The sequence below is a fragment of the Thermoanaerobaculia bacterium genome (assembly GCA_018057705.1).
Taxonomy (GTDB): Bacteria; Acidobacteriota; Thermoanaerobaculia; order Multivoradales; family JAGPDF01; genus JAGPDF01.
In genome coordinates this window covers 56,938-106,111 of record JAGPDF010000007.1, presented here as the reverse complement: position 1 = coordinate 106,111, position 49,174 = coordinate 56,938, and the positions used below count along the sequence as shown (strand labels likewise).

Below are 49,174 nucleotides of genomic sequence, written 5' to 3'. Positions count from 1 at the left end.
GGCTCGGCAGACCCTCCGCGCCCTCGTAGTTGCGGAAGATCTGACCGTCGAAGCGTGACAGGCCGGAGCTCGTCGCGATCCAGAGGAAGCCGCGCGAGTCGCGGAAGAGGTTCTGCACCGCGTCGCCCGCGAGTCCGTCCGAGGTGTCGTAGAGCTTCACCGGCAGACGCTCCGCGCGCGCCGCGAGGGCGAGCACGAAGCTCAGGGCGGCGAGAAGCCTCGCCCCGCGCAGGGCCCGGTCCGCGGCCATCACGCTGCGAGGCAGAGGACGGTCCCGCACGGCCCTCAGGCGTCGCCCTCGACCGCGAGGGTGACGAGGTCGCCGGACATCTCGTGCATGTTGTCGACCGCGCTCGCGCCGGAGGCGACGTGGAAGTAGAGCGGCGCGTCCTCGAAGCCGAACATCGCGAGGAGCGTCCCGTCGGCCTCGGCGAGAACGACCCGCATGGCGTAGGTGCCGGCGGTGAGCGTCAGGCGCGGGATAACGCAGGAGAGCGTGCCTTCCCCGGCGACGAGCCGGCTTCCGGGAAAGCTCTCGGCCGGCAGGATGCCGGAGGTGATCTGCACCAGCAGGTCGGCGGTAGCGATGCGGAACGCCCAGAAGAGCCGGTCGCGCTTCTCGTGGGCGTGGTAGCGCACGAGGACCCGCGCCGCCTCGCCGCTGCGCACTTCGGCCCCCGCGGGGCGACCCGCAGGGGCGCCGGGATCGAGCGCCTCGATCGCGACGCCGGTGATGAGGACGGGCTCGCGGGCGCTCGGCCCACGGCGCTCGCCTTTCGGCTCCGCCGCGGCGCTCGCCCCGGCCGCCAGGTCTCCGGCCGGTTCGCCCGCAACTGCGGCGTCGGCCGCCTGCGGAGGGCCGTCCGCCCGCGCCGCAGGCGGCCGGGGTGCCAGGCCGCGGCGGGCCTTGAGGTAGAGGTTCACGGCCTCGGTGCTTGCGCCGGCGAAGACGACCTCGCCGCGCTCGAGGTAGATCGCCCGCGTGCACAGCGTCTGGACGCTGTACATCTCGTGCGAGACCAGCAGCACCGCCTTGCCGCGGGCGAGAAAGCGCTGCATGTGCTGGACGCACTTCCTGCGGAAGGCGAGGTCGCCGACCGTGAGGACCTCGTCGATCAGCAGAGCGTCGGGATCGAGATGGGCGGCCACCGCATAGCCGAGGCGCGCCCGCATGCCGGAGCTGTAGGTGAAGACCGGCGCGTCGATGAACTCCTCGAGCTCCGAGAACTCGATGATCTGATCGAGAAGGCCGCGCGTCTCGTCGCGCGCCAGGCCGAGCAGCGCGGCGTTGTGGAAGATGTTCTCGCGACCTGAGAGGATGGGGTTGAAACCGATGCCGAGCTCCGAGATCGCCGCCAGCTTGCCACGCACCACGATGCGTCCGCGGTCCGGGTGCAGCCGCCCCTGGATCAGCTTGAGCAGCGTGCTCTTGCCGGCGCCGTTGGGGCCGATGACACCGAGGCACTCGCCGGCGCCGAGCTCGAGGGAGACTTGCGAGAGCGCCCAGAATTCACCGTCGCGCAGGGATCCGGGATCGGCCCCGCCCCCGACGAGCGCCCGCCCGATGTCATGCAGCCCGTAGCGCAACGACTTCTCGAGATCCCGGCAGTACTTCTTCGACACCGCCTCGACGGCGACCAGCGCGGGCGCGCTCACGACTCTCCGGCTTTCACAGCCGGCATTCTAGTCCGGGGCCCCGGTGCCGCGGGCGGCGGCCGCGTGCCGCCGGAGCGCTGGTGATCCCGAGGGCGCCCCGCTTCCTCCGCCGCTGGCTCGCGCCGAAGGAGCTCAGCTCGGAGCGCGTCGCGCGCTACTACGACGCCTGGCACGAGCGCTACATGGCGGCCTTCGGCGACACCTTCCAGTCGCAGCGCACGACCGACCTCGGAGAGCTCTTCGCCCACATCGCCGACCAGGCCGAGCTCGCGCCCGGCATGCGCGTCCTGGACGCCGGCTGCGGCATCGGCGGCCCCGCACTCTGGCTGGCACGGCACCGCGGGGTGAGCGTCGCGGCGCTCAACATCTCCGGCGTGCAGGTGGCCGAGGCCCGGGCGCGGGTCGCCGCCGCCGGGATGGAAAGCTGCGTCGTCGTCACCCAGGGCGACTTCCATCGCCTCGAGGAGCTCTACCCTCTGGAATCGTTCGATGCCGTCCTCTTCCTCGAGTCGCTCGTGCACTCGGACCATCCGCAGGTGGCCCTCGCATCGGCTCTTCGGGTGCTCAAGCCGGGCGGCGTGCTCTACGCCAAGGACCTTTTCCAGCGCGACCGCATTCCGGATCGCAGCGAGCGCCCCCGCGTTCGCAGGGTCGTCGCCAACGTCAACCGCCACTTCTGCCTGAACATCAAGGCGCAGAAAGAGTTCCTCGCGGCGCTCGCCGGCGCCGGCTTCGCTCTCGAGTACCTGCGCGAGCCGCCGCTCGCGACCCAGCACGATCTCGGCAACGCCTTCGTGGCGGCGAACGCGATCGACATCTACGAAGGGCCGCCGGTCACCTTTCTCGACTGGCTCGAGCTCAAGGCGCGCAAGCCCGCGCCACGCGGCGCGCACTCCCCCCGCGCCGGGACCGCGTAGACTCCCGCCTCCCAATGCCTGGCCCGGGGCTCCTTCGCTTCTCTCTCTGGTGGCAGCACATCGTGCCGCCGGTTCTCGCCGCCGCCTACTCAGCGACCGCCGTGGGGGCGCTGCCCGGCGGCGAGCTCCTCGCCATGCTGCCGCTCTTCCTGGCGAGCGTCGTCGGCATCGCGGGCTTCGGCTACTTCCTGAACGACGCCTGCGACATCGCTGCCGATCGCGCCGCCGGAAAAGCCAACGCCGCCGCCGCAAGAGGGCCCCTGACGCGCGCCGCGATCCTGTTCGGCCTCCTGACGGTGGGCCTCGCACCCTGGAGCCTGCTGCCGCGCAACCCGGTCAATCTCACCCTGCTGGCCATGCAGCTCAGCCTGCTGACGCTCTACTCGGTTCGCCCGTTCCGGCTCAAGGAGCGCGGCTTGGCCGGCGTCCTCGCCGACACCCTGTATGGGCACCTCGTGCCGGTTGCGATCACGCTCTTCACCTTCTTTCCGCAGGCGGCGGGAAGACTCGGAAGTCTCGCGCCGGGCCTTGCGACGCTGGTCGTTCTGGCCCTTTCCTGCAAGGGCTTGCGCAACATCCTGCTGCACCAGCTCGGAGATCGGGAGAACGACCGCCGCGCCGGCCTCCGCACTTTCGTCCTCGCCCGCGGTCCGGTGCGCGTGCTGGCCCTGGTCAATCGCCTCCTCCTGCCGCTCGAGCTCGGCGCGCTCGCCGCCGTCCTGGTGCTCCTCGCTCCGGCGGCGCCGGTCTGGGTCGGGTTCGCCGCCTTCCTCGCCTTCACCGCGCTGATGTTCTCGGCGTGGAAGTTCCCGTACCTGCCCAGGCGCCAACTGCGCTTCAAGTTCCTCTATTTCCTGAACGACTTCTACGAGGAGTGGCTACCGCCCACCGCGTTGGCGATCGCGGTCGCCCGCCACACCGAGCTCTGGCCCCTTCTGCCGCTGCACTTCGCCCTGTTTCCCAGGGGACTCGCCAAGCTGCCGCGCCAGTTCGCCGTGCTGCGCGAGAACTTCGCCAGCGCCGGCGATTTCTGAGACGCACCCGGACCGAGGCCTACCTTCATGTGCGGCATCGTCGGACAGGTCGAGCATCGCGGAATCGTCGATCCCGCCGGCCTCGCCGCCATGCGCGACGCCCTCGAGCACCGCGGCCCGGACGACGCCGGCAGCTGGCTCTCGGCCGACGGGCGGGCGGGACTCGGCCATCGCCGGCTGGCGATCGTCGACCTCACACCCGCCGGGCATCAGCCGATGCCGTCCGAGGACGAGCGCCTCTGGCTCACCCTGAACGGCGAGATCTACAACCATCGCGAGCTGCGCGGGCAACTCGAGGCCCGCGGCCACCGTTTCCGCTCCTCCTGCGACGCCGAGGTCGTGCTCCACGGCTACGAGGAATGGGGCATCGACGTGCTCCAGCGGCTCGACGGCATGTTCGCTTTCGCGCTCTGGGACGACTCCACCGGGGAGCTGCTCCTCGCCCGCGACCGTTTCGGGATCAAGCCGCTCTACTACTTCTCCGACTCCGAGCGGATGCTTTTCGCGTCGGAGGCCAAGGGCCTCCTCGCCCACCCGGCAGTGCGGCGGGAGGTCGACTGGTCGGCGCTCTGCGACTTCCTCGTCTACCGCTACGTGCCGAGCCCGAAGTGCATCTGGAAGGGTATGGCGAAGCTGCCGCCGGCCTGCTGGCTGCGACTCGACCGGCGCGGCGAGGCGCGCGTCCAGGAGTACTGGACGCTGCCTCCCGGCGAGCGCCGGGTGCCGGCCGCCGACGCGGCGGCGGCCGTCGACGAACGGCTCGCCGCAGCGGTCGGCGGGCATCTGCTGAGCGACGTCACCGTCGGCTCGTTCCTCTCCGGCGGCTACGACTCCTCGGCGCTCGCCCTCTATCGCCATCGCCTGGGCGCCGACGGGCCGAGCTTCGCGATCGGCTTCGACGACTGGCCGGAGAGCGAGCACCGCTACGCCGAGCGGGTGGCGGCCGGGTTCGGCCTCGAGCATCGCAGCTGGATCCTCGGCCCGGAGAGCCTGGCGCTCGTCCGCCGTCTCGCGTGGACCTACGACGAGCCGCTCGCCGACATCTCGATCGTGCCCACCTTCGCGGTCTCCCACCTCGCCGCGCGCAGCGTCAAGGCGGTGCTCTCGGGCGAGGGCGCCGACGAGTTCTTCTGCGGCTACACCTGGCAGCGCGACTTCATGGCGGCCCGCGCAGCGGGCGACCCGGCGGCCGACGACCTGGTCGCCTTCTATGCCGGCGCGATGGCGATGGGCAGTTTCGACCGCGCCGGTCTCGCAGGCCTCCTCCACCCCGATCTCCACGCCCACCTGCCGGACGATCCCTGGTGGTTCTACCGCAGCCTGGTGCGACCCGAGCTCGCACCGCTGCAGCGTCTGCAGTGGCTGGACATCCGGGCCTTCATGGGGGAGCTGGTGCTCACCAAGGTCGATCGCGCCAGCATGGCCAACTCGCTCGAAGTGCGGGTGCCGTTCCTCGATCCCGGGCTGGTCGAGCTGCTGTTCGGTTTCGACCCGGAGGTCTACTTCCGCCCCGGGGAGCAGAAGCCGCTGCTGCGCGCCAACCTCGGGGGGCTCCCCGAGGCCATTCTGCAGCGCCGGAAGCAGGGCTTCGTCGGTCCGGACGCCTACTACCAGAACATCGCCTGGTACACCGGGCTGCTCGGCGATTCGCGGCTGGTGCGCGACGGCGTTCTCCAGGCGCCGGCGGTCGCCGCTCTCCTCGCGGCCGCCGACCATTGGCGCCTCTGGAAGGTGGCGGTGCTCGAGCTCTGGTACCGGGAGTGGCTGACGTGAGCCGCGAAGAGCGCTTCGTCTTCGTGGTCTGCGGCGCGGCGGAGCAGATCGAGTCGCTGCATGTCGCGCTCCGCCACCTGCGGCGATTCGCCGAGAGTCCGATCTTCGTGGTGACCGATGCGCGACGCAATGCCCTGCCGATCGACCACGACCGGGTGATCGACTGCCCGACGCCCGCGGCGCTCTCCGACGCCCAGGCGGCGATCTGGCTCAAGACCTCGTTGCACCGCATCCTCGAACCGCGCCACTCCTATTGCTACCTCGACACCGACGTTCTCGCGGCGCGCCCGGGTGTCGACCAGGTCTTCATGTACCGCTGCGGTCCAGTCACCTTCGCCACCGATCACTGCCGGATGCGCTACTTCAGCCCGTGGGCGGTCGAGTGCGGCTGCCTGTCGGTGCGCCGCCTCGCCCAGGCGGAGGCGCTCAACGCCCTGATCGAACCGCTCGACGCCTGTCCGCCGGAGCTCGCGGAGAAGCGGCGCCGGCTGGAGGCGAAGCTCGCGGCCTATTCCGGGCGCTATGTCGCAGTGGAGCCGGAGCTCGTGGAGCGGCGCGATGCGGTCGTACGCCTCCTCGAGCGCACGGCCGGCCATCCCTGGCGGCGCAAGGCGGCTCTGCTCGCCTTCGTCTGGCCGCGTTACGGTGCGCGCCTGGCCCGTCGGCTCTGGCGCGGCGCGGACGCCGCGCAGGCGGCGCGCGCGGTCATCGACGACGCGCTGGGAACGCTGCCGGAGTACATCCGGCGCGAGACGGGCTTCGACTGGCGCCTCGACGAACGGCGCGGCTACGACGAGGCCGGGCGCCTGCTCCTCACCGACGTCCCGTTCTACGTCGCCGCACAGAGCGAATTCCGCTTCGACGAGGCGCGCGGCGAGTGGGTCGACGGCGAGGGCGAGCGGGTCTTCCACGGCCCCTGCGACCACCTGCGCGAAGCGATCGCCGAGGATTTCGGCGTCGTCATTACCGAGCCCGACTGGCAGCACTGGAACGGCGGCGTCTTTCTCTTCGAAGCCGGCGCCGATTCCCCGGCGGCCCCGTTCCTCGACAGCTGGCACGAGCTCACGCTCGCGAGCTTCGAGCTGCCGCGCTGGAAGACGCGCGATCAGGGGACGCTGATCGCGGCCGCCTGGAAACACGGCCTCGAAGATCAGGCCACGCTGCCGAAGGAGTTCAATTTCCTCGCCGACTACCACAAGCCCGGCCTCCACTTCGATGCCGACCGAGGCTTCAGCTTCGACGGCCGGGCCGGTTTCGTGAGACCGTATCTCGTGCACGTCTACCATCACTGGGGAGACCGCGACTGGGCGGTCTGGCGCTGGCTCGAGAGCCAGATTCAGAATCCGCTCGAGACACCGGAGCCCGCGCCGTGAAAGAGATCGTCTACCAGCCCGACGCCGGCCGAGACCGCCATCGCCGCCTGTTCGCCCAGATGCGGCGCGACCTCGCCGCCTCGGCGGGGATGGCGCGCCAGATGCTCACGCGCCAGCTGCACGCCGAGTACCGGCAGACCCTACTCGGCGGCTTCCTCGCCTTCCTGCCGGCGCTCGGCATGGTCTTCTGGGCGGTGCTCGCCGACCGCGCCAAGATCCTCGACGCCGGCGACACCGGCATCCCCTACGCCGCCTTCGTGCTCCTCGGGCTGGTCGCCTGGCAGACCTTCGTCGAGTCGATCACGGTGCAGATCGACACCCTGGCCTCGGAGCGCGCGATCCTTGCCAAGCTCGACCTGCCGCCGGAGAGCCTGATCGGCGCGGCGGTGGCGCGCGTGCTGGTCAACGTCGCGCCGAAGATCCTGGTGGTCGCGGTGGTCTTCCTCTTCCTTCGCCAGGGCGTGCCGTGGACGGTCGTCCTGGCGCCGCTGCCGCTCGTCGTCCTGGCGCTCCTCGGCACGGCCATCGGCCTCTTCCTCGCGCCGCTCCACGCTCTCTACCACGACGTCGGCAAGGGCCTCCAGGCGGTGACCACCTTCTGGTTCTTCATGACCCCGGTGTTCTATGCCGTGCCGAAGGAAGGGCTCTTCCGCACCCTCGTCGCGTGGAACCCAGTCACCCCGCTCCTCGGCCTCGCGAGAGACCTCGCAGCACTGGGCACTTCGACGAGTTGGACCGCCGCCCTCTGGATGACGCTGGTCGCGGCCGTCGCCCTACCGCTCGCGTGGTTCTTCTACCGCCTGGCGCTGCCGGTGGTGCTCGAGAAGACGCAGTAGCCTACCCGCGCAGGAGGGGCTTCACCCGAGGTCGACGTACGCCTCGAGGCCGTGGATGCCGCCTTCACGGCCGAAGCCGGACTCTTTGTAGCCGCCGAAGGGGCTGGTGGGGTCGAACTTGTTGAAGGTGTTCGCCCAGACGACGCCGGCCTTCAGGCGCTTGGTCATGGCGAAGATCTTGGCGCCCTTGTCGGTCCAGACGCCGGCCGAGAGGCCGTAGGCGAGGTTGTTGGCCTTCTCGATCGCCTCGTCGGCGGTGCGGAAGGTCATCACCGCCAGCACCGGACCGAAGATCTCCTCGCGCGCGATGCGGTGCGACTGGGCAACCCCGGTGAAGTAGGTCGGCGGGAAGAAGCCCTTGGCCGGCAGCGCGCACTCGGCCTCTTTGCTTTAACATCCATACGAACTCATCGCAAGCAATTGACAAATTGTTATGTAACTGAACCCTTCCGAGGAGGCTCCTCTTGCGAAGCAGCAAGAATAGGACTCACAGTTCCGGAGCGGAAGCGACTGCCGCCCACACTCGAGATCTTCTGCCTGCGCTCCTTGCGGTATTGAAACGGTGGGCGCACTGCCGGCTGCCGCCGTTCGCGCGTCGTCGAATGGATACAGGAGACTTGGTTCAGGAATCGCTCTATCGCGCGCTGCGCACTATCGGCGAACTTGGCGCTATTGACGGGCCTGCGCTGAGGCGATATCTCATGGTTTGCGTCGACAATTTGGTTCGCGATGAGATTCGGCGCTCGACTACCGGCGAAGTCATCAACGGGGAAATCGAAATAGCAGGGGTCGACTCGCCCCTCGATGACGCCATAGATGCGCAAGAGCGACGCAAGTATCTCGCCGCTATCGCAAGACTTTCAGAAGACGATCAAATACTTCTTGTCGGTCGCCTCGACAAGCACCTCTCGTACGAAGATCTTGCGCGTGCGACGGGTCGACCGACTTCTACCGCAGCGCGGGCTGCCGCGAAGCGAGCCGCACTCCGTCTCGCCCAGGCCTATTCCTCTTGAACAAAGTTCCGGCACCCCTCGAGCTGCCTTGCGGCGACCTCCCCTACCTCAGCTGCCAGACAACGCCCGCAGAAATGTTGACTGTCTCGAGAGGAAGCGACAGAGAGCCCGCTTCGGCTTCCCCTTGCATGTACGAGACTGAGAATCCGAGACTCCATCGCTTTTTCTTTGCGCTAAGCCTTTGCTTTCTTCCCAACGCAATATCCATCCCATACTGCACCGTCCATGTAAGTTCCGAATCCACCGAGATACTTTCCGAGGAACCAGCTGGCGTGTAGTCGCTGACGGTCACATACGCCAGGCCCGCTCCAAAGTAGGAGTCCACGCGATTCGAATCACCTACATGCAAAGTTCCACTTAGAGTCAACGGACTCATTCGAAACGAAGACGTTCTCGGCACTCCGTTCACGATCACGAGCGTCAGATCATGCTGAGACGATGCCAAACCCACTTCAAGACCGAATCTCTCCGTGAAGAGTCGCTCGTACGCAATTCGAGCGCCTAGCGCATTGTCAGCGCCAAGGCCGACAGTGCCAGTCAGCTCGAGGGGAGAAGAGACATGACCAATCTGCAGTCGCAATCGCTGAGCTTCCGAGGCAAACAAGATGGACGAGCTACTGAGTCCAATCATGATCCCGACTAGAAGTGCTCGCATCGCGTCCTCCATAGGTTAGGGTGCGGCCACCAATAGCATTCTCTACGAAACGCGATCCTAGGCTTGTGTTCGGTTGCAGCGTTCCCGCATGACTCGACGCTCCCAGTCAATTCACTTCCGCCATCAGCGAAGCGCCGGGATCCTACTCCAACGGACACACGGCACGCGCACGCCCGCGGCCGCTCCGCTCCACAAGGATTCCACTTCTGCGCTTGTTAATTCCGAGCTCGCCGTTCGTTTCTTCTAGTAGGTAGGTGGAACTTCGCCTCACCACGGAAACTGGGCCTGTCGAGGCCTGCGATGCCTCCCTGGAGGTTCGCTCAGATGCCATTCTTACGCTTCCTCACAAGAGAAGTGTCAGCACTTCCGGCTCAAAAGCCCTTCGCATGACGGCTCCGAACGTCTCCAACGGTATGTCAGCTCGCAGCCCGCCTTAGAGCTATTGAGGCTTTTAGCCCGATCGCTGTCGTCTCGCGCACGCCGCGCGACTCACGGACGCCGTCGTTAATCTCCAACTTCCGAATCGAAGGAGAAATCTCGTGACACGAGCAGAAGCAGTTCACCACCCCATTTTGGCCGCGATGGCAGTTCTTTCGACTTTCTTCCTCATTGCTTCTCCGACCTTCGCAATTCAAACGTGCACATCCAACTACTGTGTCGGCTTCTGCTCACGCTACTGCTCGGATCCGGAACTCGGGGGGGCGACGAGTTCATGTGAGGCTTGGCTGATCGGAGAAGGAATCCCAGGCGATACCGACGGCATTGCTAACCTTAGTGACAACTGCGTCTGCACCAACAACACCAATCAAGCCAACTGCGATGGCGACAGCAAGGGCGACGTCTGCGACTCAATGAATGGCAACTTTGTTGTTGCGGATCGCTGGACAGCCTGTGCGTCTGACACAGATCAGCACGTAGGATTCTTCGACGGGGTGGTCGAGGAACACCGACAGTACGAGGACACAAGTGCGTGTAACGCCGCCGACAGGTGGGACAGGCGCACTGTAACAACGCACTGTCTCTACTCGATTTCGGAGACGGACTGCTGCGAGCTCTCTTGCTCGACTTTTCTCGACTACTTCATTTGCGATCCGGTCGGAGGATATAGCTTCTGCAATCCCGACACGATCCCGTGAAAGCAGGATCCAGAACCCAAGATCACAAAGCTGAGGTGTGGCGGGAGGCCTGTACGGCGCCAGTCAATTGCCCTGAGGCTATGACATTTCGCCTCAGCTGGGCTGGCACTCTTCAATCTTCCTAGCGGTCGGGGGGACTGTCTTGGAATTCGCCAGACATCGTCGACTCGGTCCTGTCTTGACGAGACAGGGCCGAGATGCTTCCGCCCCCCCACTCCATCGAATTCAGCGATTCAAGCACTGCGGCGTCTGAGCCTTTGAGTCCGCCGGGAAGCTGGACGCACCCACCGTCAGACTCTGCAGTCTGCTCTGAAGTTCTTACTCCAATCCTCTCGCGCGCGCCGTCCCACCAGAGCGCTCGCCTCGCTGGGCGCTTGCCTGGATCTGCGAAGCAGAGTGTGGGTTCGTCAGCTTCGCCCATTCTTGATGCGCGAAGTGTCACAGGGGAGCCAACAAGCGGCCTGGATTCTTGCAAGACGCTTAGCAGGCGCGCGATACCCAGCTCGAGGGGACTAGTTGATGAGAGCCACGGAAGCGCTGGGACCGCTCGACCATCGCCCGCCGTCCACAAGACCTTGAGCTTTCGAAGACTCGCACCCACGACGGCCGCATCTCGAACGACAAGGCGCCGCCGCTGCCTGAGCTGTTGTGCCAGGCGGCCGACTCGAAAGGTGTCTCCGGCAATTGAGCCTGACGTCTCGCGGGCCAGAATCGCCATGGGCGCAAGCTGAACATCGAGAGCCACTTCGAGGGAACGCGCGACGCTAGATCCGGGCGTCTTGCGCGCCTCACGAGCTCGCTTCCGAAAAAGCGTCCACGTGAACGCTTTAAAGCGCTTTGCTCGCGTCGCTGGCTCCCGTTCCATGAATTTGTCGTAGCCTGAAATCTCAGGCCGCAGTGCCGGGGCAGAACCTACCGTCCGGACGGTAACGGGAAAGGCGACCCACCCGAAGCTGGCTACGATTCGAAAGGCCCTCTGTAATGCGCCAAGCGCGGTCCTTGAGCAACTTTCGTCAGCGTCCTGGCGAAATATTGCCTCAGCAGCAGCCGGATCAAGCGACCACGGCTCAACGACCAGCCACATCGCACCGATATCTGCTGGCTCGAAGGTCGGAATCTCGGTCGCAAGTCGATTCAAAGCCGCGACTTGCTGCTCTATGGTCGGCCGCACTTGAGCCTCTCGAGTAGAAGCCAAGGCAAGCAAACGAAGTACAAGGTCCGTCTTCGAAATGTTGCGATGCGCGGAGACTAACTCCCGAGTGACTTCAACCAACGAGAAGGTCTCATTCTCTGGAAAGTGCTTGAAAGCTGCGGCCAACTGACTCGCAGCAGCAGCAATCTGCGACTGGGATGCCAAGTCCGCATCGACCCAGACGAGATGCGCGACCGTTGGAAGCTCATCGAAATTAGTCTTCTTGCGATCCATTGAGACGTCAGCCGCATCCAGGCGGCTCGGCACGAAGATCTCAGCCGGAAGCCCGTCGATTAGCACCATGAAATCTGAGGGCGCCTTGCGTGAGAATGATTCCATTTCAGGCAACACGGAGTCATCGACGAAAACCACGAGCTCCGACACGATCAGGTTTTCGGAAAAACTCTGCTCTGGAGTGGTTTGACTTAACGCTTCTCTCGATTCGACGAGGAACAGCAAGCATGCTAGAAGCGAATAGCGCAGCCTGCGGGTAGAAGCGCGCAATGGGAGTAGCATTCCTTCCCCTTGGTTTTCCCTTGCAACAAGTCCTTGTAACGCCGCCCATCCACCACCGACCCCCGGAACCAGGCGCTCGCCCCCCTCAGAGAGCAGCCAATTTGGCCCGGATTCCTGAGCCACAGACAGCATACACAACCATGTGTCGCCGAGCAGAGCGACCTCCATGAGTAGCCGTGCACTGGAGCCGCCCCGTTTCGGTGGACAGTTTTCGGCTTTCACTCATACGGCCGGCTGTGGGCTTGTCGGGGAGCCCTGCAGGGGCTCCACGAGCCCTTCGGTCCCACGGAAACGCGGCGTGCTGTCGAGCTCGCCGGCTGCGATCGCATCGCCGTGACAAACTTCGCAGCGCATCGGGCTGAGGTTCCCGATCGCCGAGCGCCGGCGTCGATGGTTGTAGAAGCCTTCGATATGGGACGGGACCGACATCCGGGCCTCGACCTGGGTACGAAACGTCCTTCGATCGAGCAGCTCGCACTCGAGCGTAGCGAGGGAGCTCTCGCAGATGGCGTTGTCGAAGTATTCGCCGACCGTGCCCATCGATGGCCGGACATGCCCTTCACGGCAGCGCCTGCCAAATTCGATCGAGGTGTAATGGCATCCTTGATCGGAGTGGTGAATCACGTCCTCCGGCTTTCGCCGTGCGAGCGCCATCTCGAGCGCTTCCGCGACGAGCTCGGTGCGCAGATGGGTGCACATCGCCCAGCCGACAATGCGGCGGCCGGTCTCGGCTCGAACTTCTGGTCGCTACAACTGCGGTCCGGTGTTTACGCGAGGTCGATGTACGCCTCGAGGCCGTGGAGGCCGCCTTCGCGGCCGAAGCCGGACTCTTTGTAGCCGCCGAAGGGGCTGGTGGGGTCGAACTTGTTGAAGGTGTTCGCCCAGACGACGCCGGCCTTCAGGCGCTTGGTCATGGCGAAGATCTTGGCGCCCTTGTCGGTCCAGACGCCGGCCGAGAGGCCGTAGGCGAGGTTGTTGGCCTTCTCGATCGCCTCGTCGGCGGTGCGGAAGGTCATCACCGCCAGCACCGGACCGAAGATCTCCTCGCGCGCGATGCGGTGCGACTGCGCGACCTCGGTGAAGTAGGTCGGCGGGAAGAAGTAGCCCTTCGCCGGCAGCGCGCACTGCGACTGGTGGAGGTGGGCCCCCTCTTCGACGCCGTAGGCCGTCATCTCGCGGATCTTCTCGAGCTGGGCGCGCGAGTTGATCGCCCCGACGTCGGTGTTCTTGTCCAGCGGGTCGCCGACCCGGAGCTGGCGGATCCGCCAGTCGAGCTTGGCGATCAGCGTGTCGGCCACCGACTCTTCGACCAGGAGCCGCGAGCCCGCGCAGCACACATGCCCCTGGTTGAAATAGATGCCGTTGACGATCCCTTCGACCGCCTGGTCGAGCGCGGCATCGGCAAACACGATGTTGGCCGCCTTGCCGCCGAGCTCGAGCGTCAGGCGCTTGCCGGAGGCGGCGGTGGTGCGCTGGATGAGCTTGCCGACCTCGGTCGATCCGGTGAAGGCGATCTTCTTCACTCGCGGATGATTGACCAGATGCGCGCCGGTCTCGCCGGCCCCCGGGAGGATGTTCACCACTCCGGGCGGGAGCTCCGCTTCCTGGAAAATCTTCGCCAGGTGGAGCGCGGTGAGCGGCGTCGTCTCGGCCGGTTTGAGAACCACCGTGTTGCCGCAGGCGAGCGCCGGCGCGATCTTCCAGGCCGCCATGAGGAGCGGGAAGTTCCACGGGATGATCTGGCCGCAGACGCCGAGCGGCCGGACCGAGCCGGCGCTGCGTCCCGGGAAGGCGTAGTGCAGCTTGTCGGCCCAGCCGGCGTGGTAGAAGAAGTGCGCCGCGGCGAGCGGGATGTCGACGTCGCGCGACTCCTTGATCGGCTTGCCGCCGTCCATCGTCTCGAGGATGGCGAACTCACGCGCTTTCTCCTGCAGCAGGCGGGCGATGCGGTAGAGGTACTTGCCGCGTTCGAGCGGCGCGAGCTTCGACCAGACCTTGAATCCGGCCTCCGCGGCGCGCACCGCTACCTCGACATCGGCCTCCCCCGCCTCCGCGACCTCGGCCAGGACCTTCTCGGTCGCCGGATTCACGGTCTCGAAGTAGCGGCCGGACGAAGGCGCCACGAACTTGCCACCGATGAACAGCTCGTAGCGCTTCTCCAGCTTCACATGGCTGGTCGACTCCGGCGCCGGCGAATACTCCCAGGCACCGCCGAACTCGAGCGCCGGACGCTCGGCCTGCACCCGCGCGGCACCCTCCAGAACGATCGGCGCGTCCTTTGGCATGGCGCGAATTCTACTCCGGGAGCCCGGGAGCCGTTAGGATCTCCGGCCATGAGACACCCGGCGCCTGCCCTCGCTCTCCGGAGCCTCCTGCTGCTCGCCTGCCTGGGCAGTCCCCTGGTCGCCCAGGCGTCGCCGCCGGCACCGGCACCGGAGAGCGCCGCGCCTGTCGTCGTCCGCCTCGAAACGGAGCTGGGCGCGATCGACCTCGAGATCGACCTCGTCCGCGCCCCGCTCTCGGCGGCGAACTTCCTGCGCTACGTCGACGCCGGGCGCTACGACGGCGGGCGCTTCCATCGCACGGTTCGGCCGGACACCGAGACGCGCCCCGACGTGCCGATCGCGGTCGTGCAGGCCGGCGTCGCGCCGCTGCGGCAGACGGAGGACTTCCCGCCGGTGCCCCTCGAGCGCACCCGCGACACCGGCCTCCGCCACCTCGCCGGGACGCTCTCGATGGCCCGCGGCACTCCCGACAGCGCGACCTCCGACTTCTTCGTCTGTCTCGAGGACTCGCCCGTTCTCGACTTCGGCGGCGCGAGGAATCCCGACGGCCAGGGCTTCGCGGCGTTCGGCCGGGTGACGAGCGGCCTCGACGTGGTGCGGAAGATCCAGGCCTCACCGGCAACCGACCAGAGCCTCACGCCGCCGGTCGCCATCGTTCGCGCCTTCCGCCGTCCCTGAGACCCGGGCGGTCGGGCGCCCCCGCTCAGCCGGGGCTGTTGAAACTCGCCTGAACGGCCTCGTAGAGATCGCCCAGATCGCCACCGTCGATGAACAGGTGGTTGACCTGGACGCCGGCCGGCACCACGAGTCGCCCTTCGCGAGAGGCGAGCTTGCCGAACGCCGTGCCCGGCTGGCCGGCAGTCGGGTCGGTGAGCGTCACGTGCGTGAAAGCGGCGAAGGGGATCTTCGGCAACGCCGTGTAGTAGGCGAAGTCGGGCTCGCTGCCGCCGGTCAAGTCGATGGTCTCGGAGGCGCGGGCGAGCACGCCGCGGGCGGAGGCGGCGAACGCCGCCCAGTCCGGCTGCCATTCGAAGGTGGCGAAAGTGAAGGTACGGCGCGGCGCCGGCACCGTCAGTCCCATTCGCAATCGGTCGTGGAGCACGAGCTCATCGCCCGCCAGGCGCACACGGAAAGCCGGCAGCGTGAGAAGCGCCCGGTGGAAGTGCCAGCAGAGGCCGGCGTAGACCGGCGCCCCTTCGTCGGCGAGCCGCTCGCGCAGGCGCCCCGCGTCGAGCTCGAAAGTGACCGAGTAGAACGGCGACGGATGCGAGCGATAGAAGTCGAAGTGGGCCCGTCGCGGGTAGTCGGAGATCGGTGCGTAGCTCAAGACGGAGGCCATCCTACCGCCCGTTCCGCCTGTTACGCTCCTTCTCGATGCCCGACCCGTTCCTGCCCGCCGCAGGCCAGACCCCGTCGCTCGTCCCTCTGACGCGGCGCCTCGCCGGCGCGGCCGGCGCGCTCGACTTCGCGCCGCCGGTAGCGTTCGTCTACAACCCGCTGGTCTACGCCCGCGAACCGCTCGAGCTCTATCTCGAGCGCTGGGGGCGCGGCCCGAAGGAGCTCCTGTTCGTCGGCATGAACCCCGGCCCGTTCGGCATGATGCAGACCGGCGTGCCGTTCGGCGAGATCGGCATGGTGCGCGACTGGCTCGGCATCGAGGGCGCCGTCTCGCGTCCGCCCGCCGAACACCCGAAGCGCCCGGTGCAGGGCTTCGCCTGCCGGCGCAGCGAGGTCTCGGGGGCGCGCCTCTGGGGCTGGGCGCGGTCCCGATTCGGCACGCCGGAGCGCTTCTTCGCCCGCGCTTTCGTCTGGAACTGGTGTCCGCTCGGATTCCTCGAGGCGGGTGGAAGAAACCTGACGCCCGAGAAGCTGCCACGCGTCGAACGCGCCGCCATCGAGGCGGTCTGCGACGCCGCCCTCGCCGAAGTCGTGGCGGTGCTCGCGGTACGCCGCGTCGTCGCCGTCGGAGCGGTCGCCGAAGCAGCCGTCCGCCGGGCAATCGGAAATGACGCGGCTGGCTCGGAGGATCGGAAGGCCGGTTCCGCAGGAGCTCCGACGGTGACGCGGATCCCGCACCCCAGCCCGGCCTCCCCCTCCGCCCATCACGACTGGGCGGGTCAGGTCGACGCGGCACTGCGGGCGGCCGGGATCGGGTTGGACGACGCCGGCGGGCTCAGCGGGCCGTGCCGGTAGCTCCGGCGGTACCCTCGGCGCCCGCAGCCCTGGCGGAGTGCACCAGGTTGCGCTGATACTCGGCGACCAGGCTGCGCAGCAGGTCCTCCTGTTTCGGTTCGAGGTTCTCGAAACAGAGGCCGCAACCCGGTGGCAGCGCGTGGGCGCGCGCCGGAAACTCGGGGTTCTGCCAACAGACCCGAACCTCGGCGCGGAACTCTTCGCTGGCGCGCGGGAGATGGAACGAGATCCGGCCGCGGGCGCCCAACGCCGGCATATCCTCGAGCGCCACGTAGACCCCGAGGACGCTCAGGTTGCAGAGGCTTGCGTGCCGGATGCCGAACCTGCCGGTGAGCGTGCAGGTAGCGATGAACGGAATCCGCACCCGGCCGGTGAACGGCTGGCCGACACCGACTCCGGCGTGCTCCTGGGGAGCGGCGACGTAGGCCGCGACCAGCGCCGCGATGCGCCGCAGGTCGTCAGCGGCAACCCGCAAGAAGCGCAGCCCGCAGCCCAGCGGCAGACCGGTCGCGCCTTCGGGAGGGATCTCGTTCACCCAGGTGACCACGGCCGCGGCCTCGATCTCCGGGCCACCGTCGGCGAGCTGAAAGCGCAACGTCACTTCGCGGCGGCGCTCGAGCGGCGCCTCGAGGTGCAGGTAGACGCCGAGGATCGAAATGTTGCAGACCAGACAGGCGGTCTCGAGGCCGTCCCAGGTGACGGTGCAGGCCTGGATGAAGGGGACGCGGCTGAAGCCGCTGCGGGGTTGGCGATACACGGTCGGGGAGGTCCGGTGCTCGAACTGATCCTATCGCTCTGTCCGGATTCGTGGGCCCGGGGGTTCAGTCGTTCGAGAAGTAGTCCGCACTCTGATAGGCGCCCGTGGATTCCTTGACCAACTGCATCAGGAGATCGTTGGTGAGCGTCGACGCTCCGATGCGGAAGAGGCCGGGAGTGAGCCAGGCGTCCCCCAGGGTCTCCTTGACCAGCACCAGCATGTGCAGCGCCTGCTTCGTCGTGCGCACACCGCCGGCAGGCTTCATGCCGATCTTTCGGCCGGTGGCGAGGTAGTGGTCACGAATTGCTTCGAGCATCACCAGGACGACTCCGGGCGTCGCCGCAGGTTGGATCTTGCCGGTCGAGGTCTTGATGAAATCGGCCCCGGCGGCGATCGCCAGGTCCGAGGCGCGGCGGACGTTGTCGTAGGTCAGGAGCTCGCCGGTTTCGAGGATCACCTTGAGGTGAGCCCGGCCGCAGGCCTCCTTCACGGCGGAGATCTCGTCGGCGACCCGGGCGAAGTCGCCCGAGAGGAAAGCGCCACGGTCGATGACCATGTCTACTTCGTCGGCGCCAAACTCGACGGCCCGCCGGGTCTCATCGAGCTTCACGGGCAGCGGCACGAGCCCGGACGGGAAGCCGGTCGCGACCGAGGCGACCTGGATGGGTGTCCCGGCGAGCCCGCGGCGGGCGACGGCCACGAAGTTGGGGTAGACGCAGACCGCGGCGACCGCCGGGACGCTCGCGTCGCCCGGCAGGGGGTGGCGCGCCTTCTGGCAGAGCTGCAGGACCTTGCCCTCCGAGTCCTTGCCTTCGAGCGTAGTCAGATCGATCATCGAAATCGCCAGCCGGATTCCGGCGCGCTTGGCCTCTTTCTTGATCGAGCGCTTGGCGAGCGCGGCGGCGCGCTCCTCGATGCCGACGGCATCGACCCTGACGCTCTCGGACGAAGGTAGGGGCCCGTAATTCAACGTGCGCAGCGGTGCTCGACCTGACATGGCACCTGGAGTCTATCGCGCCCGGGGCACTCCTACCCCTGCGGGCAGCACCTGCGCCACCCGATTCAGCGTTTTCCCGAAGCCTCGGGTGAATCATGGTCCCTCTACTCCATCTCCGAGGAGACGCGACCACTTCATGGCATCCAAAAACATCGCACGCTGGGAGCGAATCCTGCGCATCCTGGTCGGAATCGCCATGATCGCGGTGGCGACCTCCGGCGCCGTGGAGGGGATCCTGCGGGTCGGCCTGCTGCTGTTTTCCTGGGTTCCCCTTGCTACCGGTGCCCTCGGCTGGGATCCGATATACGCTCTGTTGCGTATCGGATCCCTGCGCGAGTGAGCCCCGACACCCACCCCCACCACCCGCACTCCCCCAGGAGCCACCCGAGCGACGACGCGAGGCCGCTCACGATCCGGCGGCTCAAATGGATTGCGTTCGCCGCTTCGCTGGGCTTCGTGGTGGTGCTCGAGACCGCCCGGCACGCATTGTTTCCCTACCTCACCGGGTGGGGCGGGAACCTCCTGCTCGACGGCTTCGTCTTCGTCGCCACGCTCTTTTTCCTGGGTGGTGTCTTCGACGTGATCGAGCGTATTCACCTGCAGCTCGAGCGCAAGAACCGCGAGCTCACGGCGCTGCGTCAGGCAGGCCTCCTGGTCTTCTCCGAGCTCTCCGAGGAGGTCGTGCTGCAGAAGGTCGTCGACCAGGCGCGCCAGCTCGTCGCCACGAAATACGGCGCGCTGTCGGTGCTGGCCGAAGCCGGCGGCATTCTGGCGTTCGTGACTTCCGGCATCGATCCGGCAGAGCGCTCGAGGATCGGTTCGCCACCCGTCGGCCGGGGAGTGCTCGGCGTCACCCTGCACCACGGCCATGCGATGCGGGTTTCCGAGCTCTCCGGGCATCCGGAGAGCGTCGGCTTCCCGGCGAACCATCCGCCGATGAAGTCGCTGCTGGCCGTCCCGATCCCCTGCAAGATGCCGTTCCGCGGCAATCTCTACCTCTGCGACAAGGTCGACGGCACACCGTTCGACGCCAATGACGAGGCGACGCTGGGGCACTTCGCCGTCAGTGCGGCGATCGCCATCGACAACGCCGAGCTGCATCGGCGTGCCGGCGAGCTCGCCGCCTCCGAAGAACGCCTGCGCCTCGCCCACGAGATGCACGACGGGCTGGCGCAGGTGCTCGCCTACGTCAACACCAAGGCGCAAGCGGTCCAGGGCTACCTGCGCAGCGGCAGGCTCGAGGAGGCCGACAGCCAGCTCGACCAGCTCGCCGCCGCCGCCCGGGAGGTCTACTCCGACGTGCGCGAAGGAATCGTCGGCCTGCGGCTGGCGGCCAATCCCGACCTCGATTTCGGGGCGGCCCTGGCGACTTTCGTGGAGAAATGGGAGACCGAGACCGGAATCGACGCCACCTTCGTGGCCGAGGGAGTGCCGATCCTCACCCCCGGCGCCGAGCTGCAGCTCCTGCGCATGACCCAGGAGGCGCTCGCCAATGCCCGCAAGCACTCGCGCGCCAATCTCGTCTCGGTAAGCCTGCGGCAGCTGCCGACCGGCCTCGAGCTGGTCGTGTACGATGACGGCGCCGGCTTCGACCCGACCATTCCGCCGCGCGGCGAGTTCCCGCATTTCGGGCTGCTCACCATCCGCGAACGGGCCGAGAGCATCGGCGCCAGGGTCGAGCTCCGGACCGCCCCTGGCCAGGGGACCCAGTGGACATTTAGACTCCCCACTCCAGTAGAATCCCGGGAGGCATCATGAGAATACTCATCGCAGACGATCATGCCCTCTTCCGGGACAGCCTGAAGAGCCTCCTCGAGAGCCGGGGCCACGAGGTCGTGGGAGAGGCCAAGAACGGCCGTGAAGCGGTCGAGCTCGGCAAGCGCCTGCGCCCCGAGGTCATCCTGATGGACCTCTCGATGCCCGAGCTCGACGGTATCGCCGCGACGCGCCTGCTCAAGGCCGAAGCGCCCGAGGTCAAGGTGGTGGTCCTGACCGCCTCCGAGGACGACGCGCCGCTGTTCGAAGCGATCAAGTCGGGGGCCCAGGGCTACATGCAGAAGAACCTGGAGTCGGCGAGCTTCTTCGCGCTGCTCGACGGCGTCACCCGAGGCGAACCGGCGCTCACCCCGGGACTCGCCCGCCGGGTGCTTGCCGAATTCGCCCAGCCTCGCCGCAGCGCCGAGAAGGAGCGCCATCCCGACGACCTGACCGAGCGCGAGCGCGAAGTGCTCGAGCTCCTGGTCCGCGGCGTGACTTCCAACCGCAAGCTCGCCAAGGAGTTGAACGTCAGCGAGAACACGGTCAAGTTCCACCTTCGCAACATCCTCGAGAAGCTCCACTTGAACAATCGCGCCGAAGCCGTGGGCTACGCCCTGCGCCACCGCATGGTGGAGTTGCCCGAAGACTCCGAGTAGTCCTTCCGCTTTTGCGGATCAGCAGCCGGGAGCCTGCACCGCGGGCTGCGCGGCGGCGGCAGTTTCGAACCCCCGGCAGGCGACGACCGGCAACCCCGGATAGCGCGGATAGCGCTCGTCGCGGTCGGCGCGCGCGCAGCGCAGGAAAGCGCTGCGCTTCGAGCGCAGGACCTCTCCGTGCCGGCAGCAGCCACAGAGGCCCGCTTTCGCCCGCAGCAGGGCGACTTCCGCCGGCTCGACCGGCAGCGCCGCCTCCGGCGTCGTCATCGGCCCATTTCTCCGAACGAGGTCACGCGTCGCCTTCCCTGCCGATCGGATCGTCGAATCGCCCGGCGGCGAGCGCCTCCACTCGCTTCGTGGGTCCCAGCACGACGAGCTCGTCGCCGTAGCCGACCACGGTCGTGGCGTCGGGGACGATCCACTCCGGCCCGGCCGGCCCCGGCCGTTTGATCTCGATGACGCGTACCGCGAAGCGCTGCGGCAGAGAGCACTCGGCGAGGGTGCGGCCGGCGAGCTCCTCGGTCGCGGCGATCGAGCGCAAGGCGAAGTCCGGCGGCAGCTCCACGGCCGTGCCGCGCGTGCCGTTCTGGTCGCTCGCCACGAAGGTCGAGAGCACCGCCGGGCGGCCGAGCACCTCCTGCGCGTAGACCGCCAGCAGGTCGCGCTTGGCGATCACGCCGCGGTATCGCCCGTCATCTCCCAGCACCGGCAGGCGCTCGAAATCACTGCGCGCGAAATCCTCCGCGACACGGTGCAGGCGGTCGGCGATCCCGATCGTCGTGGTCACCGGCGCCATCAGATCGCCTGCCGTCTTCACCGACAGCGAATCGGTCGCGCGTAGCGCATGCTTGATGTCGTGCAGGGAGACGAAGCCGCGGAGGTTCCGCTCGCCGTCGACGACGAAAATGCGGTGGCGCTTCGAGCCGAGAAAGCGGTCCACCACTTCGGCGTAGGTCGCGGTCGGCAGGAGGGTCTCGGCATCGTCGCGCACCAGGTCCTCGACGCGCAGGCCGGCGAGCGCCGCCTCCTCCATCCGCCACGACAGCTCGACGCCCCGGCGTTCGAGCGGCTCGGTGTAGATCGAATACGGATAGAGCCTCTTGGCCACCATGCTGGAGACGATCGCAGCGATCATCAACGGCAGGATGAGGTCGTAGTTGCCGGTGAGCTCGAAGAGGATCAGGATCGCCGACAGCGGCGCGTGCGAGCTCCCCGCCGCGACCGCCGCCATGCCGACCGCGGCGTAAGAGCCCGACGAGGCGGTGGCGTGCGGGAAGGCGGTGTGGACGAGCTCGCCGTAGGCCCCGCCGACCAGGGCGCCGAAGCAGAGCGATGGCGTGAAGTGGCCGCCGGGGCAACCGCTTCCGGCGGTGAGCGCCGTGGCGATGAGCTTCAAACCGGCGAGGAGCGCCAGGAGCCTCCAGGGGAACTCCTCGCGCAACGCCGAGGTGATGGTCGAGAATCCGTTGCCGAGCACCTCCGGCCAGAAGAAGCCGAGACCGGCGAGGAGGGCGAGGCCGAAGACGGGCAAGACCGCCTCGGGCACGACCGCGATCTTGCGGAAGAGGCGGGCGAAGAGGCGCACGCCGAGAACGAAGGCGACCGCCGCCACGGCTCCGACGAGCCCGAGGCCGAAGTGAAAGCCGATCTCCCAGGGGCTGGCGAGCGCGTAGCCCTCGAGCGGATAGATCGGTGCGGCGCTCTCGGCGGCGCGCGACAGCAGGGTCGCGAGCACCGCCGCGACGACGATCGGTCCGAAGATCTCGAGCGCGAAGCTCCCGAGGACCACTTCCATGGCGAACAGCGAGCCGCCGATCGGCACGTTGAACGCCGCCGCGAAGCCGGCCGCAGTACCGCAGCCAAGAAGGATCTTGAGCCGCCGCGACGACAGCCCGAGGCGCTGCCCGAGCCAGGAGGAGACGGCGGCCCCGAGGCGCAGCATCGGCCCCTCGCGCCCCAGCGACCCGCCGGAGCCGACCGTGGCGATCGCCGCCGCAGCCGAGAAGAGCACCGGCTTCACCGACAGCCGCCCGCCATGAAGTGCCACCGACTCGACGAGGCTCGAGACCCCGTGCGAGGCGAGCGGGGCTTTCGCCAGCCGCTGCAGAATCGCCACCAGGACGCCACCGGTGACGAGGGCGAGGAGTACCCGCCACCCCGAAAGGCCCGCCCGCACTGCGAACTCGAAGCTCGGGGTGTACCCCCAGAGCAGTACCCGCAGCCACTCGGAGAGCCGCTGCACGATGACCGCCAGCCCGCCCGCCACGAGCCCCACGGTCGGCACCAGCGCGAAGAAGATCCGGTCCTCGCGCGTCGAGAGCGCGAACCGCTTCGAGACCTGGAACTCCACCTGCCGGAACAGCCGGCGCAGCCGGCGGACGAACTCGATCCGGGAGAGACTCATGAAGCTCCGGAATGTATCAAGTCAGGGGGAGGGATGGGGCCGCTGCTGCCCGCAGGGTGCCAGCCGCTTTCCACTGCAGGGTGCCAGCCGCTTTTCACCTGGCGACTGATCTTCGCCCTCCTGTCAGATAGCCGGGCCTTCTTCCGTCCTTACCTGCATGGCAAGAAGACTGCGCTACGTACCCCCCGGAGGGGCGCTGTTCGAGCTCACCTGCCGGACGGTCCAGGGTCGCCTGCTCCTGCGACCTTCGGCCCTCCTTATCGAAATCACGCTCGGCATACTCGCCCGCGCCGCGCGCCTCTTTGGAGTGGCGGTGCACGCCTACGCCTTCCTCTCCAACCACTACCACCTCCTCGTGAGTGTCGCCGACGTCCAGCAGCTCGCCTCCTTCATGAACTACTTCAACTCCAACCTCGCCCGCGAGGCCGGCCGCCTGGCGCGCTGGCGCGAGAAGTTCTGGGGGCGCAGATACCAGGCGATTCAAGTTTCCAGCGAGGAATCGGCCCAGGTGAGCCGGCTCTCCTATCTCCTGGCACAAGGCGTCAAGGAGGGGCTCGTCGCCTCGCCCTACGACTGGCCCGGAGCCCACTGCGCCCGGGCCCTCGCCGAAGGCAAGACCGTCTCCGGTTTCTGGAGAAACCGGAGCCTTGAATCCAAGTCGCGGCGCAAGAGCCAGCCCCTGGATCCGGAAGCCTCCATCGAGCGCGAGCAGCTCACGCTCGCTCCGCTGCCCTGCTGGGAGAAGCTGGAGCCTCAGGTCTATCGCGCTCGCATCCAGGAAATGATCGAGGAGATCGAGGCCGACGGGCGACAGCGCGAAGAAGAGACGGGCATTCCGCCGCTCGGTTGCGAGGCGATCTGCCGCCAGGACCCGCATCACGAGCCGGACCCGATCAAGAAAGCCCCGGCACCGCTCGTTCATGCCGTCGCGCCGGAGGTGCGGCGAGCCCTTCGCCGGGCCTACTTCAGCTTTTTCGCCGCCTACCGGCACGCATCGCAGCTGTTCCGCTCCGGGGTGCGAGAGGTCGAGTTCCCCGAAGGGGCCTTCCCCCCAGCCCTCCCGGTGCGATTTGCTGCCAGAAGCGGCTAGAACTCCCGCAGGGAACTGCAAGCGCTCCGCAACCGGGTGGCCTCCTCAGGCCTCCCTTGGCCTAAGGTACGCCTGCCATACAGACCTTCGCGCTCGAGGTCGATTTCCGAAGTCACAAGGACGACTTCGCCGCCACCGCGGCTCCTGGTTTCCTTCGATTCGGCCCCCCCAGATGCGTGAGGCAGAGAGGATCACCTCTCCACGTCGCAAATGGCATCCTCGCAGCCAAGGAGCCTTCGAAAGACGGCCAGCCAAAAAGCGGCTGGCGCCTATCTCTCACATTTCTCTCCGGCAAGAGCAGGGCTGCAGATGGCTTCACCGCGTGAAATTCTCCACATCTTTCCACCCCCTCAAACCCAAACGCCACCTGTTGCGTATGACTCTATGTAGCAAAGAGCGCGGCCTTCGGGCCGCTCTTCCCGCCGGGGAGCTACCGGGGGCGTCCGCTCCGGGTTCAAGGGTCCCCGCCGACGGAACGAAGCGTTCCGTTCGTCGCAGTCCTCCCACTCCGCGCTCGCTGCGAGTCGCGCGATCCAACCGAGCCGGGGGGGCCCACAAGGCCCCCCCGTCACTCGTCCCTGCCCGTGCTCCGGGTTTCCGACTGGCTTGCGGCAGGCAGCCGCCTCGCGCGCTACTCGTAGCGCAGAGCGGCGGAGGGGTCGAGGGTGAGGGCGCGGCGCGAGGGGAGCCAGCACGAGACCAGGGTGATGCCGAGGGTGAACAGGCCGATCCAGCCGGCGTCGGCGAGGGTCAACTCGAACGGCACGGCGCGCAGGAAGTAGATCGAGGCGATCTCCGGGCCGAACGAGATGAGCTCGAACCTGTTCATCACCCAGGAGATCGCCCCCGCGAGGAGCAGCCCGGCGAGCGTGCCGGTCGCCCCCAGTGCGCCGCCGTAGAGCAGGAAAACCCAGCGCATGCGCTGCGGCGCGAGGCCGAGGGCGGCGAGGACACCGAGGTCCCTCCGGCGCTCGCGCACCAGCACCACCAGGCTCGACGCCACGTTGAAGGTCGAGACCAGGACGATCAGCCCGAGGAGCAGAAAGAGCGCCGCCTTTTGCAGCGCAAGAGCCGAGAAGAGCTCACGGTTGAGCTCCTTCCAGTCGGTCACCAGCGTGCCCTCAGGCGCCTGCGCCCGGATCGCCTCGGCCACCGCCGGCGCGCGATCCAGGTCGCCGACGCTCACCTCCAGGCTCTCCATCCCCTCCGGTGCGAGCGCCGCCACCGTCTCGCGCGCAGCCACCGCCCATTCGCGGTCGAACTCCGAGAATCCGGTCGAGAAGGTGCCGGCGAAGCGCAGCGTGCGATAGACGAACTTCGGCGCGCCCTCCCCCATCGCGACCACGACGAGCCGCAGACGATCTCCGGGGGCGGCGCCGAGGTCGTGCGCGAGATCGACTCCGAGGACGACTCCGGGGATGCCGTCGGCGTCTGCCGCGAGCTCGGCCGCGGTCGCCTGCAGGAGCCCGGCGCCCGGCGCGGCGCCGCGCAGCGTCACTTCGGCTTCCTGCCGGCCGGTCGCCATCACCCCCTGTACGTAGGCCACGCGGTCGACCCGGGTCACTTCGGGAAGTTGGCGGATCTCCTCCGCCAGGCGGAGGCCGCGATCGCTGCGTTCGAGCTCGAGCGGCGGATAGACCAGGACGGCGGCGTTGCCTCCCACGAGCTTCTTCTGCAGATCGCCGCGGTAGCCGGTCATCAGCGCCATCGCCACGCCCATGGCGGTGACGCCCAGCGTCGAAGCGGCGAGCGCCGCCATCGCCGTCGACGACAGCAGCCGGCTCCCCCTCCCGCGCAGGAAGCGCAGGGCGAGAGCGTAAAGCAGGGAGCCCGAGAGCGGCGTCGGGAGGTCCGCGGGCGGCCTCGGCGAGGCGGTCACACCCGAGCGGTACGGGCGCCGTGCGCCCTGGCCGCCACGAGATCGAGGAAGCGGCCGAAGAGCGGGCTGGCGTCGTGCGGACCGGGGGCTGCCTCGGGGTGGTACTGCACCGAGAGGATCGGCCGTCCGGTGACCGCGAACGCCTCCACCGTGCCGTCGTTCAGGTTGATCTCGGTCGCGACGCAGCCCCGGGGAAGCGAGTCCGGGTCGACCGCGAAGCCGTGGTTCTGGCTGGTGATGGTGACCGCGCGCGTGGCGAGGTCGACCACGGGTTGATTGCCGCCGTGGTGGCCGAACTTGAGCTTGAACGTCCGGCCGCCCATCGCGAGCCCGAGCAGCTGATGCCCGAGGCAGATACCGAAAGTCGGGAGGCCGGAGTCGGCGAGCTCGCGCACCGCGGCGATGACGTCCACGAGCGGCTCCGGATCGCCCGGCCCGTTCGAGAGCACGATGCCGTCGACGTCGAGGGCAAGGACGTCGGCCGCCGGGGTGCGCGCCGGCAGCACGGTGAGCCGGGCGCCACGCGCGGAGAGCGAGCGCAGGATGTTGCGCTTGATCCCGAAGTCGAGGACCGCGAGATGGCAGAGCTCCTCGACCCCGGCATCGACCGGGAGCTCGTAGGCCGCGCTGCAGGTGACCTCGTCGACCAGGGCGCGACCGGTCATGACCGGGAACTCCCGCACCTCTGCGACGAGTGCCGCGACGTCGCTGCGTTCGGTCGTCAGGACGCCGCGCAGGGCGCCGCGCTCGCGGAGCTTGCGGACCAGCGCCCGGGTGTCGATGCCGTCGAGCGCCGGAACGCCGCTCTTCTGCAGGTCGGCGACCAGCCCGCCTTCGCTGGCGAAGTTCGAGGGCACAGCGGTGAACTGGCGGGCGATGAAGCCTTCCACCCAGATGCGCTCCGACTCGGCGTTTCCTGGGTTCATGCCGTAGTTGCCGATGTGCGGCTGCGTCATGACGACGATCTGCCCGCGATAGGAGGGGTCGGTAAGGACCTCCTGGTAACCGCTCATGGCGGTGTTGAAGACCACCTCTCCAAAACGCGTGCCGCGGGCGACGGCGCGCCCTTCATGGACCGAGCCGTCTTCGAGCACGAGCAGGGCGGGGCGAATGGGGGTCATGGGCGGGACGGAACCTCCTGGAGAAACACGCGTCGGCGAACCTGGCCGGGCCGGCCGCGGTGGCCGTCCGAAGCCCTTATACTATCGTTCTCATGGTCAAGGAAAGGACGCGCATGCGAAGACTGCTCCCCCCACGCCGGCCGGCAGGCAGTCTCCTGCTCCGGCTCGCGCTGCTCGCCGTTCTGGGGCTTCTTTCGGCTGGAACTCTCGCCGCCTATACCGTCCACCTCAAGGACGGCTCGACCATCATCACCAAGAAGAAGTACGTCGTGAAAGGGGACAAGGCGATCCTCCAGTTGCCCTCCGGCACCGAGACGGTGTTGCCGTTCGCGGAGATCGACTTCGTCAAGACCGAGGCCGCCAACCGGACCGACCTGGGCAATGCGATCGTGATCGAGAACGGCAAGGCGACCGGCCTCGAGAAGAACACCGCGCCGCCGCCCGGAAAGTCGACGCTCAAGGACCTCCTCGAGCAGCGCGCCGCCGCCCAGGGATCGCAGGACGCCGGCGCCGTGGCTCTCGACGCCACGCCCGGCAGTCGCGCGGCCGAGCGCGAGCCGCGCAACAACGCCGGCCAGGCGCCACTGCGTGACGAGCCGCTGTCCACCGAGATCCGCACATTCATCTTCGGACGAGGCATCACCAGCCTCGAAGTCCAGCAGGGCGAGACGGCACGCAATCCGCGTCTGGTTTTCCAGACCTCCTCGGAAACTCAGGTCTTCAATGCTCTCCGGGCGAGCGCCGGCGCGATGATCGGTGCGCGCGAGAAGTTCCCCGGCCGGGTGGATGGCTTCGAAGTGATCTGCGACGGGCCTGCCGGCGGCCGCGGCGGCCGTTTCCAGCTGACGCCTGCGCAGGCTGCGGAGATCATCTCGGGGCGCGTCGACCTGCCGACCTACTTCGTCCAGAACGTCGTGTTCTAGAACGGACGGGCGGATCCGGAGGGGTCCGAAGGATCGCCGGATTCCGCCCCCGTCAAGGCCACGAAGCTCTCGACGCCCTCGCCAACCCGGCGTTCGAAGCGGCGGCGGTAGCTCTCCACCTCCCCGACCTCCTCGTCGAGGAAGATCCTCTCGACCCGGAAGAGCGGCACGAACATCGTCGCCAGACCGAGACCCCCGGGTTCGCGGCGGGCGAGCTCGGTCACCCACTCCTCGAAGCTGTCGAGGCTGATGCCGCGGAACGTCACTCCCACGGTCTCCAGCCGGTCGAGCGCCCCCCAGAACTTTTCCGTCGGATTCACCAGATGCACGAGCACGAGGGCGCCGCGCCGGATGGTCACGCGTGCTCCCCTTGCGAGAGCTCGACCAGAACACCGCCGGCGCTCTTCGGGTGGACGAACTGCACCCAGCAGCCGCCGGCACCCTGAGTCGGCTCCGGCCGGAGGAGGAGCACTCCGGCGTCGCGCAGCATCCGGTCGTCGCGCTGGAGGTCGTCCGAGGCAAAGCAGAGGTGGTGGATGCCGGGGCCGCGCTTTTCGAGGAAGCGGGCGATCGCCGAGTCGGGCGAAGTCGCTTCGAGGAGCTCGATCTTCGACTCGCCGCAGCGAATCATGGCGACGCGCACGCCCTCCTGCGGAACCTCCTCGATCGCCTCCACCACGAGGCCCATCGCCTCGTAGAAGACGCGCGCCGCGGCGATCGAGACCACCGCGATGCCGATGTGGTCGATACGCTGGATCATTCACTCCCCCCGAAGTCCGAACGCGCCGCTTCGGCCTTGAGCACTCCCGAGAAGAGCTCCGCCGAAAGCGCATAGGGATCGATACGCAGAGCGTGGCCGCGTTCGATGGCGAGTTCGAAGCCGGCATGCTGGCGAGCGGCAGCGAGCACGCGCTCCTTGAGGATCGTCGCCACCCGGAGCTTCAGCTGGCCGCGCCGGCGCGTCGCAAGCTCCCCCGACTCCGCGAGATGGGAACGGTGGCGCTCGATGGCGGCGAGGAGGGGGGCGATGCCTTCGCCGCGGCTCGCGACGGTGCGCAGGATCGGCGGCATCCAGTATCTTGCTGGCTGCGCCTCGGCTGCGTCGTCTTCATCGCCCTCCTGCAGCCCATGGTGACCATGCGGGTCGGCGTCGTGGAAGCCGCGGTGCCCGGCATGTCCGTGATGCCCCAGCGAGAGCATCATCTCGAGGTCGTGCGCGACCCGGTCGGCACCGTCGCGGTCGGCCTTGTTGAGCACGAAGATGTCGGCGATCTCGAGGATCCCCGCCTTGATCGCCTGGATGTCGTCACCCAGTCCGGGCACCGCGACGACCAGGACCGTATCCACGCTCGACACCACGTCGATCTCGTCCTGGCCCACCCCGACTGTCTCGATGATCACCCAGTCGAACCCTGCGGCGTCGAGAAGATCGGCGGCATCGCGCGTCGCCCGCGCCAGGCCTCCCATGGCGCCGCGCGTCGCCATCGAGCGGATGAAGACTCCCGGGTCGGTCGCCAGACCCTGCATGCGGATCCGGTCGCCGAGCAGCGCCCCGCCGGTGAACGGCGAGGTCGGATCGACACAGAGGATGCCGACCGTCTCGCCGCGCCGCCGGCACTCCTGCGCCAGGCGATCGACGAGAGTGCTCTTGCCGGCGCCCGGCGGGCCGGTGATACCGACTACCCGGGCCCTTCCGGTCGCCGCGTAGACCCGTCCGAGGAGCTCCGCCTGCCCGCGACCTCCACGCTCGACGATCGAGATCGCCCGCGCGACGGCGCGCGTCTCGCGCCGACCCAGCCGGGCGAGAAGATCCTCGAGACCCTCGGCCGAGAGGTCCCGGAACGGCTCCCGGCTCATGCCTGAAGGAGCTCGCGGGCGATCACCAGCCGCTGCACTTCGCTGGTGCCTTCGCCGATCGTGCAGATCTTGGCGTCGCGGTAGTACTTCTCGGCGCGGTAGTCCTTGATGAAGCCGTAGCCACCGTGAATCTGAACGCCGCGCTCGCTGCAGAAGACGGCCGCCTCGCCGGTCATCAGCTTGGCCTCGGAAGCCTTGAGAGTCACTTTGCCGGTGTTGTCCATCTCGGTAGCGGCGGCGAACGTCAGCGCTTCGGCGGCAGCGATGCGCGTCGCCATCTCGGCGAGCGCGAAGCGGATCGCCTGAAACTCGGCGATCGGCTGGCCGAACTGTTCACGCTGCTTGGAATAGGCAAGCGCCGTTTCGTAGGCGCCGATCGCCGTTCCCAGGCCGAGCGCCGCGATCGAGATGCGGCCGCCGTCGAGTACCGCGAGCGCCTGGCGAAATCCCTCGCCCGGCTTTCCGAGGAGATGGGAGTCGGGGACGAAGCACTCTTCGAGCACGAGCTCCGCGGTGTCGGAAGCGCGAATGCCGAGCTTGTTCTCCTTCTTGCCGGCGCGGAAGCCTGGCATCCCCTTCTCGAGGACGAAAGCCGAGACGTTGCGCCCCTTGCGTCCCTCGGGGTCGGAGATCGCCAGCACCACCGCGATCTCGCCCACCGTGCCATGGGTGCAGAACGCCTTCGAGCCATTCAGGATCCAGCCGCCGTCCACTTTGCGGGCCGACGTGCGGAGACCCGCCGCGTCGGAGCCCGAGCCGGGTTCGGTCAGGGCCCAGGCGGCGATCTTCTGACCGGTAGCGAGCGGCTTGACCCAGCGCTCCCGCTGCTCGGGGCTGCCGAACTTGTAGATGTGGTTGGTGCCGAGCGAGTTGTGGGCGGCGATGCTGATGCCGACCGACGGATCGACTTTGGAGAGCTCGGTCACGACCAGGACGTACTCGAGGTAGCCGAGGCCGGCGCCGCCGTACTCCTCCGGGAAGATGATGCCGAGAAAGCCCAGGTCGGCGGCCCTGCGCATCACCTCGATCGGGAAGCGTTGCGCTTCGTCGATCTCGTCGACGATCGGATCGACCTCGGCAAGGGCGAATTTTCGCGCCATGTCACGAATGGCGCGCTGTTCTTCGGTGAGGGCAAAGTCCATTTCGGCTCCTGAGCTGCCCTGCGATGCTACCGCGCCGCTTCCGGAGCGGCAATCGGCGGCGGGTCGAGCGGAACGAGCGGATGGTCCGAAACGACCGAAACGACCGCAACGACCGGAACGATGCGCGGCTGCGCGGCGAGCGCCGGCGCCGCGTAGGCGATCTTCTGCAACATCGCGCCGCCATAGTAGTGGCCGAGGATGGCGCGATAGTCATGGCCCCGCCGCGCCATGCCGTAAGAGCCGACCTGGCAGAGACCGACGCCGTGGCCCCAGCCGCGCCCCGAAAACTGCCAACCCGGCACCCCCTTCTCCGGCGTGAGCCGCCGTGCGGTGAACAGAGTGTCGGGCACGTCGAGCGTCCAGCGCACGGCGAGACCCTCGACCTCGACCGTCTCCGCATCCCTGCCCATGAGCCGGATCTTGCCGACGCGCCCGGAGACGCCGCGCAGCAGCACGTCGAAGCTGCGGAACTCGAAGCCGGGCAGACGGCTCGCCACCGACGCCCTGAGGTCGCTGTCGCTGCGGAAGCGCGTCCAGCTCGAGAGGTTGTGGGTGCGGTCGAAGCTCGTGCCGCGCGCATCCACCTCTTGTTCCACGGCGACGAGCCCGCCGCCGACGAGATAGAGGTGCAGGGTGTCGCCGGCCTCCAGCACCAGGTCGCCCGGCCGCATCGCTCCTGCCTCGGTGCGGAACGTCGCGAGATCGGCAGGGATCGCCAGATGGAGCTCGGCGCCGTTGTCGCGTGCCACCAGCTCGCCGCGTCCGACGACGCCGCTGCTTTCGGCCACTTTCGAGAAGCTCGCCTCGCGCCGTTCGACGAGGCGCAGGAAAAGTGCGAGATGCACGAGCAGCTCCTCCGCCTCGCGCGGCGTCACCACCGCCCTCGCCGACGTGGCATCCGCAGCTGGCGGTGCGGCGAGCAACCCGCTCTTGACCAGATAGGCGGCGAGACGCCGGTCCTCGGCGTTCCAGCCGGGCGGCGGGTTCGCGACCAGATAGCCGAGCTCCTCGGCACGCACGAAGAGGCGCGCGTCGGCCGCGAGATCGAACATCGAGCCCAGAAACCGCTGCACCTCGCGCCGGTCGAGCGCCGCGAGCCGATCCACCGGCGTCGCGAGGCCAGCGGCGTCGGCCAGCCGCACGAGACCCCGTTCGAGCTCCGGCGCACTCGCGAGCTCGGCCGGCAGCCCCGGCAGCACGCGCTCGAGAATCACCCGCGGCAACGCCAGCGACGGCCCGCCCCGAGAGGTCGAGCGCAACCTCACCTCGCCGGCTTCGATGCACGGCACGCCGCGCAGGTAAGGGGCGCGCTTGAGCGGGAAGATGACTTCGACGTTCTCGGTATGGCCGCCGCAGGTCGCACTGTAGAGCGCATCGATGGGCTGTCCAGCGTAGGCGAGGATCTCGCCCGCAGTCTCCCGGATCGCACGGTCGGAAAGCGGGTGCTCGTCGTCCATGCCACCGTACACCTGGCAACGCGGCGTGCCGCAGAGGTCGTAGCCCTCGTCGGCGAACTCTCCGAGGTTGCGCAGCGTATAGCTGCGGGCCGCGATCGACTGGGCCTTGAGCGCTTCGAGCTCCGGGTAGGCGCCGGGGCCGAGCTCCCGCGGCACGACACCGCGCAGGTACTGCTCGATCGGCAGCTCGTTCACCAGGTTCAGGCGCCCGCGGTCGTTCAAGTAGACCTCCAGCCGCCCGCGATAGCGCCGGCCTTCCCAGCGCACACCGGAGTCCGAGGGCGCCTCGAGGACGAAACGGCGGCCCTCGACGCGGTAGCTCTTGCCCCGATGGGCGAGCTCGAGCGCCGCCTCGGCCAACTCCCCCCCTTCGGAGACGATCCATGACCGGTCCACCCCGAAGCGCACCAGACGGCGGCCCGCCTCTTCCGCCGCCGCCCGGTCGGCATAGCGGCCGAGGCGCACGCGGTAGATTCCGGCCTGGGCATCGAAGCGCGCGTCGGCGGGCTCGGCGGCGAGCTTTCCGAGGCGGCGGGCGAGCTCTTTCGCCTGCAGCTCGTCCTTGAGCGCGGCGATCTGCACGCGGAAAAAGGAGCCGCCGACGCTGGTCGCCGCGGGGCGAATCCGCATCGGCGAGGCGACGTCGAGCCGGTTGCCGCCGACATCCACCGAGAGCTCGCCCTCGCAGCAGGGCAGCGTCAGGGTTTCGAGGTCGGTCGCCAGGCCGATCCGCACCCAACCGGAGAGCGGCCGGGTCAGCGCGGCGGTCGGTTTCGCAGGCGCGGGAGCCGGCGCGGGAGCGGCGGGTTCTGGCAGGGGCGGCACCGGGACGGCCGAGTCACTGGCCGCCTCCGCTCCGGCCGCCGCTGCGCCAACGGCGTCGTTCGCTGCCGGCGCGACCGGGGGAAGCTCGGCTCGCTTGCCGGCGCGCGCGCAGGAGCCGCCTGCGAGGAGCGCCACCATCGCGGCGAGCAGGGCAAGTCCGACGGCGCCCGGGCGCAGTTGCCGTTTCACGCGCCGGTTCGCGGTGCGGCCGACTCCATCCGCATCTCGGAGCGCACCAGGGCGACGATCGCCGCCGTCATTACGAGCGTCAACCCGACGCTCGTAATGAACTCGACGAGGCCGAGCACGGCGGCCAGCACGTTCTGCAACAGTTCGAGTCGAGCGAGCGCCAGATTGAGGATGAGCCCCAGGCCACCGAAGAAGGTGGTGACGGCAATCGAACCGACGATGAGCAGGAGGTAGAGCAGCAGGAGCCCGCCCAGCCGGTTGCCGGTGATGGCGAAGGCTCGACGGGTCGCGCGCCAGACGGTGGCCCCTTCTTCGACCGCGCAGATCTGCGCCACCATCATGGCGAGCAGAAGCACCGCCGCGACGAAGCCGAGCGGCAGTGCGAGGCCGCAGCCGACGGCGCAGCCGACCGCCGAGAACGTGCCCTCCGAGAGCCACGCTCCGAGCAGGAACGGCAGGGCCAAGGCGAACAGCAGCAGGGTCAGGAAGATCAGAAAGAGATTGTTGATCCAGAAGATGCGCATACCGTGGCGGCTCGCCCAGCCGACGAAACCGGCCCAGGAGAAGGTCCGGAAGACGGCCGCAGGAGCGCTCCGGGCGAGCGGCGCCTGGGCCTCTCCCGCCAGCAGAACCGCGAGCGTCCCGGCCTGGAACCAGCAGTAGAGGATGAACACCAGCGTGCCGACGACCAGCATGAGCAGCAATCCGATGCCGAGCATGGGCGCGAGCCGGGTGAGGTCGATCGCTGCGAAGGCCTTGGCGAGAGCGTCGGGGTCCCCCGCCGAGACGAGCTGGAGCGGAATGCCGAGCCGGGCGAAGAGCAGCAGGAACGGCACGACGATCGACGCCGCGAGAAGCAGCCCGGCCGCGAGCTGGACGACGATCAGCTCGCGATTCGCGCGCACGTTGACGAACCCGCGGGCCAGCGCGTCGAGCGCCGGGAGTCGCGTCGGTGTCACGCGCGACCCGCTTCGGCGCGACCCGGTTTCGCACCCGGCGCCCGGCGATAGTCATCCGCGTCGAGCGCGATCACCTCGGCCATCTCGAAGAGGCGCGACAGCAGGGGCGCGGTCAATCGCTCCTCGAGCAGATCCCGGCTGCCCAGGTTCGAATTCTGGGCGAGCTGGAGGCGAAAATTGCTGGTGAAGATCGTTGGCAGCCGGTGGGTATAGCGATGGTTGAGGACGAGATAGAGGGTGTCCTTCACGAACGGCGTCGGATTCTGCGCGCCCAGCTCGTCGATCACGAGGAGCTCCGCATTCATCACGGGATCGAGGACATCGTGCTTGGACTCCGGCGAGGAGGGGTCGAAGGTGGACTGGATCTGGCTGATCAGCGACGAGAAGTCGACGAAGCGTCCGCGCACGCTGTACTTGCGGATCAGGGCCCCGAGGATCGCCGCCGCCAGATGGGTCTTTCCCGTTCCCGGCGGCCCGACCAGCAGAAGTCCGGTCTGCCGGAAGGTCCCGTCGGCGTTCAGGAATTCGTGGACATACCGGGTGCAGCGCTCTTTCGCCTCGTGCAGCGGCAGGACCGTCGATGTCGAGTGGCCGGTCAGCTTGAACCCCCCGAGAGTGCAGTCCTTGTAGCGCGGCGGAATGCCGGAGGTCTCGAGCAACCGGGGAATGAGCATCTCTTTGCGGCAGGGGCAGGGGCGAGCCGTGCCGGCGCCACCATCGGCGGCGACCAGCCATCCTCTCCCCTCACATTGCGGACAGTCGGGTTTCGCTATCGGATCCGCCACCCGGAGATCGTAACAGCGTGGCGGCCCCGCGCTCCATCTCCCGCCGGGCACACCACGGTGCGGGTCCGCTGCAGCACGCGGGGGGCGATGGAGCCGCTACCGCCGCACCAGGGCGCGAGGCGCGGCGGGGACGAGGGCCCGGGCACGGTCGATCTCGGGTGGCCGCGAGCGGAGCTCGCGACGCAGCTCGGCGGCGACCCGGGACATCTCGGCTTCGAGCGTGGTCAGCTGGTCGCGGAGGTTGAGGATGACCTCGACCCCGGCGAGATTCACGCCGAGGTCGCGGGTGAGGGTGAGAATCGCCTCCAGACGCTCGATCGCCCGCTGGTCATAGAGCCGGGTGTTGCCGGCGCTCCGTGCGGGCACGATCAGCCCTTCGCGCTCGTAGAGCCTCAAGGTCTGAGGGTGAATTCCGTACTGCTCGGCGACCACCGAGATCATGACGTAGCGCGGCGAGTCGGAAGGCTTCTTGCGCGGCATCGCGAAGACTCCACGGGCCGGAGCGGGCGCGAGCCCGCCCCGGCCCGAACCGGCTTCAGTTGGACTTCGTTTCGGCGTCGACCACTTCGGCATCGATCACGTCTTCGTTGCCCGCGCCGGCACCGCCCGGCGCCCCGGCGGCGCCGCCGGCCGCCCCTTCCGCCCCGCCGGGCGTTCCGGCGTTCTTGTACATCGCTTCCGCCAGCTTGTGCGACGCCTGGGTGAGCCGCTGCTCGGCCGCTTCGATCACCGTGCCGTCCTCGCTCTCCATGGCCTTCTTCGCCTCCGCGAGGGCCGACTCGAGCTCGCCCAACTCACCGGCCGAGAGCTTCTCCTTGTGCTCTGCGAGGTTCTTCTCCGTCGAGTAGATGAGGCCGTCGATCCGGTTCCTCGCCTCGACCGCCTTGCGGCGCTGCTTGTCCTCGCCGGCGTGGGCCTCGGCGTCGTAGACCATCTTCTTGATCTCGTCCTCCGCCAGGCCGGACGAGGCCGTGATGGTGATCTTCTGCTCCTTGCCGGTGCCGCGATCCTTGGCCGAGACGTTGACGATGCCGTTGGCGTCGATGTCGAAGGTGACCTCGACCTGCGGCACGCCGCGCGGCGCCGGCGGGATGCCGACCAGATTGAAGCGCCCCAGCGTCCGGTTGCCGGCCGCCATCTCGCGCTCGCCCTGCAGAACGTGCACCTCGACCTGGGTCTGACTGTCCGACGCCGTCGAGAAGACTTCGCTCTTCCTGGTCGGAATCGTCGTGTTGCGCTCGATCAGCCGGGTGAAGACCCCGCCCAGCGTCTCGATGCCGAGCGAAAGCGGCGTGACGTCGAGCAGCAGCATGTCCTTGACGTCGCCTCGCAGCACGCCGCCCTGGACGGCCGCGCCGACCGCGACCACTTCGTCCGGATTGACGCCCTTCGAGGGTTCCCGCCCGAAGACCTCCTTGACCAGCGCCTGGATCGCGGGCATGCGGGTCTGGCCGCCGACCAGCACGACCTCATGGATGTCACCGATGTCGAGGCCCGAGTCCTTGAGGGCCTGCCGGCAGGGGCCGGCCGAACGTCGGATGATCGCCTCGACCAGTTGTTCGAGCTTGGCGCGGGTCAGCTTGAGGTTGAGATGCTTCGGGCCGTTCTGGTCGGCGGTGATGAACGGCAGGTTGACCTCGGTCTCCATCGCCGAAGAGAGCTCGATCTTCGCCTTCTCCGCCGCCTCACGCAGGCGCTGCATCGCCATCGGATCCTTGCCGAGGTCGATCCCCTCCTGCTTCTTGAACTCCTCGAGCAGCCACTCGATGACCCGCTGGTCGATGTTGTCGCCGCCCAGGTGGGTGTCACCGTTGGTGGCCTTCACTTCGACCACGCCGTCGCCGACCTCGAGGATCGAGATGTCGAAGGTGCCGCCGCCGAAGTCGTAGACCGCGATGGTCTGGTCCTTCTTCTTGTCGAGGCCGTAGGCGAGCGCAGCCGCCGTCGGCTCGTTGACCAGGCGCTTGACGTCGAGGCCGGCGATCTTGCCGGCGTCCTTCGTGGCCTGGCGCTGCGCGTCGTTGAAGTAGGCCGGCACGGTGATCACCGCCTCGGTGACCTTCTCGCCGAGGTAGTCCTCGGCCGCCTGCTTGAGCTTGCCGAGGATCATCGCCGAGATCTCCGGCGGCGAAAAGAGCTTGCCGTCGATCGAAACCCGGCAATCGCCGTTTTCGGCGCTTTCCACCTTGTACGGGACCATCTTCAGCTCTTCGCCGACCTCGTTGAAGTGCCGGCCCATGAATCGCTTGATCGAGAAGACAGTGTTGCGCGGATTGGTCACCGACTGCCGCTTGGCGACCTGGCCAACCAGGCGCTCGCCGCTCTTGGTGAAGCCGACCACCGACGGCGTGGTGCGACTGCCCTCGGCGTTGGCGAGGACCTTGGCCTCGCCACCCTCCATGATGGCGACCACGCTGTTCGTGGTGCCAAGGTCGATTCCGATGATCTTGCTCATGTAACTCCTCCCTGTCGTCCGTCGATTCTAAATCTAAGTCGCAGGGAGTCAACCCTGCTTCTACCATTGTTGACAATCTGGCGCTTAGATTTATTCCCGACTCTCGTTCCGATGCGGAACGAAGAGAGGCCGAAGGTGGAATCAGTCGAGCAGGACGAGCGGAATCCCCTCTTCCTCCCGCAAGCCGCGGAAGAACTCGGGATCGACTGCGAAATCGCCCGAGATGGTCTCGGTCACGATCCTCGGGCTCTCGCCGGAGGCCCCGGCGCGCGGCCGGAGGGTGTAGGAGATCGCATCCACCTCGTAGCCCAGGCCGTCGCCGAAGGAACCCGTCAGGGCCCGCCGCGGCAGGAGCCGTCGCTCGACGAGCTCCTCGAGCCGGGGAGGGTACTCGCCTTCCAGGAGGAAGTAAGTGCGCGCCGCGCGATCGATCCGCAGCGCCTGGGAGACCCTCACCTGGCGTTCGAAGGCGAGGCGCTCACCGCGCAGCCAGGGAAAGGAGAAGAGCAGGTGGACGGAGTAGGCCGTCGCCAGGAAGAGGAGAGCTGCCAGGCCACCCGCACAGGCGACCCCAAGGAGACGGCCGACCCGCGCTCCGCTGGAGGAGCTGGCGGACTCGACCGGCAGCTCGATCTTCTCGATGGCAGCGGCCCGTCGGCGCGGCGGCAGCGGCGCCGGTGCCGGTGCCGGCTCCTCCGGCTCCGGTTCGACCCCGGGCTGCCCTCCCGGAGGGGTCGCCGAGCGGGGCCGGACGAGTCCGGCCTGGAGGAGGCGGAAGAGGCTATAGAGCGTCTTGTACTCGCCCAGGCCGCTGGATTGCGCGACCTCGGCGGCGGTCGCCCGGCCGTCCAGGAGGCCGAGCACCCTCTCGTCGTCGGCGCTGATCCAGACCTCATCCGGAGAGGTCCCCGGGAGGTCGCCATCGCGACCGAGGAGGCGAAGAGCGCGAGCGGAAGGAAGGCGCTCGTAGGCGACGAAGCCGTGCGGCAGGGTACCGGAGAGAGTTCCCTCACCCAACAGGTCGCCGATCGACCGCATGAGCAGCTCTTCGATCGAGATCGGCTGAACGCCCTCTTCGAACGAGACCTCTTCACCGGAATAGAACTTGAACTCGCCTTCGCGCCAACGCAGGACCTGCAACAGCAAGCGGTACGTCTGGTGGCGCAGGGCTCCGAGCAGCTGCTGCCGCGACAGGATCGACTGATCGACGAGGTAGTCGGCCAGCCGCTGTCCGGACACTTTGTGACCCTCCGAGACGCGCGCGAAATCCTCCGGGCGGACGAGGCCCTGACTGGCCAGCACCTCCCCCAGGCCCTCCTCGAAATTCTGGTTGAGCGCGTCGGCGGCGACGATCTCGCCGCGCAGGAACGAGACGGCCAGGATGTCGTGCTCCCCCTGGACGGTCAGAATGCCGGTCTTTTGCTGCTGTGCGATCAGCTGCAGGATGTCCGGCAGCCGGAAGACCTGGAGGTCACCTTCGAGCGCCATGGCGGGACCCGCTACTCTCTCTCTCCGAGCTCGCTGCGCAAGCGGAACCCGACGTAGAGCAGGAGTCCCAGGGCGAAGAGCGCCCAAGGCAGCGCAGCCGCGAGGCTGCTGCCGAGCGGCAGCACGACACCGAGCGACAGGAGGAGCGGCAGCATCGCCACCAGCGAGAAGACGAGGACGCTCAGCCCGACCTTGCCGCCTTCCCCCAGCTCCGCCTGCGAGAGCGCCGGAAAGAAGGCGCGCAGCCAGCGCGAAAACGGATCCGAGCGCCAGGCCAGCCAGGAACTGGGTTGGCCGAACCCTCTCTTGCGACGCACGAAGTAGAGCGCCACACCCAGGGCAGCAGCGAGGCCGGCGCCCGCCAGGGAGGCCCAGCCGGCGTCCCGGCGAGAGGCCGTGGAGCCACCCGCCGGGGCATCTGCCCAGGCGTCGACGAGCAGCCGACGGATTTCGTCCCGGCGCGCCAGGCCCCCGTTGAACGCCAGCACGCGGTCGGGATTCGGCGTCCGCACCCAGCGGTCCACGAGCTCCGCATCGATCTCCTTGGCCTGGGCGAGCGCCTTGCGCGACTCCTCGAACTGGTAGGTCTCGGAGTACGAGAGCGACAGGTCGTAGAACGCCCCGGCTGCCGGCGGGACCAGGCTCGCCGCACGCAGGAAGTACTCGTTGGCGATCGCGAAGTCCGCCTTGCGGAAGTGGTAGGCGCCGAGATTGAGCAGCACCGAGACGTTCTGCGGCTCGAGCTCCAGCACCTTGCGGTAGATCACCCGGGCTTCGTCCCACTGGCCGAGGGTCCGATTCACGTCCGCGACCAGTTCGAGGACCGCCGGTTCGCCGCCGATCGCTGCCCGCAGGACCTGCAGATCGGCGAACAGGCCGCCGTAGAGCCGTCCTTCGGAGAGATTGGCGAGGGCCCGCATCGGCGGAGAGAGCGCGACGGCGATGCGTTGCTGCTCGATGGCCGCGATCCACGGCACGCATCCGGCGAGGAGCCAGACAACCACAGTCGCCCACCGTTCACTGGGACTCTCGTAGCCCCAGAGCAGTGCCGACCAGTAGAGCAACAGCCAGAGCGGCCCCCCCGGCAGCGCGAGCGGCCAGAGCAGCGCGAGCCCCACGCACAGCACGGCGCTTGCCGGGGCCATCTTGCGCAGCAGGGTCCGATGCAGGTCAGCGACCACCGCGCTGCCTTTCGTCGCCACCTGGACGAGCACGAAGAGCGCCGCGGCGAGGAGCAGGACGGCGAGTAGCCAGAAGGTGAGGTTGGCGAGAAAGAGGCCGCGTTCCGTCGAGCTCAGCAGGCGGACGAAACCGGCGGCCGTCTGCCTGGCCGCAGTCAGGTAGGAGCCCTGCTCCTCGGCCAGCGCAGCCCGGGCGAAGGCGATCTCGGGGCGCTTCGGATCGAGCCTCTCCGCCGCCGCGAGCGCCCACTGCGCGCGGTCGAACCGGCCCTCCCGGCCCGATTGCAGACCCAGCGCCGCGGCGCCGAGCGAAAAATCCACCAGCCGCGTCATACCGACCTGCCGGGCGCTGGCGTCGAGCGCGCGCAGGGCTTCGTCGGCCTTTGCCGGATTGTCCTGGTAGAAGCTGCCGACCCACTGGAGCCAGGACTCCTGCAGTCGATGCAGCGCATGCTGGGTGCCACGGGTAAGCTCGAAACCGGCCGTCGGGCCGGCGCCCTGGCCCGCAACCGGCGGCGCGATCGCGGCGAGCGACAGGAGAATTCCGAGGAGGTACCCGTGCCGGCGACGGAGTGACCGCCCGCCGACCTCAGCCGCGCTTCTGGACATAGCGCATCCGCAGTTGATAGAGCAGATCCTCGAGCACTGCCAGCTCGTCGGCTGTGAGGTTGCCGGCCGTGCGTTGGCGCAGCACGTCGAGCATGTCGATGTGGAGCCGCGCCATTTCCAGGTTCTCCACCGACTGGCCGTCGGGCAGCGCCGCGTCGCCGAGGTAGAAAGGCACCGGCTGGGCCAGCAACTCGACGAGGTCGAGGAAGCCCGGACCGAGCCCGGCGGGACTGCCCGGGAGCTCGAGGCGAGCGCCAGAGGCCGCGGGCTCGGACGGCGACTCGAGCGCGACGGTGGGCTCCGGCGTCTCCGGACCGAGCGGAACGGGCGGCTCGGGTGGAACGGGCGTCGGGGCTGTTGCCTCCGACGAGGTCTCGTCCTGCGCGGCGTAGTCCTCCCGCACTCGCCCGTCGGGAGTGAACATGCGCCGATCTGTGACCTTGATGTCGCCCACGGGCAGTGATTTCTTTTCGACTATGCTAGCAAGCGCGCTTTCGCATCGGCAACCGGCAGCTCTTCTGCGGGGACGCTCGGCGGCGGCGCCCCTGCCCCTACGATGTCAGATCCGACCTCAATCGACGTAACCGCCCCCCTCTCGCCGACGGACCTCGCCCGCTTGACCGCCCTGGTCGCGCGCCTGCGCGCCCCCGACGGCTGCCCCTGGGATCGGGAACAGACCCTACCCGATTTGCGGGCCTATCTGCTCGAAGAGGCGCATGAAGTCGCAGCGGCGCTCGACAGCGGCGATCCCGCCGAGCTCGCCGGCGAGCTCGGTGACCTGCTCTTCCAGATCGTCTTCATCGCCCGGCTCGTCGAAGAGGCCGGAGGATTCCGCCTCGGCACGGCGCTCGACGCCGTCGAGGCCAAGATGATCGCCCGCCACCCGCACGTCTTCGGCGGCGAGTCCCTGGCTTCGGCCAGGGAGGTGCGCGAGGCCTGGGAGCGCCGCAAGGTGCGTAGCCTGCAAGGCGAACGCCGCTCGCTCCTCGACGGCGCCACCGCCGCGTCGCTGCCCGCGCTCGTCGCCGCCTATCGCCTGACGCAGAAAGCCGCCGGAGTCGGGTTCGACTGGCGCGAGGCGGGCGAGGTCGTCACCAAGCTCGACGAGGAGATCGTCGAGCTCAAGGAGCTCCTGTCGACGCCCGAGGGCGTGGAGAGGACCGACGCGGCAACCCTCAAGCAGCGGCGGACCGAGGAGGTGGGAGACCTCCTCTTCACTGTCGCCAACCTCGCCCGGCATCTCGAGATCGACCCGGAGGGGGCGCTCGCCGCCGCCAACCTCAAGTTCCGGCGGCGCTTCGCGGCGGTCGAAGCCGGCCTCGCCCGCGTCGGCAGGAGCGTCGCCGAAGCCTCGCTCGACGAGATGGAAGAGCAGTGGCAGGCGGCGAAGCGCGACGAAGACCTTTCCAGGCGATCGCCCGGCTGACCTGCCGGCCGCCTCCCGTATCGCCAACCGCATGAAGATCGCTCTCGTCTGGAACGGCCCCGTCGCGCTCGATCGCATCTCCTTCCGCCACGAGAACTACCAGGCGGGCTGGGAGGCCCTCGGGCACGACGCCGTGCTGGTGACCGCGCGGGACCTGGTGGGGAGCTTCGCCGGCCGTACCCACCTCGTCGCCGCCCGCGCGGAGCTGGAACGGGTCGAAACCTGGCGCGAGCTTGCCGCCGACGTCGCCGTTGGTGTGACCTGGCACCGCATGTCCGGCATGCTCGCGGCGATTCGAGCAGCCGGAACGCAAGTCGTGGCGATCGCCGACTCCGACGGCCAGGTCGGGTTCGCGGCCCATCCGCGCATCTCCTGGTTGCGCATCGGCGCCTATCAAACGACGCTCTCCGGTCGCCTGCGTGCCCTGCGGTATTTCTGCCGCCGCTTCGCCGCCAGCGCGGCGCGCCGAGATCCGGAAGAGCTCGACTTCCTCGCCAGCACCCGCGCCTCGGACCGCGTCGTGCTGGGCAGCGCGCCGGCGATCGTCTGCTTCAGCCGTTTCCTGCGCCAGCAGCGGGCCGGCGACCTCGCGGAGCGCTTGCGCGAGGCGCCGTTCGCAGTCCCGGAGTCGTTCTGCACCCGGCCACTGGCGGAGAACGCAGCCAGGGCCGACCGGGTCGTCGCCATCGGCCGCTGGAGCGATCCGCAGAAGGACGCGTCCCTGCTCGCCGCCGCACTGGCCCGGTTCTTCCTGCGCCGAGAGACGACCGAGGTCGTCCTTTTCGGCGCCGAACCAGAGCGCGCTTTCGGCGAGCTCGCCCGCCGGGAGCCACGGTTGCGCCTCGCCGGGATCCAGGAACCCCACGTAGTCGCCGAGACTCTGGCGCAGAGCCGCGCTGCGCTCTTCTCCTCGCGCTGGGAGACCGGCCCGCACGTCGCGACCGAAGCGCTGGCGCTCGGCACGACGCTGATCTCCGTGCCGATGCCCAATCTCGAGGGGATGATCGACGGCGGGAGATTCGGCACTCTCGCCGCGAGCCGCAGCCCGAAGGCGCTGGCCGGTGCGCTCGCCGCCGAGCTCGCAGAATGGGACGCCGGACACCGCGACGCCAGCGAGATCGCACGCCAGGGTCGCGCGCGCTTCTCGCCCGTGGCGGTCGCTCGCACCCTCCTCGAAACCCTCGCGGGCTAATCCAGGGCGAACAACACGCTCTCGGCGTCGCGATAGAGCTCGCGAAATCGCGGCGAGGCGACGAGTCCCGCGACGGCTTGAGGCGCCACCTGGGCAAGCGGCAGCAGGAGCTGGCGCGCGCCGAGCTCGCGCAGCTTTCCCGCGAGCGCCTCGGGGCGTTCGAGCAGCGGCAGAACGAGCTGGAAGCGGTACGGGCCGATCCAGTCTCCGAGGAGCGCCGCGCCGGCGAAATCGTGCAGCCGCTCGCCGTGGAGGGCATAGACCGGGACCACTTCCAGCCCCTGCTCGCGCCGGAAGAGAAGCGCCCGATAGAGCGGCACCCGTTGCGCCAGGAAGGCGTCGATCGCCGTCGCCGCGACGGGCGGTGGCCCCGAGATCCAGGTGCGCCAGACGGCATAGGCGGGTCCGGTCGCGAGTCCAAGCCCGACGAGGGCGCCGGCCGCGACGCTGCGCCAGGACCTTGAACGCGGCAGGCGTCGGCCCGCGAATCGCGCCAGATCGCGGAGCGCTACGACGAGCAGCAGAGAGAGCAGCGGCGAGTAGGGCATGAGGTAGCGCGCATCCCGCGGCAGCGCGAGGAACACGAGGACGAACCCGGCCAGAATCGCCACCCAGACGCGCGCCCACCTCCGGCGCCATCCGAGGTAGAGCAGCAGCGGAATCGCAGCGATGACGAGCGGCGACGCCGGCGGCTGCAGGTTGACGCGCGAACGCTCGACCACCAGGTCCCATCCGAGGCGAACGACGTCCGCCGCCTGCCGGACCCACCCGGAATCGACACGGCTGTAGGAGACCGCCTCCGCTCCACTCCAGGCGCCGCCACCGAAGAGGCTCGCGAGAAAAGGGAAGAGAGGATTCCCGGTGAGGCCCCAGATGAGAAGGTACCAGGGCGCACCGGCGAGCGCGGCGGCGCCAGCGAAACCGGCGAGGGCGCGGAACCGGAGGCCGCGTCCGGCCTCGCAGGCGGCTGCGACGAAGAGCGCGGCGACCAGATAGAGAGCCAGGTACTTCGTCGCTGCCGCCCAGCCGGCGAATGCGCCGGCCGCGAGCAGCCAGGCGAACCGGCGTTCGCGTCGCCAGGAGTCGAAGGCGACGATCGACGCGGTCGCGAACAGGGTGAGGAGCGGCTCGATGTAGGCCGAGCCGGCGTAAAGAACGACGATCGGCTGTCCGATCCAGACCGCAGCCGGCGCGAGGGCCCAGGCCGCCACTGCGGCGGAGCGGCCCGGACCGCTCAACCGGTCGCGCCCCCAGGCCACCAGGAGAATCGCGGTGGCAAGGGTCGCGACGAGCGAGACGCCGTGCGCGGTCGAGGCGCGACCCAGGAGGATCGCCGGCGCGAAGATCGTCTCCGCGAGCAAGGGGAAGACCGGCACCCGCAGGTTCTCGACGGGCAGATACCCGCCGTGCTCGACCAGACTCCGGGCGAGCGGCAGGTGATAGATCGTGTCGTCCCACGCGACAGGCGGGTAGAGCGCCAGCCAGGCCGGCCCGGCAAAGGCGATCGCGCCCAGGACGGCGAGCGTTCGCAGGCCCGGCCCACGCGACGCCGGACTGCCCGCCAGACGGCTACCCGCCAGACGTCCGCGCGCTCCCACCCACTCCCAGACCCGGCCCCGCCACCCGACCGCGAGCGCCAGCCCGGCGACGACGGCTAGCGCGCCCACGCCGAACCGGCCGGCGAGGCCGCAGAGGAAGAGCACCTGTCCAAGCAGACCCAGCCCGAGGGGCAGCGCGAGCGCCAGCGAGAGTGCCCAGGCGCCCTGGTCGCGCGAGGCAACGGCGCCGTCCTCCGCACCGTGGTCGATAAAGCGCGCCGCGACTGCGCTTCCGGCGGCGAACGCCAGCAGGACGAGCGCCGCCGCATAGAGGTGCGGCGAGAAGAGCAGGACGATCTCGGGAAGCGGCCTCATGCCGGCGCAGACTAGCAGCGGACGGGACGTTCGACCCGACGCGCGGCCGGCACCGTGCGCGGACTCAGGGGGCCGTCGCGGCTCCTGACGGGCTTTCGACGAGTGGCTGCAGAAGCTCGGCGACGAGCAGCGAGATCCTGCGCTGCCCCTCGGCCGTGGGGTGGATGCCGTCCTCCTGATTGAGCTGCGGATCGGCCGCGACGCCCTCGAGCAGGAAAGGGAGGAACGGCAAGTCGAGCTCGCGCGCCAGGCGCGTATAGACGGCTTCGAAGTCGCGCGTGTACTCCGGGCCGTAGTTGGGCGGCATTTTCATGCCGGCGAGCACCACCTGCGCCCCGGCGGCGCTCCCCCGGCGCACGATCTCCCGCAGGTTGGCCTCGATCGATGCCACCGGCTGGCCGCGCAGTCCGTCGTTGGCACCGAGCGCGACCACGAGAAAATCCGGTTGCAGCGACAGCAGCCAGTCGAGGCGGGCGAGACCACCGGCGCTCGTGTCCCCCGAGACTCCTGCGTTGACGATCCGCACCGGCCGGCCGCGCTCCGCGAGGAGCTTCCCCACGAGCGCCGGGTAGGCTGCCTCCTCACCGAGTCCCAGCCCCGCCGTCAGACTGTCGCCGAGAAAGACCACCGTCGGACCGGCGGCATCCGCAGCGACCGGCGCCGGCGCCGCCGTGACGCTCGCCGCCGGCACCGGGGAGGGCTCCGGAGCGGACCCGGCCTCGTTCCGGCAGCCGCTCACCCCGGAGGCGAGCGCGAGCCACCCCAACCCCAGCGCCACTCGCACGAGCCGGCGATGGCGTCCGAACCCTCCACTCCTTCGACCGGTCTCCGGGTCGTTCCTGCCGGCTCCCAGCTTCTCGTCCAGAAAGATCTTTTCGCGCCGCGCCGTCGTAGTCATGAGGGGAGGAGTCTCCACACCCACATGCTAACCTGCTCCGTTGCCAGGACATGACCCCAACGACACCCACCAGCCCGATGCCGCCGGCGATCGAGCTCCGCCAACTGACCAAGCGGCTGCCCTCGGGCGACCGGCTGCTGACCATCCTGGACGCCATCGACCTCGCGGTCGCGCCGGGCGAATTCGTCGCCATCCTGGGGCCCTCCGGCAGCGGGAAGTCGACGCTCCTCGGTCTCGCCGCCGGCCTCGACCGGCCGACGAGCGGCGAAGTCTGGATCGACGGCGCGGCGATCCAGGATCTCTCCGAGGACGCCCTCGCGCGCCTGCGGCGGCGCAAGATCGGCTTCGTCTTCCAGTCGTTCCAGCTGCTGTCGAACATGACGGCGCTCGAGAACGTCCTCCTGCCGCTCGAGCTCGGAGGCGAGAAGCGGCCGCTCGACCGCGCGCGCGCCCTCCTCGATCGCGTCGGCCTCGGCGAGCGCGGCCATCACTATCCCGCCCAGCTTTCCGGCGGCGAGCAGCAGCGCGTCGCCCTGGCTCGCGCCTTCGCGCCGCGTCCGCAGATCCTGTTCGCCGACGAGCCGACCGGCAACCTCGACGGCGCCACCGGCGACCGCATTCTCGATGTGCTCGACGAGCTGCGCGCCGACGTTCACGCCACACTCGTGCTGGTGACCCACGACGCCTCGATCGCCGAGCGCGCCGACAGGCGGATCTACCTGCGCGACGGCCGTGTCGAGCGCGTCGAGTCGCGCCCCGAGCCGCGGATCGACGCGCGGCCGGACGCCGCCGGTGTCGGCTGACCGCCGGATGACCTTCGGATGAGAGCGCCGAGCTCGTCTCAATGACCGCCGGAACCCTCCTCCGCCAGATCGGGCGCGAAGCGCGCGGCGCCCGCGGCCGGGTGACGTTCTTCATCCTCTGCCTCGCCGTCGGGGTCGGCGCGGTCGTCGCGGTCGCCGGCTTCTCCTCCAGCCTGCGCGCGACCCTGGCGCGCGAAGCGCGACAGCTGCTCGCCGCCGACCTGCGTGTCCGCGGCCAGAAGCCTGTGCCGTCGGCAGTGGACGAGCTCCTGGCCGCCGGCCCGGCCTGGCGGGCGGTGCGTTCGACCCGGATCACCGAGATGGTCACCGTCGCCGCGGCACCCGCGGGCAGTGCCGGCGCGGGCCGAAGCCAACTCGTCGAGCTCAAGGCGGTGGACGGCGAGTTCCCTTTCTACGGCAAGCTCACCCTCTCTCCCGAACGCCCACTCTCGGAGCTCCTGGCCGACGGCGGGGTCGTCATCGCGCCCGAGGCGCTGGCGCGGCTCGGCCTGCGGATCGGCGACCCGATCGCGATCGGCGGCAAGCGCTTCACACTGCGCGGCACGGTGCTCGGCGAGCCCGACCGGCTCGGCAACGCCTTCACTCTCGGGCCGCGCCTCTTTCTCTCCGGCGAAAGCCTGCGCTCGACCGGCCTCGTCGCCCTGGGCAGCCGGGTCACCCACCGGCTGCTGCTGAAACTGCCCGAGGGCACGCCGGCCACAGGGGTCGAAACCTACGCCGCCGAGTTGCGCAGCGCGCTGGGGGACCCAGCCTTCTATCGCATCGAGACCTCCGCCGAAGGCCAGCCCGAAATGCGCCGCGGCGTCGACCGGACCGAGCGCTTCCTCGGGCTCGTCGCCCTGCTCTCGCTGGTGGTGGGCGGCGTCGGCGTCGCGCAGACCGTCCGCGCCTGGCTCGCCAGCCGCCTCGATTCGATTGCGGTCTTCAAGGCCCTGGGCGCGCGGCCGCTGGAGATCCTGGCGATCTACCTCGGCCAGACCGTGCTGCTCGCGACCGCCGGAAGCCTTGCTGGCGTTCTCCTCGGACTCGGACTCGAGCGCCTCGTGCCCAGCCTCGCGGGGTCGCTCCTGCCGGTGCTGCCGCAGATCGAGTTCCAGCCGCTCGCCGCGCTGCGCGGCCTCGGTCTGGGGTTGGGTATCGCGCTGCTCTTCGCGCTGCCACCGCTGCTCGCTGCCCTCGCAGTGCCCGCGGCCCGCGTGCTCCGCCGCGAGGTCGAGCCCTTGCCGCCGTCACGCCTGGTGCTGGCGGCGACCGGCGTTCTCCTGCTCGCCGGGCTGACCGCAGTCGCCGCGGTGCAGGCCCGGTCTCTCGCCCTGGGTGCGGCCTTCGCCGGCGGCCTCGCGGCCACCGCCCTCGTCCTGGCGCTGGGCGCGCGCGGGCTCATTCTCCTCGTGCACCGGCTGCCGCGCCTCGCTCTGCCGCTGCCGCTGCGCTACGGTCTCGCCGCGCTCGGCCGCCCAGGGGCACCGACCGTCGCGAGCGTCGTGGCCCTCGGGCTGGGGGCGATGGTCGTGGTCGGAATGCGCACCGTCGAAACCGGTCTCACGACCCGTTTGCGGGGGGATCTCCCGACGAACGCGCCGACCGCCTTCCTGATCGACATCCAGCCCGACCAATGGGCGGGAGTGCGCGCCGAGATCGACCGCGCGGGCGCCACCTCGGTCGACTCCGTGCCGTTGGTCATGGCGCGCCTCGCGGAGATCGACGGCGAGCCCGTCGCCGCCCTCGCCGCTGCCCGCGAGCAGAAGCGCGCGGACGCCGCCAAGGCGGCCGACGACGGCGATGAAGAGCGCGGGCAGCGCGGGCGCTG

General features: G+C 68.8%; 46 protein-coding genes (1 of these 46 cut by a window edge). 18 read left to right on the top strand and 28 right to left on the bottom strand.

Going from position 1 to position 49,174, the window contains the following annotated elements; translation table 11 throughout:
- On the bottom strand, positions 1–250 hold a 250-nt coding region (locus KBI44_03970), incomplete at its 3' end, for a hypothetical protein (GenBank protein ID MBP9143619.1).
- A gap of 35 nt (positions 251–285) precedes the next feature.
- Positions 286–1,656 carry an ATP-binding cassette domain-containing protein gene (locus tag KBI44_03965; protein ID MBP9143618.1) on the bottom strand — a complete coding sequence of 457 codons (1,371 nt, stop codon included), beginning with the start codon at positions 1,654–1,656 and terminating at the stop codon, positions 286–288.
- A gap of 80 nt (positions 1,657–1,736) precedes the next feature.
- Between KBI44_03965 and KBI44_03960 the strand changes: the two genes are divergently transcribed.
- Genes KBI44_03960 through KBI44_03940 form a run of 5 tightly spaced genes read left to right on the top strand, consistent with a single transcriptional unit; the run spans position 1,737 to position 7,589 of the window.
- The gene (locus tag KBI44_03960; protein MBP9143617.1) at positions 1,737–2,573 is read left to right on the top strand and encodes a class I SAM-dependent methyltransferase; all 837 of its coding nucleotides are present in this window, start codon (positions 1,737–1,739) and stop codon (positions 2,571–2,573) included.
- Positions 2,574–2,587: 14 nt separating this feature from the next.
- Positions 2,588–3,607, top strand: coding sequence for a UbiA family prenyltransferase (locus KBI44_03955; GenBank protein ID MBP9143616.1), 1,020 nt, complete (start codon positions 2,588–2,590; stop codon positions 3,605–3,607).
- 27 nt (positions 3,608–3,634) lie between these two features.
- On the top strand, positions 3,635–5,380 hold the full coding sequence (asnB, locus tag KBI44_03950) for an asparagine synthase (glutamine-hydrolyzing) (GenBank protein MBP9143615.1): 1,746 nt from the start codon (positions 3,635–3,637) through the stop codon (positions 5,378–5,380).
- Positions 5,377–6,753: a hypothetical protein gene (locus KBI44_03945; protein MBP9143614.1), complete on the top strand. Its 1,377-nt coding sequence runs from the start codon at positions 5,377–5,379 to the stop codon at positions 6,751–6,753. The genes asnB and KBI44_03945 overlap by 4 nt, the downstream gene beginning before the upstream one ends.
- Positions 6,750–7,589 (top strand): ABC transporter permease, encoded by an 840-nt coding sequence (locus KBI44_03940; GenBank protein ID MBP9143613.1) that lies wholly within the window; start codon positions 6,750–6,752, stop codon positions 7,587–7,589. The genes KBI44_03945 and KBI44_03940 overlap by 4 nt, the downstream gene beginning before the upstream one ends.
- A 21-nt stretch (positions 7,590–7,610) precedes the next feature.
- Here KBI44_03940 and KBI44_03935 read toward each other — a convergent pair whose 3' ends face one another.
- Entirely contained in the window at positions 7,611–7,958 is a 348-nt protein-coding gene (locus tag KBI44_03935) for an aldehyde dehydrogenase family protein (protein ID MBP9143612.1), read from the bottom strand.
- 95 nt (positions 7,959–8,053) lie between these two features.
- Here KBI44_03935 and KBI44_03930 point away from each other — a divergent pair, with 95 nt between their 5' ends.
- The gene (locus KBI44_03930; protein ID MBP9143611.1) at positions 8,054–8,602 is read left to right on the top strand and encodes a sigma-70 family RNA polymerase sigma factor; all 549 of its coding nucleotides are present in this window, start codon (positions 8,054–8,056) and stop codon (positions 8,600–8,602) included.
- 43 nt (positions 8,603–8,645) lie between these two features.
- Here KBI44_03930 and KBI44_03925 read toward each other — a convergent pair whose 3' ends face one another.
- A complete protein-coding gene (locus tag KBI44_03925) occupies positions 8,646–9,257 on the bottom strand; it encodes a hypothetical protein (protein ID MBP9143610.1) in 612 nt (203 codons plus the stop codon).
- 539 nt (positions 9,258–9,796) lie between these two features.
- Here KBI44_03925 and KBI44_03920 point away from each other — a divergent pair.
- Complete coding sequence (locus KBI44_03920) at positions 9,797–10,393, top strand: hypothetical protein (protein MBP9143609.1); 597 nt, start codon at positions 9,797–9,799, stop codon at positions 10,391–10,393.
- 121 nt (positions 10,394–10,514) lie between these two features.
- On the opposite strand, the gene KBI44_03915 is transcribed toward KBI44_03920, so the two are convergent.
- The 3 genes from KBI44_03915 to KBI44_03905 form a co-directional block, all read right to left on the bottom strand.
- Positions 10,515–12,044 carry a hypothetical protein gene (locus KBI44_03915; protein MBP9143608.1) on the bottom strand — a complete coding sequence of 510 codons (1,530 nt, stop codon included), beginning with the start codon at positions 12,042–12,044 and terminating at the stop codon, positions 10,515–10,517.
- A gap of 279 nt (positions 12,045–12,323) precedes the next feature.
- Positions 12,324–12,800 (bottom strand): DDE-type integrase/transposase/recombinase, encoded by a 477-nt coding sequence (locus KBI44_03910; protein ID MBP9143607.1) that lies wholly within the window; start codon positions 12,798–12,800, stop codon positions 12,324–12,326.
- A 68-nt stretch (positions 12,801–12,868) separates the two neighbouring features.
- Positions 12,869–14,386, bottom strand: a complete 1,518-nt coding sequence (locus KBI44_03905; protein MBP9143606.1) for an aldehyde dehydrogenase family protein — start codon at positions 14,384–14,386, stop codon at positions 12,869–12,871.
- A 48-nt stretch (positions 14,387–14,434) separates the two neighbouring features.
- On the opposite strand from KBI44_03905, the gene KBI44_03900 reads away from it, so the two are divergent.
- The gene (locus KBI44_03900) at positions 14,435–15,064 is read left to right on the top strand and encodes a peptidylprolyl isomerase (protein MBP9143605.1); all 630 of its coding nucleotides are present in this window, start codon (positions 14,435–14,437) and stop codon (positions 15,062–15,064) included.
- Positions 15,065–15,089: 25 nt separating this feature from the next.
- On the opposite strand, the gene KBI44_03895 is transcribed toward KBI44_03900, so the two are convergent.
- A complete protein-coding gene (locus KBI44_03895; protein MBP9143604.1) occupies positions 15,090–15,713 on the bottom strand; it encodes a hypothetical protein in 624 nt (207 codons plus the stop codon).
- Positions 15,714–15,811: 98 nt separating this feature from the next.
- Here KBI44_03895 and KBI44_03890 point away from each other — a divergent pair, with 98 nt between their 5' ends.
- Entirely contained in the window at positions 15,812–16,579 is a 768-nt protein-coding gene (locus tag KBI44_03890) for a single-stranded DNA-binding protein (protein MBP9143603.1), read from the top strand.
- Here KBI44_03890 and KBI44_03885 read toward each other — a convergent pair.
- Both KBI44_03885 and deoC read right to left on the bottom strand, forming a co-directional pair.
- Positions 16,560–17,336 carry a PilZ domain-containing protein gene (locus KBI44_03885; protein ID MBP9143602.1) on the bottom strand — a complete coding sequence of 259 codons (777 nt, stop codon included), beginning with the start codon at positions 17,334–17,336 and terminating at the stop codon, positions 16,560–16,562. The genes KBI44_03890 and KBI44_03885 overlap by 20 nt on opposite strands.
- A 64-nt stretch (positions 17,337–17,400) precedes the next feature.
- Positions 17,401–18,333, bottom strand: a complete 933-nt coding sequence (gene deoC / locus KBI44_03880) for a deoxyribose-phosphate aldolase (GenBank protein MBP9143601.1) — start codon at positions 18,331–18,333, stop codon at positions 17,401–17,403.
- Between the two features lie 136 nt (positions 18,334–18,469).
- Here deoC and KBI44_03875 point away from each other — a divergent pair, with 136 nt between their 5' ends.
- The 3 genes from KBI44_03875 to KBI44_03865 are packed head-to-tail and all read left to right on the top strand — an operon-like array spanning position 18,470 to position 20,747.
- Entirely contained in the window at positions 18,470–18,673 is a 204-nt protein-coding gene (locus KBI44_03875; protein MBP9143600.1) for a DUF2892 domain-containing protein, read from the top strand.
- The gene (locus KBI44_03870) at positions 18,670–20,091 is read left to right on the top strand and encodes a GAF domain-containing sensor histidine kinase (protein ID MBP9143599.1); all 1,422 of its coding nucleotides are present in this window, start codon (positions 18,670–18,672) and stop codon (positions 20,089–20,091) included. Before KBI44_03875 ends, KBI44_03870 begins: the two co-directional genes overlap by 4 nt.
- Complete coding sequence (locus KBI44_03865) at positions 20,088–20,747, top strand: response regulator transcription factor (protein ID MBP9143598.1); 660 nt, start codon at positions 20,088–20,090, stop codon at positions 20,745–20,747. Before KBI44_03870 ends, KBI44_03865 begins: the two co-directional genes overlap by 4 nt.
- 18 nt (positions 20,748–20,765) lie before the next feature.
- On the opposite strand, the gene KBI44_03860 is transcribed toward KBI44_03865, so the two are convergent.
- Both KBI44_03860 and KBI44_03855 read right to left on the bottom strand, forming a co-directional pair.
- Positions 20,766–21,014, bottom strand: a complete 249-nt coding sequence (locus KBI44_03860) for a hypothetical protein (GenBank protein MBP9143597.1) — start codon at positions 21,012–21,014, stop codon at positions 20,766–20,768.
- Positions 21,015–21,036: 22 nt separating this feature from the next.
- Positions 21,037–23,151: a chloride channel protein gene (locus KBI44_03855; GenBank protein MBP9143596.1), complete on the bottom strand. Its 2,115-nt coding sequence runs from the start codon at positions 23,149–23,151 to the stop codon at positions 21,037–21,039.
- 157 nt (positions 23,152–23,308) lie between these two features.
- Here KBI44_03855 and KBI44_03850 point away from each other — a divergent pair, with 157 nt between their 5' ends.
- On the top strand, positions 23,309–24,241 hold the full coding sequence (locus tag KBI44_03850) for a transposase (GenBank protein MBP9143595.1): 933 nt from the start codon (positions 23,309–23,311) through the stop codon (positions 24,239–24,241).
- Between the two features lie 631 nt (positions 24,242–24,872).
- On the opposite strand, the gene KBI44_03845 is transcribed toward KBI44_03850, so the two are convergent.
- Both KBI44_03845 and carA read right to left on the bottom strand, forming a co-directional pair.
- On the bottom strand, positions 24,873–26,120 hold the full coding sequence (locus KBI44_03845; GenBank protein ID MBP9143594.1) for an ABC transporter permease: 1,248 nt from the start codon (positions 26,118–26,120) through the stop codon (positions 24,873–24,875).
- Positions 26,117–27,241, bottom strand: a complete 1,125-nt coding sequence (gene carA / locus KBI44_03840; protein MBP9143593.1) for a glutamine-hydrolyzing carbamoyl-phosphate synthase small subunit — start codon at positions 27,239–27,241, stop codon at positions 26,117–26,119. Before carA ends, KBI44_03845 begins: the two co-directional genes overlap by 4 nt.
- Positions 27,242–27,354: 113 nt before the next feature.
- On the opposite strand from carA, the gene KBI44_03835 reads away from it, so the two are divergent.
- Positions 27,355–28,164, top strand: a complete 810-nt coding sequence (locus KBI44_03835; GenBank protein ID MBP9143592.1) for a hypothetical protein — start codon at positions 27,355–27,357, stop codon at positions 28,162–28,164.
- On the opposite strand, the gene KBI44_03830 is transcribed toward KBI44_03835, so the two are convergent.
- The 12 genes from KBI44_03830 to KBI44_03775 form a co-directional block, all read right to left on the bottom strand.
- Positions 28,161–28,523: a hypothetical protein gene (locus KBI44_03830; GenBank protein ID MBP9143591.1), complete on the bottom strand. Its 363-nt coding sequence runs from the start codon at positions 28,521–28,523 to the stop codon at positions 28,161–28,163. The two genes, KBI44_03835 and KBI44_03830, sit on opposite strands and share 4 nt — an antisense overlap.
- On the bottom strand, positions 28,520–28,924 hold the full coding sequence (gene mce / locus KBI44_03825; protein MBP9143590.1) for a methylmalonyl-CoA epimerase: 405 nt from the start codon (positions 28,922–28,924) through the stop codon (positions 28,520–28,522). Before mce ends, KBI44_03830 begins: the two co-directional genes overlap by 4 nt.
- Complete coding sequence (gene meaB / locus KBI44_03820) at positions 28,921–30,021, bottom strand: methylmalonyl Co-A mutase-associated GTPase MeaB (GenBank protein ID MBP9143589.1); 1,101 nt, start codon at positions 30,019–30,021, stop codon at positions 28,921–28,923. Before meaB ends, mce begins: the two co-directional genes overlap by 4 nt.
- Positions 30,018–31,163, bottom strand: coding sequence for an acyl-CoA dehydrogenase family protein (locus KBI44_03815; GenBank protein MBP9143588.1), 1,146 nt, complete (start codon positions 31,161–31,163; stop codon positions 30,018–30,020). The genes meaB and KBI44_03815 overlap by 4 nt, the downstream gene beginning before the upstream one ends.
- A 26-nt stretch (positions 31,164–31,189) precedes the next feature.
- Positions 31,190–33,634, bottom strand: a complete 2,445-nt coding sequence (locus tag KBI44_03810) for a SpoIID/LytB domain-containing protein (protein ID MBP9143587.1) — start codon at positions 33,632–33,634, stop codon at positions 31,190–31,192.
- Positions 33,631–34,593, bottom strand: coding sequence for a hypothetical protein (locus tag KBI44_03805; GenBank protein MBP9143586.1), 963 nt, complete (start codon positions 34,591–34,593; stop codon positions 33,631–33,633). The genes KBI44_03810 and KBI44_03805 overlap by 4 nt, the downstream gene beginning before the upstream one ends.
- Positions 34,590–35,378: an ATP-binding protein gene (locus tag KBI44_03800; protein ID MBP9143585.1), complete on the bottom strand. Its 789-nt coding sequence runs from the start codon at positions 35,376–35,378 to the stop codon at positions 34,590–34,592. Before KBI44_03800 ends, KBI44_03805 begins: the two co-directional genes overlap by 4 nt.
- Before the next feature lie 96 nt (positions 35,379–35,474).
- Positions 35,475–35,819, bottom strand: a complete 345-nt coding sequence (locus tag KBI44_03795; protein ID MBP9143584.1) for a MerR family transcriptional regulator — start codon at positions 35,817–35,819, stop codon at positions 35,475–35,477.
- A 94-nt stretch (positions 35,820–35,913) separates the two neighbouring features.
- A complete protein-coding gene (gene dnaK, locus KBI44_03790) occupies positions 35,914–37,833 on the bottom strand; it encodes a molecular chaperone DnaK (protein ID MBP9143583.1) in 1,920 nt (639 codons plus the stop codon).
- A 141-nt stretch (positions 37,834–37,974) separates the two neighbouring features.
- On the bottom strand, positions 37,975–39,321 hold the full coding sequence (locus KBI44_03785) for a DUF4388 domain-containing protein (protein MBP9143582.1): 1,347 nt from the start codon (positions 39,319–39,321) through the stop codon (positions 37,975–37,977).
- Positions 39,322–39,332: 11 nt separating this feature from the next.
- Complete coding sequence (locus KBI44_03780; GenBank protein MBP9143581.1) at positions 39,333–41,111, bottom strand: tetratricopeptide repeat protein; 1,779 nt, start codon at positions 41,109–41,111, stop codon at positions 39,333–39,335.
- Positions 41,092–41,535: a DUF1844 domain-containing protein gene (locus KBI44_03775; GenBank protein MBP9143580.1), complete on the bottom strand. Its 444-nt coding sequence runs from the start codon at positions 41,533–41,535 to the stop codon at positions 41,092–41,094. The genes KBI44_03780 and KBI44_03775 overlap by 20 nt, the downstream gene beginning before the upstream one ends.
- A 132-nt stretch (positions 41,536–41,667) precedes the next feature.
- Here KBI44_03775 and mazG point away from each other — a divergent pair, with 132 nt between their 5' ends.
- Both mazG and KBI44_03765 read left to right on the top strand, forming a co-directional pair.
- Positions 41,668–42,537, top strand: coding sequence for a nucleoside triphosphate pyrophosphohydrolase (gene mazG, locus KBI44_03770; protein MBP9143579.1), 870 nt, complete (start codon positions 41,668–41,670; stop codon positions 42,535–42,537).
- A 31-nt stretch (positions 42,538–42,568) separates the two neighbouring features.
- The gene (locus KBI44_03765; GenBank protein MBP9143578.1) at positions 42,569–43,729 is read left to right on the top strand and encodes a glycosyltransferase; all 1,161 of its coding nucleotides are present in this window, start codon (positions 42,569–42,571) and stop codon (positions 43,727–43,729) included.
- Here KBI44_03765 and KBI44_03760 read toward each other — a convergent pair.
- Positions 43,726–45,642 (bottom strand): hypothetical protein, encoded by a 1,917-nt coding sequence (locus KBI44_03760; GenBank protein ID MBP9143577.1) that lies wholly within the window; start codon positions 45,640–45,642, stop codon positions 43,726–43,728. The two genes, KBI44_03765 and KBI44_03760, sit on opposite strands and share 4 nt — an antisense overlap.
- A 64-nt stretch (positions 45,643–45,706) precedes the next feature.
- Positions 45,707–46,540 carry an arylesterase gene (locus KBI44_03755; GenBank protein MBP9143576.1) on the bottom strand — a complete coding sequence of 278 codons (834 nt, stop codon included), beginning with the start codon at positions 46,538–46,540 and terminating at the stop codon, positions 45,707–45,709.
- 77 nt (positions 46,541–46,617) lie between these two features.
- Between KBI44_03755 and KBI44_03750 the strand changes: the two genes are divergently transcribed.
- Both KBI44_03750 and KBI44_03745 read left to right on the top strand, forming a co-directional pair.
- Entirely contained in the window at positions 46,618–47,343 is a 726-nt protein-coding gene (locus tag KBI44_03750; protein MBP9143575.1) for an ABC transporter ATP-binding protein, read from the top strand.
- Between the two features lie 41 nt (positions 47,344–47,384).
- A protein-coding gene (locus KBI44_03745; GenBank protein MBP9143574.1) for an ABC transporter permease crosses the window boundary here: on the top strand, positions 47,385–49,174 show its 5' portion. 805 nt of this gene lie beyond the right edge of the window; only the first 1,790 of its 2,595 coding nucleotides appear in the window; the start codon lies at positions 47,385–47,387; its stop codon lies off the right edge, out of view.

Excerpts from the sequence above, each read along its gene's own strand:
- KBI44_03955 (MBP9143616.1), top strand. The coding sequence starts at position 2,588 with ATGCCTGGCCCGGGGCTCCTTCGCTTCTCTCTCTGGTGGCAGCACATC.
- asnB (MBP9143615.1), top strand. The coding sequence starts at position 3,635 with ATGTGCGGCATCGTCGGACAGGTCGAGCATCGCGGAATCGTCGATCCC.
- KBI44_03925 (MBP9143610.1), bottom strand. The coding sequence starts at position 9,257 with ATGCGAGCACTTCTAGTCGGGATCATGATTGGACTCAGTAGCTCGTCC.
- KBI44_03910 (MBP9143607.1), bottom strand. The coding sequence starts at position 12,800 with ATGTGCACCCATCTGCGCACCGAGCTCGTCGCGGAAGCGCTCGAGATG.
- KBI44_03905 (MBP9143606.1), bottom strand. The coding sequence starts at position 14,386 with ATGCCAAAGGACGCGCCGATCGTTCTGGAGGGTGCCGCGCGGGTGCAG.
- KBI44_03900 (MBP9143605.1), top strand. The coding sequence starts at position 14,435 with ATGAGACACCCGGCGCCTGCCCTCGCTCTCCGGAGCCTCCTGCTGCTC.
- deoC (MBP9143601.1), bottom strand. The coding sequence starts at position 18,333 with ATGTCAGGTCGAGCACCGCTGCGCACGTTGAATTACGGGCCCCTACCT.
- KBI44_03875 (MBP9143600.1), top strand. The coding sequence starts at position 18,470 with ATGGCATCCAAAAACATCGCACGCTGGGAGCGAATCCTGCGCATCCTG.
- KBI44_03865 (MBP9143598.1), top strand. The coding sequence starts at position 20,088 with ATGAGAATACTCATCGCAGACGATCATGCCCTCTTCCGGGACAGCCTG.
- KBI44_03860 (MBP9143597.1), bottom strand. The coding sequence starts at position 21,014 with ATGACGACGCCGGAGGCGGCGCTGCCGGTCGAGCCGGCGGAAGTCGCC.
- KBI44_03855 (MBP9143596.1), bottom strand. The coding sequence starts at position 23,151 with ATGAGTCTCTCCCGGATCGAGTTCGTCCGCCGGCTGCGCCGGCTGTTC.
- KBI44_03850 (MBP9143595.1), top strand. The coding sequence starts at position 23,309 with ATGGCAAGAAGACTGCGCTACGTACCCCCCGGAGGGGCGCTGTTCGAG.
- carA (MBP9143593.1), bottom strand. The coding sequence starts at position 27,241 with ATGACCCCCATTCGCCCCGCCCTGCTCGTGCTCGAAGACGGCTCGGTC.
- KBI44_03835 (MBP9143592.1), top strand. The coding sequence starts at position 27,355 with ATGCGAAGACTGCTCCCCCCACGCCGGCCGGCAGGCAGTCTCCTGCTC.
- mce (MBP9143590.1), bottom strand. The coding sequence starts at position 28,924 with ATGATCCAGCGTATCGACCACATCGGCATCGCGGTGGTCTCGATCGCC.
- meaB (MBP9143589.1), bottom strand. The coding sequence starts at position 30,021 with ATGAGCCGGGAGCCGTTCCGGGACCTCTCGGCCGAGGGTCTCGAGGAT.
- KBI44_03815 (MBP9143588.1), bottom strand. The coding sequence starts at position 31,163 with ATGGACTTTGCCCTCACCGAAGAACAGCGCGCCATTCGTGACATGGCG.
- KBI44_03795 (MBP9143584.1), bottom strand. The coding sequence starts at position 35,819 with ATGATCTCGGTGGTCGCCGAGCAGTACGGAATTCACCCTCAGACCTTG.
- dnaK (MBP9143583.1), bottom strand. The coding sequence starts at position 37,833 with ATGAGCAAGATCATCGGAATCGACCTTGGCACCACGAACAGCGTGGTC.
- KBI44_03785 (MBP9143582.1), bottom strand. The coding sequence starts at position 39,321 with ATGGCGCTCGAAGGTGACCTCCAGGTCTTCCGGCTGCCGGACATCCTG.
- KBI44_03780 (MBP9143581.1), bottom strand. The coding sequence starts at position 41,111 with ATGTCCAGAAGCGCGGCTGAGGTCGGCGGGCGGTCACTCCGTCGCCGG.
- KBI44_03775 (MBP9143580.1), bottom strand. The coding sequence starts at position 41,535 with ATGTTCACTCCCGACGGGCGAGTGCGGGAGGACTACGCCGCGCAGGAC.
- mazG (MBP9143579.1), top strand. The coding sequence starts at position 41,668 with ATGTCAGATCCGACCTCAATCGACGTAACCGCCCCCCTCTCGCCGACG.
- KBI44_03765 (MBP9143578.1), top strand. The coding sequence starts at position 42,569 with ATGAAGATCGCTCTCGTCTGGAACGGCCCCGTCGCGCTCGATCGCATC.
- KBI44_03760 (MBP9143577.1), bottom strand. The coding sequence starts at position 45,642 with ATGAGGCCGCTTCCCGAGATCGTCCTGCTCTTCTCGCCGCACCTCTAT.
- KBI44_03755 (MBP9143576.1), bottom strand. The coding sequence starts at position 46,540 with ATGACTACGACGGCGCGGCGCGAAAAGATCTTTCTGGACGAGAAGCTG.
- KBI44_03750 (MBP9143575.1), top strand. The coding sequence starts at position 46,618 with ATGCCGCCGGCGATCGAGCTCCGCCAACTGACCAAGCGGCTGCCCTCG.